The organism is Ornithinibacillus liuyingii (assembly GCF_055550225.1).
In genome coordinates, this window is sequence record NZ_JBPWOS010000018.1 from 1 (window position 1) to 45,647 (window position 45,647).

The following is a 45,647-nucleotide window of genomic DNA, read 5'->3' on the forward strand; positions in this document are numbered from 1 at the left end:
CATTTTTGCTTCGAAGCTTTGGACACCTCGTATGATACCAAGAGGGCTCTTTTTGTTTCAATCCTCAAATTTCTTCATTACAGGAATGCTCCTATAATTTATTCAGTTATATAGGTTGGGTGATTTAACTAAATGAAAATGGGCGTTTTATACCACAGTTTATACGTATTAACCAAAAAAGCATGGAATATCTCCTTTGTGGCACATTAAATTCAATTCTCCTTACTAAAGTTGCTAGGTAATGACTAGAAAAAATACTAAATTTATTTCTGTGTTGTGGGGCATTTTAAATAGTGGGTATTTGAGGAGGTACGACATGGCTCAGTCTAATGAAGAAAAGAAAATGAAGTGGTGGCAATTATCGTTATTTGGAGTAGGTTGTACAATTGGAACGGGTTTCTTTTTAGGATCTAGTATAGGGATTAAACAAGGTGGTCCATCTTTTGTCATTGGTATTATTTTGGCTGGGATTGCGACCTATATTATCTACGATGCTCTAGCTATCCTGACTGCCAGTCATCCAAAGAAGGGTGCTTTTCGGACCTATGCTAAACAGGCATATGGACGATGGGCCGGTTTTAGTATTGGCTGGATGTATTGGTTTTCCGAGATTTTAATTATGGGAAGTCAACTTACAGCATTGTCGATATTTTCGCGATTCTGGTTTCCCAATATCCCTATGTGGTTATTTTCACTTGGATATGCTGTGCTAGGTTTAGCTGTTTTATTAGTGGGTGCAACGAAACTAAGTAAAATCGAGAATATATTTGCAGTTATGAAAATAGCGGCAATTCTCATGTTTATCGTGATAGCTGGTGCCTATGTGTTTGGTTTTTTTGAAGGTGTAAATAAGTTACATATACCGAACGGCTTAAATGAATTCTTTCCTAAAGGATGGATGGGATTTTGGTCCAGTCTCATTTTTGCATTCTATGCATTTGGAGGAATAGAGGTAATGGGCCTTATGGCAGTCCAATTAAAACAACCAAAAGAAGCACCAAAAGCTGGGAAAATAATGATCTTATCCTTAGTCACAATTTACACGATTGCCTTGGCATTGGCAATCATCCTAATGCCTTGGGATGCGTTTAATACAGAAAAAAGTCCATTTATTGATTCATTAAAGGATTTTGATCTCAACATTATTCCCCATATCTTTAATGGTGCAATAATTATTGCAGGCTTCTCTACTATGGTTGCATCATTCTATGGTGTTACGACTATTCTAGTTTCATTAGCTGAGGACAACGATGCACCGTCCTTATTCGCTAAGAAGGGTAAATTAGTTATACCAATTCCAGCGCTAGGTTTACTCATAGCAGGAATCGTAGCATCTATTATTATGTCTCTGGTATTACCAGAAAAAATATATGCCTTTATCACAACTGGGGCGGGTCTAATGCTACTGTACAACTGGTCATTTATTATTCTATCTGCTCGAAGGTTAAGAGAAGTAGACCTGAAAGAAAATATAAAATATTATCTCGGTATTGCATTATTATTAGCTGGTGTCAGTGGTACATTGCTTGATAAAACAAACCGTCCTGGATTCTTCATTAGTCTAGGGATTGTTAGTCTTATTGGTTTAGTTGCATTCTTTATGAATAAAAAGTGGAAAAAAGAACAAGAACACTAATCTTATATTAACAGTAAAACCCCTTGCCATCCAAAGTAAAGACCAAAGCCAATTAAGGCTAAACCAGAAATAATTGCAATGCCTGTAAGTACTTGATGGTTTAATATTTTTCGAAAACTACTTGAAACTGCTGCCATGGCTATGTCCCATGCTAATAATCCGATAAAGATAGCACAGCTATAAATTATTAAGGATTGGAGTCCGTAACTAGATGCAGTTTTAGCGAGTACGGACCCATATATACCTAACCAAAATAGGATAGTTAATGGATTAGTTATGGACATGATAAACCCGGCAATGAAAGATTGATGTAAGGTTTCTTTATTTCTATTGTTGTCAGCCTTTATATCCTTTGCACTTAACATGCTTTCTACACCGGTATAAATTAAGACAAATCCACCAAATAACCATAAGAATGTTTGTACAAATGGTATCTCAACAATATGAACGATTCCTAAATAAACGATTAACATATAAAATGCATCGGCAGTAATAGCTCCAAGTCCAACAAACCAAGCGGGAAAAAACCCTCCCTTAATACCCCGGTCTAATTGTGCAGCATTAACTGGTCCAATTGGTGCTGCGAGGGATAGGCCTAATAGAATATAGCTAAAAAAGGTACCCAAAGTGAACACTCCTTACGTGATTAAACTATCTATTTATTTCTATTCACGGAGGAGTGCTTGTACAACAAAAAGTATAGAAATTTATTTAGCATAGAAAATTATTTAGTATAGAAAGAGACTGTATATTAAAATGTAAATAAAACGATATAAGGAGAGGGGAATATTCGGTGACTTGATGAGGGGGCTGAAAAGGTCCAACTCTTAGAGCGGACCTTTTAAAGCGAGTTAAGTTTGTCTCTTAACGTTATTGTTGAGGTAAGTTTAGGGCTGTTTGCGTTGTCTGCATATCAACCGATAATTGCTCATTCATGTTTCCGGGATGATAATAGCCTTTGGAAATCATGTAGTTTGTGATTTTTTCGTGTGATTCAATTGCCATAATCAATTGTTCTCTTAGTGCTTCTCTAATTTCCGGAGTGGCAGTTTCCGTTATTGCTGCTGCGTAATTCTTAATTCCTGTCTTAGCAGAAATAAGTAAATCTGTTGCAATTACTTGGTCTGTCATTCCACCCATTCCTGCCATGTTTTGAATCATTCCAGTCATTTTATCTCTCCTCCTATGATAAGAATCCTTGTAATGTTTGGATACTTTGCCTATCCATTTGCGTTGTTTGTGTCAGTAATTGCTTTAGCTCGTCATCTTGAGCAAGTGCATTCATAGCTGTTGATTTCGTAAGGCAAAGGTTCTTAAACGTTAGCAATTCATGTAATTCTAACGTTTCGTGTACACCTGTTGTTTTAGGCATAGCATTTTCCTCCTTTATTATGGGATTTAGTTCTTTAATAGAATGACCTTAGTAGGATTTATTATTAGTGCTTTTTTTGCTGGATAAATTTGTAAGTAACTAACTCTCTAAATACACTAATTTCAAGTTTGTTTATATTAATAAGACTACTTAAACAGGCTATTAAAAGGTGAACGTGAGAAAAATAGTATTTGCTTGCTGTTACTTCTAGTAGGTAATGTTATAATAATAAGCTACTTCATTCTTGAATTAATACATACAATAATCGAACAAGAAGTTAAATAGTCATTGACAGGAACACGGACTGTTTTTATAATAGTAAGCAAGTAATTACTTGCAAAATTTGGAGGGAACTTAATTTGAGTCGATCCACAAAGGATAAAATTATTGAAGCAGCAGTAGAACTTATTAGCGAAAAAGGGTATAAGGGAGCAACGACTAGAGAAATAGCGGAAAGAGCAGCGGTAAACGAAGTTACATTATTCCGTCATTTTGGAAATAAGAAGGGTATTGTGGAAGCAGCTATTCAAAAATATGCATTCGTTGACTTGCTCGAAAATACATTAGAAGAAAAAATGACATGGGAACTTGAACAAGATTTAAAAATGTTAGTTAGAGAATATCAGTCTTTACTAGAGAAAAAGAAACCCGTTATCTTATTAAGTATTAAGGAATCAAGTGAATTCCCAGAATTGGACGAATTAATCAAACATATTCCCCAAAAGTATATTGATTTATTAGAGAATTATTTTACAAAGATGATGGAATTGGGAAAAATAAAAAGAGTAGATCCTTCTATTATCGCGACAAATTTTGTTTTTATTAATTTTGGCTATTCATTAATGAGAACGAGGATTAATCCAGGTAAAAAAGAATATTCAATTGATGATTTCATTGAAAAAAACATAGAATTTTTTATCCAATCACTTCAATAATTTTTTTTACGCTCTATGCAAGCAAGTACTTGCTATACTAAGAGGAGGTAGTAATTATGAATGTACTTAATAGCTTTTTTAAACAAAAAGAAACCCTAATAGGAATTGCAGCGGCTATTGCATTCCAATTAATATTTGTCTTCATTTGGCTAACAGCCTATGATGGTGTATATGATCGAACAGATCAATTTAAGGTAGGAATTATTAATGATGATATTGGTTATGGAGAGGAAATCGTAGAACAATTAGAACAAGGCAATCTGTTTCAGATAACAAAGTATAGTAACTTACACCTTGCCCAAAAAGAATTGGATGATCGAAATATTAATATGCTAATTCATTTTCCTAATCAATTAACCGAAAATATACTAGCAAATGAAAATGCTAGTATAGACTATTATATTAATCAGTCTACAGCAACTTTAACCAAACAAATGATGGAGAAAATAGCAGGTAATATAACAGGGCAAGTAAATCAGCAGGTACAACAAGCAATAAAAATTCAAATAGCAGACCACGTACCTCAAATGCTAGCAGAGCAGTCAGAAAATAAACATGTGGTAGAACAAGTTACAAGTCAATTAATTGATATACTGCAAAGCAGTAGTAATCCTAGTATTCATGAAAATGTTATGAAAATCAATGATAAAGAAGGATTTGCTCCAACGATGGTACCGTTGTTAATTGTATTAGCTTCCTATATTGGTGCTATGCTGGTTAGCCAACATCTACAATTATCAGAAGGAAAATTAACGACCATGCATAGTAAATCATCCCTTTTTATAGGAAGGCAAATAATTAATGTACTTGTAGCAATTGGTGTATCACTATTAACCGTTTGCTTAATGTATTTGTTTCACATTGATATCAATCAAAACTTCTTCGTTCTATGGGGCTTTCAAGCACTGTTAATGTTTAGCTTTTTAACCTTATCTCAAGTTTTCGTCATGTTATTTGGGAATATTGGTATGATTTTCAATATTGCCTTAACCGCATCACAATTAGTTAGTTCAGGAGCTATTGTCCCACGTGAATTATTGTCTTCTTTTTATCAGGGACTTGGTGATTTACTTCCAGCGACATATGGGGTGAATAGCTATTTCAGTCTAATTTATGGTGGAGGTAATGTATTGTTAGATATGAAGTATTTAAGTATCATTATTGCTTCTCTTCTGGTTGTAACAATTTTTGGAAAAATAATCCAACATTTATGGAAGAGATTACAGCCAATTAGAACGACTGAGAGTTAATAATTGAAAAGTTGAGATATGTTTGCACTTTATATCCAATAGTTTAACCCTATAGTTTTATTAATAGGATATTTTCTACTTTGCTATCAATGAGAAATACACTAATAAATGGTTCGAATCATTGATTTTGATGATTAGAGCCATTTTTACTTTCTAATTAGAACCTAACGTCAAGACTTAAAAGCAACTCCCCGCATAAACTCTCGGAATAATCCACTATCCTTTCACATACTCTTGTAGATAAGACAAGTTTTATAAATCAAAAACAGGAGGTGTACAAATGGCATCTAACTCTAAATTTAAAGACCCAGGGTTTATCTTAACGATAGTATTAGTTCTCTATGCAGGCTTTGTATTCATCTGGTGGCCGACAGACATTTATGTTGCTGGGATTTCTTTGGTTGGATGGTTGATGTTTATCGGTTTATTCTTCTGGTTTTTATTAGCGATTATTTATTGTCTTTGGATTGAAAAGCGAGAGAGGGAGAAAAATAGATTAGGATAGGAGGGGATAGTGATGCGGACTACAGAAGCTATTATTCTTTTTATTTATTTAATTGTTATTACTGTGATTGGTATTTACTTTTACCGAAGAGCACGGCGATCGGAAAGTGATTATTTTACTGCTGGACAAAGTATCAATACTTTTGTTGGCGCATTTGCTATTTTTGCTGCAGTAGCTAGCTCTAGTTCTTTGATGGGGGCAGTTGGATCTGGGGTTGCTTTAGGAGTACCTTACTTTTTTACGTATGCATTTGGTGTTATTGCAATTATGCCGTTTGCGATGTTTTTAATTTCAGGACAAATTCGCCGTTCTGGTGCGAAAACGATGCCAGATTTTTTTAACCAACGATATGGAAAATCAGTCCAAATTGTTTCCGCTGTTATTGTTGTAATTGGAATGACTTTTTATATGGTACCACAGTTAACAGCATCTGGTCTTATCGGCTCCTATGTACTCGGAATAGATTATACAACGGCCGTTATCGTACTTGGATTGGGCTTTACTATATATGCGGCATTAGGTGGGATGTGGGCTATTACCTATACGGATCTTTTACAAGGTGCGATTATGCTGGTAGGAATTGTCGTACTTGCTGGATTTATTTTAGTTGATCATAGTGGCCTTAGTTCCTTAATTAGTGATGCTCTCGCAGTGAGCCCGACATTTGGAGATATTACACAGCCTTGGATGTCCTATTTCGGTCTATTTATTGCATTTCTATGGTTTGGCATCATTTCGCCATCTGTCGTCATGCGTAATTTTGCTTCTCGTGATGCCAGAACTGCTCGGCGTTCTGCTATGTGGGCATGTTTATTATATTTAATATTATTTATATCAGGCTTCATGGTGACATCTGCTGGCGCAAGTTTAGGAATTATTGAATCGTTAGATAGAAGTGATATGATTTTTGTTTCTGTTGTGGAACATTATTTGCCGCCGATTTTGGGTGGAATTATGCTGGCAGGGCTTATGGCAGCAATTATGTCCTCTGCGGACGCCATGCTATTGGCCATATCCGCAGGGATAGCACATGATATATACAAAGGACATATTAATAAACGGGCATCAGAACGATTTGTCACGGGGTTAGGACTTGTCGTTATGATTATTGCAAGTGTTGTCGGTGTCATTATTGCGATTGATCCACCAGGGTTGATAGCTATCATGGTTGGTTGGGTCGGCGGATTCTTATTATCCTCTTTCGGATTCCCACTAGTACTAGGACTTTGGTGGAAACGAGCAAATACAACAGGGGCTCTTGTCGGGATGGTAGGAGGAGCAATCACCTTTTTGATTCTTATTATTGGGCAATGGCTCCCTACCAATGCAGAACCTATAATTGGTGCGCCTGTATCATTACTTTTAACCGTTATCGTTAGCTTAATGACGAAACCACCAGCGAAGGACATACAAGACCGAGTGGATTACTATCATGGTCATTTAAACTAGTGAAGAGGGTGATGAATCATGCATGCAATAGAAAACAAAAGAAGATCAATCCAACGAGTTGGAACGGAAAATAGGATAAGTGAAGTGGAACTCTACCAATATATTTATAAAAGTCTTGGACTAGGGCAGAAATTCAATAAGTCTATCACTATAAAACATTTAATCGACTATACTACAGAAAAGAAACTGATCTATCATCCCTTTTACATTGCGAAAACAATTGTCATTGCAGAACGCCCACCATTTCCTCCGAGAAGAACACCGAATCTTATTTTTGTAGATGGGGTTTCAGGCTATAGAGGGGTGTTTTCTAAGGTACCACCATTAACAAGGGAAGAGGTGGAACCGGATTACCTGGTATCTGTTAGGATTCCAGATGAACATAGTGCAGTAAACTATGTAAGGGATGTACAGCAGAAACAAATAAATCGTTCTTATGTATTAAAGAAGCCAAAACACGAAATCAGAGAAATCTCCTTAAATTATTTGCCGTTATGGAAAGTAGCAGTGAAAAGTGAGCTAGTTAAGGAGATATTTTATATAAATGCTAATACGGGAGAGTCGGAGAAATATATGAGCAGAAGGTGGCGAGAAGGTAAGGACTTGTTATAGTAAGAGGGACATGGGGAAGAAGAGTATCCCATGTCCCTTATAATGTTATAAATTCTGCTAAAAAATATGAAAAGCCCACGCTATAATTGGACCAAATATAGTGCCAAATACAGCACTCAATGTCATAGAAACAGAACTCATAGAACCTGCTAATTCCCCATACTCAAATGTTTTTGCAGTACCTAAGGCATGGGAGGAGCTGCCGAAAGCAATTCCCTTTCCAAGATAACTGTCGATACGACTCCATTTCAGAATATGAGGTCCCAAAATGACACCTGATAGACCGGCAATCATGACGAACACGGCAGTCATGGAAGGTATCCCGCCTAGTCCAGATGAGATTTGTATTGCAACGGGGGTAGTGATGGACTTCGGCAGAATAGACAAAATTAAGTCTTCTCCAATGCCAAAAGCTTGAGCAAATAATAATCCACTTACCATTCCAATTATCATTCCAGTGAAAACACCAGTAACGATGGGAAGAATATTTTCAATAAGTACTTTTCGATTTTTGTAGAGTGGATACGCTAGTGCTACAACACCAGGGCCAAGTAAAGCATTAATCCATTTCCCACCAATCATGTACTCGTCATAGGAAATATGAGAAAGTGTCAATAGTAGTACTAATACTATTGTAGTCGTTAGAACTGGAAGAAACACAGGATAAGGTAAATATTTGTATATCGTTACCATAGCAAAATAAATCCCGACTGTTAGGAGGACTATACTGATTGCGATAAGTGTTTGTTGCATTTTTTTCGCTTCTTTCGTGATGTTGATCTTTTCTCGATGAGCTGACTAGTATATCCAGCAGCAATCATCGTTACGATAGTACTCATGATAATAATGAAAAATAGAATTCCACCATCTATAGAGAATAATGATGGATATTTTATTATACCAACCATAGCGGGAATAAATAATAAAGGTAGTAAAGCAAGTAAAAGACCTGCCCCATCAGCTATGAAACTAGTAGGCATAAGCTTACAAGATAAGCAAGTTAATAATAGAATAAGGCCGATAATACTACCTGGTATTGGTAAATTCAATACGTTGTGTAGTACATCGCCAACAATTGAAAACATAAATAAAATAGCTATTTGTAAAATAATCCGTATTCCTTTCATAAAAAATAAGTTGTCCTTATATTAGGAACAACTTGCCCACCTTCTTTATCATTAGTATGGATAAAAAATAAATATTCTTATATTTCCCTCTAACTACTTGTATAATACAAATACATAATTGTATTATACAAGTAGTTGAGTTTTTGTCAATGGATTAATAAAGGAGGGGGGAAGCTGGTGCAAAAAGGAACTAATAAAGCAATTGAGCGGATAGAATATGAGATTACAACATTTATCCGTCATGCTGTATACAAGGAAAAAACAGACAAGAAGATAGGATTTCTAGATAGATCGATTTATTTGTTACTGCGGAATTTAGAAGAGTCTGGACCATCAAGATTAAAAACATTGGCTGAACGTTTTAAGTTAGATATATCAACAATTTCTAGACAAGCATCAACTGCCGAAGCAAGAGGGTTTATTTCCCGTTCTAAAGATTCATCAGACGGGAGAGGAAGCGTGTTCCAAATTACCGCACTCGGTAGAGAAAATTTACTTGCTGACAAAGAAGCAAGAATAGAACGATTCCAAAATATGTTACAAGAATGGTCTATTGATGAACAGGAATTGTTTACTGAATTATTGAGCAGCCTTAATGATTCCTTTATTGATTAGTTTTATGTGAATTCGCTTTTGGTGAGTCAAATTATAATGCGTATGTCATATGGCACGGAAAAAGAAGGACATTTCCGTGCTTTTTTTGGTAGATAAGAAATTATGAACAACAGGGAGTAGTTTAAGCCTTAAGTAGGAGTAACATGCGCCCAAGTCAAGCGCACATGCGTCCACACCAAGTGCACATGCACCCAAACCTGAGCAAGATGTGCCCAAGCTAAGTGAACATGCGCCCAAACCTGGATAAGATGAGCACGAGCTAAGTGAGTATGCGCCCAAACCCGAGCAAGATGCCCCCAAGTCCAAGGGACATACACCAAAACTCGAGAAAAGATCCCCCAGCCCCGAGCAAGATAAGCCCTCACGTCCAAGCACACATGCGCCTATTTCTAAATACTATAAATATAATGTCGATTAATTGACAATGGTATAACCATATTCTATTATATTCTAGATTAAACCAATTGAATTAATAGGAATTAATGCTAGTTTAATAATATGACTGTTGTTTTCATACATAATTCCAATTGGTGGTTATTTAGCATTAAGCTAAGGAGTGGTAATTAAATAGGCAGAAATACATTACGTGCTTACTTAAAATTCAAAATATTCTTCAGGAGGAGACACAAAATGAAAAAAATTGCATTAGGCATGCTGCTTTTGGTTCTAGCTATTGGACTGATAGCTTGTAGTAATGGATCAACGAATAGCGATGAAGATTCGGAGAGCAGTAAAACATATAAAGATGAATTAAATATTGCTGTAACAGCTCAGCCGCCAACATTGGATTCAGCCTTGACTGTATCACAGGTGGCATTAGGTGTTGCAGGTAACATATTCGAAACGCTCTATACATTAAATGAAAATTATGAACCAACTCCAATGCTTGCTGAATCGGTAGATGTAAGTGATGATGGAAAAACATATACATTTAAATTAAGAGAAGGAATTAAATTCCACAATGGTAATGAAATGACTTCAGAAGATGTCGTGGCTTCTATGAATAGATGGTTGGAGCTATCTTCTCGAGCTAAAACATTATTAGAGAATGCAACATTTGAAGCGGATGGACCATATACGGTTAGATTGAATTTAGAAAATCCTTCATCTGATGTGTTAATTGTTATGTCTGCACGTTCTAACTTCCCGGCAATTATGCCAAAAGAAATTATTGAAAATGCACCGGCAGAAGGCGTAACAGAATATATTGGTACAGGTCCATTTAAATTTGAAGAATGGAAACAAGATCAATACATTCATTTAGTTAAAAATGATGATTACCAAGCTGTTGATGAAGAAGCAAGTGGGTATGCTGGAAAGAAAGAAGCTTTAGTAAATGATGTATATTATCATTTTGTAACCGATCACTCGACTCGTATTGCTGGTATTCAAACAGGACAATACGATATCGCGGAAAGTATCCCAACCGAAAGCTATGAACAGCTTAGTGCAATGGACAACGTAGAGCTTCACACATTTGTTGGTGGAACACTGACCCTATTCTTTAATACGAATGAAGGCGTTCTTGCCGATGTGAACATGAGAGAGGCAGTAAATACTGCATTAAATATGGATGAAATTATGATGGCAAGCTTTGTAAATGAGGATCTTTACACCTTAGATCCTGGCTACATGAATCCGAATGCAGTTCAATGGTCTAGTGATGCAGGTAGTGATGTGTACAACCAAGCTGACTTAGAAAAAGCGAAAACTTTATTAGAAGAGGCTGGTTATAACGGTGAAGAAGTAACACTGTTAACTACTGGAGATTATGCTGAAATGGCAACGGCAACTACTGTTGTACAAGAGCAATTACGACAACTAGGTATGAATGTCAAAATTGATACGTATGATTTTCCAACCTTCTTAGATACGAAAAATAATCGATCTAAATGGGATATCTTTATTACAAGTAATGGATATCAATTAACACCACCGCAGTTACTAGCAGTAAATCCGGATTGGGCAGGATTAAATGATGCACATGTAACAGAGCTCTTAACAGCTATTCGCCAAGCATCAACACAAGAAGAAGCAAAAGCAATCTGGGATGAACTTCAAGGTTACTTGTACGAAATTCTTTCTTCTACTGCAATTGGACAGTATAAGAGTATCCTTGCTACAACGGATAAGCTTGAAGGATTTAATGTATTTGAAGCGCCTATCATCTGGAATACAAAGGTAATCGAATAGGTTTGTTATCCATGTAGAATATGAGTTTAGTAATCCTCCACTCGCGGTAGCGGTGGAGGATTACATTTAATTCAACTCTATGGGAAACGAGCAAATTAGTAGATTTTTAAAGGTAGCAGAAAGAGCTCTGTACCTTAATAACACATTTTTATTCTAAAAAGAAGGGAGGAACTTCTTTGCTTAGTTTTATTGTGAAGAGAATTTTATCTGTGATTCCCGTTTTATTTGTTGTATCATTGGTGATTTTTTTAATTGTCCATTTAACACCTGGAGATCCAGCGGCAGCTATGTTAGGAATTGAAGCATCTGAAGAACAGATTGAGGCATTGAATGAAGAATTAGGGTTGAATCTCCCAATCTATCAACAATATTTTCATTGGGTTTCTGGAGTTCTTAAGTGGGATTTCGGAGAATCTTATTTTATGAAAGAATCTGTGACGGAATCGATTTTCAGTCACTTAGGTCCAACCATTTCATTAGCATTATTAGCAGAGATTATCGCTTTGATTATAGCAATTCCTATTGGCATTATTGCTGCTTATCGACGAGGCTCATTTACTGATCAATCCTTAATGGTGACCTCCTTATTAGGAATGGCTGTTCCGAGCTTTTTACTTGGATTATTATTGATGCTATTGTTCGGTGTGCAGCTTCAATGGCTTCCTGTTGCTGGTTATAAGCCGTTAAGTGCTGGTTGGTGGAACCATCTACAATATTTAATATTACCAGCGATAGCATTAGGAGCGATTCAAGCTGCCCTTGTTGCTCGTATGACTCGTTCTTCGATGTTGGAGGTGCTGAATAAGAGCTTCATTAAAACGGCTCGTTCTAAAGGGTTAAAAGAACGTAAAGTAGTTATAAAACACGCACTAAGAAATGCTTTTCTTCCTGTGCTTACGGTTATTGGGCAATCTTTCGGTACATTAGTAACAGGTGCGGTAGTAGTAGAAACTATATTTAACCTTCCTGGTTTAGGTCAACTTATCATAAATTCTATTGAACGAAGGGACTTTGCGGTCATACAGGGAGTGGTGTTATTCGTAACATTAATCTATGTGTTTATTAATTTAATCGTGGATTTACTTTATGGGGTTATTGATCCAAGAGTGAGATTTGATCGGAAATAGAGAGGGGGGGATTGACGTGTCTGACAATGCGGTAAAAGAGAGAGTACAAGAAATAAAGTCGAACTTAAAGAAACAACAACGTCAATTGCTTAGTAGACGCTTTTTCTCCAATAAATTAATGGTTATCGGAAGCTCCATTTTTATTTTGCTAGTATTATTTTCCCTCTTTGGACCTTTATTCATGCCATATGATCCGTATGAAATGAAAGTGGTTGATCGATTGCTAGAACCAAGTACGGAACATATACTTGGTACGGATGAATATGGGCGAGATCTAATGACGCGGATTGTGTACGGTGCTAGAGTGTCCATTGGTGTAGGCTTAGCGGTGACCGTGATATCGTCCATATTAGGGTTGATAATTGGTCTTTACGCAAGTTATTACCGAATACTAGATAATATCTTGATGCGTATTTGTGATGGATTAATGGCGATTCCTGGCATCCTTTTAGCCATAGCATTAATGGCTGCTCTAGGACCGTCCCCAACAAATGTCATTATTGCGTTGACTATTGTATTTACACCTAGCATTGCCCGTATTGTTCGTTCTTCTGCATTAGTTATTCGGGAGCAGACTTATATAGAAGCAATGCACGCACAGGGAGCAAGTGGTTTTCGAATTATCTGGCGGCATATCGCACCAAATACGTTATCACCTCTTATTGTGCAAGCAACATTTATTTTTGCTGAAGCGATTATATCGGAAGCAGCACTTAGTTTTTTAGGTGCAGGAATTCCGGTTCCAGATCCAAGCTGGGGAAATATATTACAAGCTGGTAAACTAGTAATCTTTAAAGCCTGGTGGATGGTTGTATTCCCTGGGTTGGCAATTATTATTTCAGTACTAGGCTTAAATCTTCTAGGGGATGGGTTACGAGATTTACTTGATCCGCATTCTTCACGAAGAAAAAGTAATCTACTTAGAAGGAAGAAAAGGAGGTAAAGTTATGGAAAAGCAGCCTCTATTAGAATTGAAAAATTTAAAGACACATTTTCACACGGATGATGGAAAATTGACCGCAGTAGATGGAATCAGCTTTCAAGTGAAAAAAGGTGAGATTCTAGGCGTGGTCGGGGAGTCCGGTTGTGGCAAGAGTGTCATGTCTCAGTCGATCATGAGACTATTAGATGAAAAATATACGACGGAATATGAAGGGGAAATTCTGTTACATGGAGAAAATCTACTAGATCTACCCATGCCCAACATGCAAAAAATTCGTGGAAATGATATATCCATGATTTTTCAAGATCCTTTAAGCTCCTTAAACCCAGTTTATACGATTGGTGACCAAATAAAAGAAACGATTATGCTGCATCAAAAAGTGAATAAGAAAGAAGCAACGAAAAAAGCAATCGAGATGCTACGACTAATTGGTATACCTTCACCAGAAAAACGCATGAAGGAATATCCTCATCAGCTATCTGGTGGAATGCAGCAGCGAGTCATGATTGCTATGGCACTTTCTTGTCAGCCTAAAGTATTAATTGCCGATGAACCGACTACTGCATTAGATGTAACCATCCAGGCACAAATATTAGATTTAATGGTTGATTTGAATCAACGTCTAGGAATGGGAGTAATTTTCATAACCCATGATTTAAATGTGGTTTCCGAAATATGTGATCGAGTAATTGTGATGTATCTGGGCCAGGTAGTAGAAGAAACGACCACAGATCATCTCTTTTCTAAACCACTGCACCCATATACAAAAGGATTAATAAAATCAATCCCACAAATTGATGGAGATAGAGGAAAAGAGCTTCACATGATTGAGGGGACAGTTCCTTCTTTAAATAATGTTCCAAAAGGCTGTCGCTTTGCTTCACGTTGTCCATTTGCAGATGACCTTTGTAAAGAGAACGCCCCAGAGCTACGTATGCTTGAAGGGAATCAAAAGGTAAGATGCTGGCATATTGAAAAAATACTGCAGGAAGAGGAGGGGAAGTATGACATCACAAGCTAGGGAACGAGAAGCTGTATTAGAAGTACAACATTTAAAGAAATACTTCCCTGTAACAGGTTCTATTGGACGTATTGGTGGAGTAAAAGGCGAGGTAAAGGCGGTAAATAATGTCTCACTGAATCTCTATCCTGGGGAGACATATGGTTTAGTAGGAGAGTCTGGTAGTGGTAAAAGTACTACAGGAAGAACAATCTTACGGCTAACCGAACCCACCGATGGGAAAGTCATTTATAATAATCAAAACATATTTGAACTCTCCCAAAAGGAACTTAAATCTGTACGTAGAGATATGCAAATGGTTTTTCAGGACCCTTTTTCCTCGTTAAACCCACGGATCCGGATTGGAAAGGCATTAGAGGAGCCGTTAACAATTCATTCAATAGGAAGAAAAATTGAACGCCAGGACAGAGTTTTTGAGATTTTAGACAAGGTCGGAATGCGGGCGGAGCATTATTACCGATATCCTCATGAGTTTTCAGGTGGTCAAAGACAGCGTCTAGGGTTAGCAAGAGCGTTAATTTCAAATCCGAAAATCTTAATATGTGATGAGCCGGTCTCCGCATTAGATGTGTCTATCCAGTCACAAGTGATTAATCTATTACAACAACTGCAGTATGAATTCAATCTCACGTATCTATTTATTACCCATGACATTAGTGTTGTACATCATATTTCAGATCGGATAGGTGTTATGTATTTAGGGGAGATTGTGGAGGAAGCACCTACAGAGAGTTTATTTGCCTCCCCCTTACATCCATACACACAAGGGCTTCTTTCAGCAGTACCAGGTAAACATCGTACCCAAGCTAGGGAAAGGATTGTACTAAAAGGGGAAATCCCATCCCCATTAGATCCGCCTACAGGTTGTATGTTCCACACTAGATGCCCATTTGCAACGGACCGTTGTAAGGTGGAGATCCCACAGAAAAAAGAGATATCTCCAGGTCATGTTGTAGCTTGTCATTTGTATGATGAATAATTTCGTAATTTTATAGTTTCATAAGAATGAACGGGGGAATGAAAATGGCAATAATCAGTAAACAGAATGGTAGTTTCGGAATTTATAATGAAGAAGGTTTACAGGTTGAGGGAAGCTTTACCGCTAACTCGAAAGGGCTTAACCCAAAAGAATTACTTGAATCCTCCATTGGAATGTGTTTAACCATTGTGATTCAGCGAATGTTAGAAAGAGATGAAATTGAAGTCCAAGATGGGGAATTTTCTATAGAGGTTACTGGTATAAAAGCAGAGAATAGTCCATCACGGTTTGAACAATTTGATGTTTCCATTAAGCTGCCTGATAGCTTAACAGATGCGTATAAAAAGAAGATTATTGTATCAGCAGAACGCGCTTGCACAATTAGCAATACTGTTTCACGGGGCGCTTTGGTTAAAATAAATTCATGACTTCAAACTCAATAAAAGCTCACATTTCTATGAAAATGTGAGCTTTCCATCTAAGCCTCCCCATTACAAATTCCCTTACCAGTTCACTCAAACTTAAACTTTGGAAAAAATTATCATTCCCTTTCACCCCATAAACAAGTGTAATAATACGAATATAGTAACGGTGAGCTTTATATAGTAGTAATGTGTGAAGATTTTTTGTAACCGAAAATGATTTCTATAAAGGTATAAACACCGTAACGATAAAATTAATTACAATGTGGGGGATTAACGTGACAACAGAGAATCAACTAATTAATAAATCCTATTATGAAAATATAGTGGATCAGAATAATAAGGAGCATCCAATTAAAGTGTTGGGTGATATGTACATGGAGGAGATGAAGAAAGAACGTCCAGAACTATCCTCCATTCGATATGCTCAAGGAGAAGTGTATTTTTTAAATAATGATTTTGAAGCGGCTATTTATAAATGGCAACATCCTTTAGATGAAAAATTTATTCCATGGGCACAGAAAAATATAGCGGATGCTCATTTTGAAATGGGTTTATGGGATCATGCAGAAAAATTTTACAAGGAAGTAGAAACCGAGTCGATAGACTTGAAGACGGAGGTACTACTCCAGCTTTTTTCACTTTACATACAACAAGGGGAACAACAAAAAGCAGTTGATGCAATTAAGAACGCTGTTACATTAAATCCGGATTATCCAAGTGTGACGGAAATTGCACAGACGTACTTTGAGGATATTAAGGATTGGGATCATGCAGTTGAATTGGCAGTAAAGGAGGCAATCCGAACAAAGTCACTTTCCTGGATCACGATATTAGAAGAGTATGTAGGGAGAGGACTTACTACCCATTATGGCCCAAACTATTTTAACGAGGTATTAGTCACCGTATTAGATATGGACAAATACCGATTTGAAAGCCTTACTGAAATATTGTGGGACAGCTATCGACAAAGTGAATTCTATCTTCATTGGCTAGAAGAAATTAACGAGCTTTTATTGAATAATAGTATCGAAGAATCGTATATGTGGAAGAAGCTGCCGAACCTATTTAAAGATGCTTACTTTGAATTAATCAGTGGAAGGTTTCTAATAACAGAGATTTCTACATTAATTCAAAAGCATTTATCAAACTGGTTAGAAATATCATCTACATCTGATACATTAATCTCTTCATCGGCTGTTCTGGCTTGGAATGATATTTTTCCTTCCGACCTGCAAGCAACACTGATTAATGAAGCAGAATACTATTTTGCCAATTCTAACGTCAGTCAAAACAACCGGCAAGAGGGGATTAAACTATATGAGTCCATTAAGAAATGGGCAGAGAAAGAGGGCTTGTTAAATGATTTAGAAGTATTTATGGAGCCAATGTTAGAGGAGTACAACATCGATGTGGCAAGTCCATCCAAAATACGGAATATTATAAAGGCTGCGATAGAATTTCTGATTGAAAAACGTATAGAAGTCTTACAAGAAATTATGGATAAGATTCATTGGAACGAAGAGCTACTTACAAGACTTCATGATATACAAAGTCAGCTGCATGATATGGAAGTCGAAGAAGCAAGAGTTGTAACGGATTCATTCAGTCAATTAAAACAGGATGCAATACAACAAATCAAGAGAAAGCTGCCTGAAATAATTCGCAATTGTTCTGAACTAATAAAGGAAGATAGTGATTTTGGTAAGCTTCATGTGGACCTAAATAACGAAATGAATAAGCGGATTGCGAATTATATGGAAAGGACGGCTCTATATGATTTTAAACATGCAATTGCAAGCTGGATAAAAAATTCCGAAGAAGTATTCAATACTTATCAATTGAATTTAGATGATATGAGTGAAGGCTTTAATTACCAATATGGAGAGGAAAGGCTTAAATTAGAAGGTGATTTTAAAGTATTGGATGATTGGCAGAGGGACATGGAACGGATAACGAGGGGAATGCTTCATATTGAGAAAGTGAATATCTTGATGCGTAACAATCCGTCTCAATTATTGTTAAAGGGAGCAGGGAAACTGTTTGGTTCCATTTCAAAAGGTAATGATAAATTGTACAGCAAATATAGAAGCTATATTGAAAATGGGGATTACAGTGAAATAACCGAGAAAATCATCCAACCGTTTATCCAACAGGTAGAATTGTTTGAGGACTCGATAGAATGGGATATTAGTAGATTTTTCGCAAATTCCCATGATGTGATAAATAGTGTAAGTGAGGAACTACAAGGAGATATCGCCAAACATACGGATTCTCTAGAAATAATGAGAGAAAAACCGGAATTCTATCGTGATCCACTTACCCTATTTGATTTAAAGCTTCGTCAATATGAGTTAATGAATACGATAAGTTAATGGAAAATTGACCCAGAGTGAGAGCGCGAGCCCTGGGTCAATATGATATCGAATTATGTTTCTCTGTTATTAATGGCTTGTTGGAGAAATATCATTTCATCTGCAAGACTATGGAGTCGTTTAGAAACATTTGAATCATTTATTTCATTGGTTTCCATGTCAAAAGAATTGTTTGGGATGAACACATTTGCAGATGGGACTAATCCTTTTAAATAGCTAAGCACAGGCTTTAATTGATATTCCGGTACAAGAAAATGTTTATCTGACCATCCGGTTGCAATAATCCCAGTGACTTTATTTTTGAATCCATTCTCTGGTATGAAATCCAATAGGTTTTTCAATACACCTGAAATGGATGCTTGATAAATAGGGGTACCAAATAGAAGAAAATCAGCGGATAGAATTTTTTTTACAACTTTCCAAGTATCTTCGTTGTAATAGGAAAGTGGCTCTCCGCGGCATAACTCCACCTCGTATTCTCTTTAATCAATTAATTCAATCTCCAGTTGTGGATCTATGGAAGAAGCAGCTGTTAAAAAGGTAGACACTGCTTGTGACGTTTTTTCTCCGGCTAACGTTCCAGAAACTCCGACTAATTTCAATGTGTTTTTCCTCCTTCTATTCATATAGTCACTCTTTCTGCTTTAGTACTATACGCTTATAAAATCTAGCGTTAACTATAATTTAAATCCTATCCTATTCTAATAGAAATATCAAAACTACTTAAACAGACAAAGTAATGTTACTTCGGGGCCAGTAGAAAGTACAACGGAAATTCTTTCTAAGGAAGGAACATAGCATGTTATTGTGCGTATTTTTTGAAAATTACATCTCCCTTCTATACGATATACTTGTAGGAATAAAATTTAACAAAGGAGAGGATTGTGTATGAACGGAAATACAGTCTTAATTACTGGTGGTGCAGGTGGTATTGGAAAAGAGACAGCGAAAGTATTTTTGGAGAATGGTGCGAATGTGGTTCTCGTAGATGTTAGTGAGGAAGCTTTAGAAAGCGCAAAGGAAAGTTTAAATCAACCGGATAAAACATTGGTCATTCAAGCTGATGTTACAAAGGAAGAAGACGTCATTCAATATGTTGAAAAGACGGTGGGAGCATTTGGAGCCATTGATGTATTCTTTAATAATGCAGCAATTTCTGGGCCTTCCATTCCGATTAAAGATCTTGATAAACAACAATTTGAAAGCGTTTTATCGATTAATGTAACAGGTGTGTTTTTAGGATTAAAACATGTTATAAAGCAAATGGAAAAGCAAGGATATGGGTCCATTATCAATACAGCATCAAATGCCGCTTACATAGGGGCTGCCGGCATGGCAGGATATATAGCCTCTAAGCATGCTGTTGCAGGATTGACTAAAACAGCCGCTCTTGAAGTAGCTTCTAGTGGTATTCGCGTGAATGCGGTAGCACCTGCTGCCATCGATACACAGATGTTATCCGGTATTCAAAAGAACATGAATCCGGATGATCCTGAAGGTGTTGGAGAAGCACTTAAACAAGGTATCCCATTAGGTCGCTTTGGCACGCCAAGAGATGTAGCAGAAGTCGTGTTATTCTTGGCTTCTGATAAAGCCTCATTCGTAACAGGCTCATTATATAATGTTGATGGTGGAATGCAGGCGGATTAAGAGACTAGTTGCATGGCTATTCATTCTGTTTATGAACCAGTTGGAAACGCCTCGTTATTACTATTGTAGTTAAACCGATAGCAAAATAATATCCTAAATAAAAGGTAATATTTACGAATAATGATAAAAATAACTTATTATAGAACGATTATCGACCCCCGAACGTTAGAGTGAAAACTAGCTTTCGGGGTTTTTTTAATGGCTAAGTGCAGTGAGGAATTTAAAATTAAGCTCATCAGCAAGTGTTTATTATATAGAGGTATATCTAATATATATGACGAGGGTAACTGATTTTGAAAGGGATTTATCCAATGTTATTATTCCCGGACTTTTAGCAACAAATAAAAATAGGCCTTTTCTATTCTTTAGGAAAGAATAACTTATAGGGGATTTATACTAGATTAATAACGTATTTATTTCAAAAATATATCTTTGACTATATTTTAATAGGGAGTTCATCTAAGCATATGATATCTATTTGAATATAATATAGCGACTATTACAAAAAGGAGGGAATAATCTATGAGTAACGTATGGAGAAACCCAAGTATCTTTGGGGATAGTGGAAGAGGGTCTGGTGACTCTAGATCAAGAAGTAATTCAAAAAGTAATTCAAGAAGCGATGCTGATAATGAACTAGATTTTAGAAGTGATAATGAAGTAGATAATGATACTGATGTTCGTGTTAAAGATAAAAATACGAATGTTGCAAGGGCTAGAGTTGAAAATAGTGGTAATTCAAGAGTAGATCTAGACATTAATGTAGATAGTGAATCACGTGCTAGAGTACGTGCTAGGTCCGAAGCGGATTCTGATCAGGACCAAGATCAAAGACAAGATCAAGATTTTGATTTCTAATAAGTCTTTGCGAGGGATACTTGATACAGTATCCCTCTATTTAAATTTATCAACAAGAGGAGTGAATGATGTTGGAAAAGCGAATAGAAAATAAATTAAAAACGCTGATAGACAAGAGTGGAAACTCAGATATAGATCTTGTTGTAAATATAGAAACAAAGGCAATCGCTTATAGTGTTTTATGCGGCATTTATGCTAGAGGAGATATAAATGAGGAGGAACTAGAAAGAGCCGTTGAAAAATTAGATTCATTGATTGAGCGGGATAAGAGAAAACAAAGAGAAAGAAATCAAGTATTGGAATTTAACCAGAACCATAGAGAAAATTCAAAGCGAACTTCAAGAAGAAAATGGATTTAAACATTTTCTTCTTTTTTTACCTCAAGAATGATCTGCCATTAACCGTTTGTTTTAAATGATGTAAAATGTTCAGGTCTTGTAATTCATTTATTTAGCAAGATGATAAATGTTGAAGTTAAGCCTGTTATATCACAAGATAGCTTCTACAAAAATACTGATTTATCTGTACTAGATGAAGATTTTTCAAAGGTGTTAACCTGAAGAAGCTCGAATTTTAGACGGAGGTGTTGAATAGCTCGGTATCATAGTATAATGAAAAAAATGGTAAGTTTAAAAGGAGCTTTTAATCATGAAGAAATCATATTTTATATGGCTTGCTATTTATGGTGTTGTTTGGGTATTTGCTTATTTAGCATTTCCATCAGGTATAAACAAGATACAGCTTACTAGTATGTGCGTGTTTTTCATCATCTTGTTTATACTTCCTATCACTGCAAATAAACCAATTTGGCAGACCATTTTATTCTCCATACAAGCACTAACCACTATCGGTGTTTTTCATCACATGGGCAGTATGTTCAATCCATATGTATTTCTACTTCATGCGTTAATTATTGCCGAAGCAGTGTTTTACCTTAATCGCTTGAAGAGTTTTATTGTAATTGGCGTTCAGCTAATATGTGCTTTCGTAATCATGATGGAAGCTAATCTCTCTACTACCATATTAGTTTGGTATGGACTTTTATATAGTTTAATAATTACTGCCCTGTTCTATTTTCAGACGGTACATATTAGAGAAAACGAACTTTCAAAGAAGTATGATGTCTTATTAGATGAATATAGAAAAATGAAAAGACAGCTTATGATTGAAGAAGAACAAGCAAGACTCGATGAGCGTAATATGATTGGGCGGGAAATCCATGATTCAGTTGGACATAAGCTTACTGCTTTGTTAATGCAATTTGAGGCATTCCGTTTAAATGCCGTGGAACAAGATAAAGAGAAAATGACAACCCTTAAAGAGCTTATCAGTCAAAGCTTAGAAGAAACAAGAAAAGCGGTAAAATCCTTTAAACAACCAGAAGTAGGCGGTCTCCAGGGGATTATTCGGTTAATCAGAAAGTTGGAAATAGAAAGCTATATGAAAATTCATTTCTCTGTTAAGCATGGTGCTTTCGCAGCTCCACTCTCAGGGGAGCAGTCCTTTGCCATATATCGTGCTGTACAAGAAGCGCTGACCAATATTATGAAGCATAGCTCAACAAGAGAGGCGCGTGTTATGTTTGAATCGCCTGGTCGAAGTATTTTTCGTTTCGAAGTAATCAACCAAACAACTTCTAATTACCATTTTCAAGAAGGATATGGATTGAAAGCAATGCGAGAACGATTAGAAAAAGTTGGAGGTTCATTGGATGTCACACAGGATGAGCATCAATTTAGGGTAAAAGGGGTTATTCGATTAATAGAACGAGGTGGACAGTATGATTAAAGTGTTGTTAGCAGAGGATCAAGTAATGGTACGTCAAGGTCTAAAAGCAATGATTGAAACAGATGAGGAGATTATTGTAACGGGTGAAGCAGGCAATGGTATGGAAGCTGTCGCTTTATGTGAAAAACAGCTTTTTGATATAGCTATATTAGATATTCGTATGCCAGAAATGGATGGGATTGAAACCGCAAAGGTATTACGGACACGATTCCCGCATATAAAAGTTTTAATGCTTACAACGTTTGACGACCAGCATTACGTGGTAGATTCGCTGAAGCTGGGAGTTAGTGGATATATGCTAAAAAACGGCGATACGCAGTCTCTTATACGATCGATTAAAAGTACGATGAGTGGTGGACTCTCACTGGAGGATCAGGTTGCAGCAAAAGTAATGCCTTATCTCCTTCAAAACCAAGAAGAAGGTGAATCGGTGGACCCAACATTAACACCAAGAGAAAGAGCCATTTTAAAATGTATTGGAGAAGGGCTCAATAATAAGGAAGTAGCAGAACGGTTAGGGTTATCTGTAGGAACGGTAAAAAATCAAACAAGCCAAATTTTAGATAAATTAGAGTTAAGAGATCGAACTCAATTAGCAATATATGCAATTCGCCATCGATTAGTTTAGAAAAAATGACGAAAGTAACTAGTACCTATATCGTAAGTGACCAAAGTCAGTAGTGGCTTTGGTTTTTTTCGATTATGATGCAAGTATCAAACAGAAAAAAGGAGGAAAACCATGCTTGAAACTATCCGTTTAAGTAAGTCATTCAAAAGGAAAAAGGCAGTGCAAGATGTTAATTTATATTTGGATAACGGAGAATCGGTTGGTCTAATAGGGCCAAACGGGGCTGGAAAATCAACAACAATTTCGATGATTTCATCATTAATAAAGCCAACAGCTGGAGAAATAAAGCTCAATGGTGAAAACATCATCAATAAACCGGAACAATTGAGGCGTATTTTAGGTGTAGTGCCACAGGAATTAGCGCTTTATCAGGAACTATCAGCATATGAGAACTTAAAATTTTTTGGATCGATTTATAAGCTAAAGGGGGATGACCTCGAAAAAAGTATTCAGCGCTCATTGGAGATAGTAGGTTTGGAAGGTCGCCAAAAAGATTTAGTAAAAACTTTTTCAGGCGGGATGAAGCGACGGGTAAATATTGCTGTAGCACTACTACATCAACCAAAAATATTAATCTTAGATGAACCTACTGTTGGAATTGACCCACAATCTAGAAATCATATCTTAGAAACGGTACGCATGTTAAATCAAAAAAATGGTACAACGATTCTATATACGAGCCATTACATGGAGGAAGTGGAGCAGCTTTGTGACAGATTGTACATTATGGATAATGGGGAAATTATTGCAACGGGGACAAAAGGTGAGCTACTAAGCATATTATCCGCAGAGGACACAATCAAAGTACAATTAAGCAAGATGAATGAAGTGTTTGTAGAGCAGGTGAAAGCGATAGAAGGGGTCCGGAAAGTAGAAGCTTCTGATGTGAACTTAAAAGTTATTGCAAATAAAGGGATCAATTTAGTCAGTGAATTAGTCTCCCTTGCTAATAACCATCATATCCAAATGATTAATTTTCATACGGAGACTCCTAGTTTGGAAGATGTATTTCTTCATTTGACTGGTCGAACTTTACGCGATTAAGGAGGTGTAGGGATGGGTAGCTTTATCAAAAAGGATTTATTAATTATATGGCGAGATCGAAAAGAACTTATTACAGTTCTCTTGCTGCCGATTATTTTAGTAATCGTACTAAATTTTGCCTTTTCTGGATTGCTAGGTAATGATGAAGAGTCTGAGCTTGATTTACATTTAGCGATCGTAAATCAAGATAATCATGCAGACTTACAAGCCCAATTGAAGGATAAATTAATGGATAACGAATCTGTTGGGAAAGAAGAAGTAGCTGTATTGGTAGAACAAGCAAGTCAGTTGAATCCAGCTTCGATGCTATTACATTACCTAGAAAGTGATGATTTAAAGAGTTTAGTAACAATACAAGATCTTGAAGAAGCAGATGCTATATCAAAAGCAGAAGATGGTGAAGTAGACGGCATTCTAATTATACCGGAAGGGTTTAGTGCCGATAGTCTATATGCGGCCTTTGTCGGACAGAGTCCAACCACTTCATTGGAATTAAAAATAGAAAAAGAAACTACAAATAATCGTATTTTATTTGATATCATTCAGGGGTTTACAGATCAATTGAATTATCAATTTGCACTACAGGAATTAGATGCTTCTCAAGTAGAGGTAGTAACTCCAGAAGGTGGAATCGAAAAAGTAGGAGCAGGTGATAGCTTTACATTAACCCAATATTTTACGATAGCAATGGGAGCATTGTTTGCCTTATTTCTAGCCTCGACCGTTGCTACTAAAGCAGGAGTAGAAATTAGAGAAAGAGTATTTTACCGTATTCAATTATCCAATAGTAATCCAATCCTCTATTTAATTGGAAAAATGGTATCTACTTTTATCTTAACTTGGTTGCAAATGATGTTTATTTTTGTATTTGCTCATTTTGTCCTTGATGCCTTTCCTGACAGGTCATTTAGTTTCTGGCTTGGCCTTATAGGAATTGTTACTTTACTTGCTATTGCTATTGCTAGTTTGGCAGCAATGTTCACAAGTATTTCGCTGCGCGTGACGAGCATTGATACAGCAAATGGGATCTTTATGTTATTTATTTTATTGTTCGGTATTATCGGTGGAAACTTTGTGCCTATTTATATATTACCGGATTGGCTTATAAAAATTGGTGAATGGACACCAAACGGGCTATCTTTAGTAATGCTCACTAATTGGATTCAGTTCGAAGAGTTATCAAACATCTTCACATCCATTCTGATTTTGATTGGGTTCTTCCTTTTATTTTTGATAATTAGTTTGGCCTTGTATCCAAAAAGGGGGAAAGCATAATGAAGTCAGTTTTATGGGCGCAATTTGCTAAAGATAAGCGAAACCCGCTTTTCATCCTATTATTTATAGCTGCAAGCATTCTAGGTATCCTTTTATTTGCTGGAGGTGTTCAATCGCCGACAAAGGTTACTATCTTTAGTGAAGAGGAAAATGCCTCTGAAATAGTAGAGAAGTGGCAAGAGCTGTTGAATATGGATAGCTCATTTACGTTCGAAATTGGTACTCCTGAACAGGCTCGTGAAGATGTAACAGATGGAAGAATTGACGTAGCATTAAAATTAATGGACATGGATTACCGGTTAGTCATAGCTAGTGAGCTTCCAACTATTTCTTTAGTTCGTCAACACGTGGAAAAAGTGTTTCAACGCGAAGCACAAATTCGCGCAGTGGCTGAAGCGGAAGAGGATGAAAATGTTCGAAGCAAGATCAATAGCTACCTTGAAAACGCACCATTTCACATAGAAACGAGAGTACTAGACGGAGAAGAGCTTCCGAATTTTAACATGAGTACTCAATTATTGTTTGCTTTTACCTTTTTAGTTGCTATGTTTATTCTAGGTTTGAAAGTGAACAATGTGACACATGATAAAGTTTCTGGTGTTTGGAATCGAATGATATTATCACCAATTAGTAAAGTAAGTATGTATAGCGGATATATTTTATATAGCTTTCTAATAACCATGTTTCAAATTGTGGTTGTGTTGCTCCTATTTAAGTATGTCATGAACTATGAGTTGGGGGATCATTTAGGGCTAATTATCGTAATTTCTGCGTTTTTTGTTTTTAGTATGATTAGTATTGCTATGTTAATTACTGGATTTGTAAAAACTCCAGAACAATTTTTAAGCATTTACCCTTCAGTCATACCACTATTACCACTTATTAGTGGAGTTTATATGATGCCAGGTACGATAACCAATCCAGTGTTATTGTTTATTGCTGACTTATTTCCGTTGTCCCATGCAATGGATGCATTAATGTCTGTCATATTTAATGATGGTAGATTGGGAGATATTATGATGTCTCTATTGATTATGTTACTAATTGGAGTCGTGGCGATGGGAATAGGGATTAATATGATTGAACGGAGGAAATAGTATTCATTACGTTTAATGAATAGGTGAAAAAGCTCTCGAGTGTAAAAGACCGAGAGTTTTTTCAATTTAGACAGTAGAAGAGCGTTAAATCTCAGCCTAGAAAACAGTGATCTAAAATGAAGCTAAACATGATAAAAAAAGAATAAAAAAGGCGAATTAAAAGCAATTAGTTAGAAACTTCCACTTTTTGTATATATAATAGGAGAAGTATTAATAAAAACAACGTTGTCTTCATCTAAAAAGAAAAGACGTAGATTTTGAGGTGGAATGTATGAAGAACACAGGATTAGTATTAGAAGGTGGAGGAAGTAGAGGAATCTATACGGCTGGCGTTATTCATTATTTAATGGAGCAAGATATATACCTTCCATATGTAATTGGTGTATCTGCAGGTGCCTGTAATGGTTCTTCTTATGTCGCACGGCAAATAGAACGAAATAGAGCGGTTCTGATTGATTACTTAGACCATCCCGATTATATATCATTTCGAAACTTCGTAAAGAAAAGAGAAATTTTTGGGATGGATTTTTTATTTGATGTGTTACCAAATGAATTAGAGCCTTTTGATTTTGACGCATTTTATGCTGCAAAGGAGGAGTTTGTCATTGGTGTTACCGACTGTATGACAGGGGAGCCTGTTTTTTATAAAAGGGAAGATTATAAAGATGAAATATTAAAGATAATTCGGGCATCGAGCTCCTTGCCATTATTCGCACCAGTTGTTGAATATGATAATCGAAGTCTGTTAGATGGAGGTATTTCCGATCCAATTCCAATCAAGCAATCGGTAAAAGACGGGAATCAAAAGAATGTCGTCATTTTAACGAGAAATAGAGGTTATGTTAAAAAGCCACAATCATTTGGATGGTACATGCGCAAAAAATATAAACAATACCCCGGTCTATTAAAAGCAATAGAAAGACGTCACCATGTATATAATGAAACATTAAGCTATATATTTGAAGAGGAGAAAAAAGGAAATGTGTTTGTCATCAGCCCATCTGAAAAGTTAGAAGTTGGACGTGTGGAAAGAAGTAAAGCTAAACTAACCGACCTATATCATCTAGGGATGAAGGATGTAAAAAAACTGTCGGAGGAATTAAGGGAATTTTTATCCTAGTTGAAGAAATAATCACCATGAGAAGAGTATTATAGAATCATATATAATAAATCGCACCTCTTAACAAGGAGGTGCGATACTATTTTGTATTAGATATTTTAATATATGATAAAATCTGCTCTAAATATAGACTAGTGTTATTGGCATTTCCCACCGAACCTAAATCTCTCAGAATTTGAATGGTTTGTCGTAGTTTAGCCTCTCCAGATTCCTTGTTCCCTAACTTTAACTCTAAGGCTCCCTTTAGTTGCAGGATTTTAAGCCGTTCAAATAATTTATCTTCGGGTAATTGTATGGCATCAAGATAGGAGAAAAATTCCGTAATTTCCTGTTCGTATGTTAATTCTTCGGGAAAGCGATTAACTGGACCTATTAAGTAGGTAATGGTATTGATAAGGATAGCAGTAATCGTATCACGTGCTTTTTTTAATTCTTGATAACGGCTGCTTTTTATGTATGCTGTCTTAGAAAGCTGTATCACTACACCAGGATCAAGAAAGAACATCGTAGCGCTATAGAGAGCTAATTCGTAATATCCCCATACTTCGACCCGAAATAAATAATCTGTTAACAGATCGATTTCCGCTTTATTCACATTTTCGTCCATCATGGTGGAGCTCACCATACTATCGTAAACCTCAAGCATTAATACATTAAAATAATATGTTTCTATTCCATAACGCTCCCACTTTTTCATTTCTTGATTTTTTAGTTGCTTTAATCGATCTGAATTTTGACTAGTGTAGGCTGTATTGACTAGCTGGAAGAATTGTTCGAGCTGGCTTGGTTGGTAGTCGTGATGTACATATATAAATTCATCCATACTGAGCATCAGCTTGTCTAAAATTCTTGTGAAAATTCCAAGTGTTATATCCGAATCACCACGTTCAAATTTTGATAAAAATGAAATGGAACATACTCCATCAGCTAGCTCTTTCATCGTTACCCCTTTTTGCTTACGAATTATTCGAAAGGTTTCTCCATAGCTCCTCAATATTCTAACCACCTAACCTCAAATTCCACTATATGAAAGTTTTATAAATATTGCTAACCATCCAAATTAAAATAAACATACAACAAGTTCTTTTCCATTAGTATAACGGAAGTAATTAGAGGAGGATAATGAAATGAAAGAATTAAGGCATTATATTGCAGCGAATGGAACGATAATTGATGTGGAAAATGAAGTTTCTTTTGAGGGTTCTATTGAAATCTGTGATGGAAAAATAAGAAGGATTTATACACAAAATGAAGCATTACCAGATGATATTAGTGTAGTGGATGTGAGTGGAAAGTATCTTATTCCTGGATTAATTGATATGCATTGCCATATTCAAGAACGATTTGCACCACATTTTTTAGCATCAGGGGTAACAACGGTCCGTAACACCGCGGGAAATGTATTTCTACTTAAGAATATGATTGATGCTCCATTCGATGTACCTACTCCACGTGTATATGCTGCAGACCGCATGATTGATGGAACCCCTGGCCTATGGGGACCAACCAGTTTTGGGAATCTAGTAACTGATGACCCAGAAACAGCTAGAAAAGAAGTTAGAAGACAGGCTGAAGCAGGGGCAAAATTTATTAAAGTGTATGGGCTGATAAAGAAAGAGGTTTTACAGGCAGTGGTGGAAGAGGCGAGAGAATTTAATCTAGAAGTAAGTTGTGATCTCATCCATGCAAAGGAATTGAATGCTTTAGAAGCAGCAGAAATTGGAGTGACATGGTTTGAGCATGCTTCAGGATTTGTACAAGCTCTTTATGATGGCTGGCATCCAACCGCGGATCAAGAAAAGTGGCGTCATATTGATTGGGAGAAACCAGATGAGGCGAGAATCAAAGCATTGTGTGAGGAAATGCTTAAGCATCATGTGAAGCTTTGCCCTACTTTAGTGCTTACGGACCAAGTAACACAGCAACCTAACCCGTGGTATCCCAAAAATAAAGTAACCGAGTCACTTAAGAAAGAAGGGATTTTAATCGATCACTGGGAAAAAAATGCGGTACAGGAAGCACTACTAAAAGAGCAGATCGGTATATTAGATCTGTTTACGAAAACAGTTGCCAAAACCTATGCCGATTTGGGAGGAACCGTTGTCGCAGGAACGGACACTCCTGCACTTATTTGGACCTTCCCAGGCATGGCTTTACATCGTGAATTAGAGTTATTTGTAGAAATTGGATTTTCAGAAATTGAGGCATTACAGGCTGCAACAATCCAGGCTGCAAGGTCTATCCAAATGGAGGAAATTGGTGCAATAAAAGAAGGCTTTATCGCTGATTTAGTCGTATTAGATGCGAATCCATTGATCGATATTCAATATACGAAGAGCATTCATCACATAATTAAAGGAGGGAAAATTTATTCACAAGATGAATTACTTAGTAACGTTCCAAGTAACGAATATATGGAAAAGTTGATAGCTGATTTTCAGATTGAATGGGAAAAAGTTGAATCAGTGCAAAGCTAAATAATGAATTCATAGGCAGGTAAGACTTGGGGATTTATATGACTAGCATAGGCAAAGGAGTGCTGGTTTAAATCCGAGTTATGTACGTACTGGAAAAAGTAGTACTTAAGTAAGATAAAAACAAGGGATAGTCAGTTTAACTATCCCTTGTTTTTAACAGTAAAGATGTTAATTTGTTTCGATTACTAATGGTACAAATTTTTGATTATCAACATCAACTAATCCCATATCGGTTATTTTTGCTTTTGGTATAACAGGAAGGGTAGCGATTATTAATCGATGGATTGGATTTTTTCCGGGCATCATGCTTGCTTCAATTCGGTCTAAGAAAGCATTAATCCGTGGTGAAAATTCTTCAGCACCCTCCGTTGTCATTAACCCTGCAATGGGTAATTTTAGTTCAGCAACGATTTCTCCGTTTTTAACAGCAACCATTCCACCATTTGATTCTCTTAAGTGATTCGCTGCAAGCTTCATATCTGTTTTGTTTACCCCTAATACCGCCAAATTATGACTATCGTGGGCAACAGTTGTTGCTACAGCACCTTCGATTATGCCGAATCCAGCTAAAACACCTTTTGCAACATTGTTATTATGTCCGTGTCGATGAAAAACAGCGATATAGTTTAATGGCGCTTTCTTACCATCATACTCACCTAAATTCACTTCTCCGTTAATAACCGGTAAGGTAACTTCATGGAAATTCGTTGGGATTCCAGGCGCATAATCATATTCGATGGCATTAACTTTTGCTATGGTTGCATGTGGATCTTCTACTGTAATGGATAGATCTTCTTCTTTAATTTCGGGTAGTTTTACCGTATTCATAAAGTGCTTAGGAGGATTAACTACATTTTGTTTTCTTATTAGATTACCCTTTTCCACGATGAGTTTTCCTGAAGTGAACACATCGGATACTACCATCGTCTTGATATCATCTAGTAGAACGATATCGGCAATTCGACCAGGGCTAATTGCACCAATATCAGTTCTTCTTAACCGGTTGGCAGCATTCAAGGTGCCATAACGAATGGCATTGATTGGGTCAATTCCTTCCTCTATTGCACGGCGAACCACATGATTCATATGACCTTGTTGTAATAAATCATTCGCTTTTACATCATCCGAACACAAGCAAACATTAGGTAGGTAGCCTTTATCTTTAATTACTTTCGCAATGGGTGCTACATTGTAAGAAAAGGAGCTTTCCCGAATTTCAACAATCATTCCCGCTTGAAGTTTCTCTAGTGCTTCTTCACCGGTACGACATTCATGGTCGGAGTCAATTCCAGCTACTAGGTACGCAGAAAGATCACGCCCACTTAACGTTGGTGCATGGCCTTGAGCAATTTTTCCAGCATCAAGTGCAGCTTGGACAATACCAGCCATGCGCGGGTCTTGATGGATGACATCGTAATAATTCATCACTTCAGCTAATCCGTCTATACCGTCCCATTGTATTAATTTCTCTACCAGTTCTGGAGTGAAATCAGCACCCGACGTTTCTAAACGAGGTGCAGATGGTACACAGGAAGGGAGATAAGTAAGGATTCGTAAATCCAAGTCCTTACTTGCTTCAATCATATAAGCAAGCCCTTCTTCCCCTAGTACATTCGTAATTTCATGTGGATCTGTTACGACTGTTGTGGTCCCATGAGGCAGAACTACTTCCGCATACGCACTTGGAGTCAGCATACTGCTTTCGATGTGTACATGTGTGTCAATTAATCCTGGGATAGCGTATTTTCCCTGACCATCTATCACTTGTTTTGCTTGTAAAGTTGTGACTCCTGGCTTTGTAACATGAGCAATTTTATCTTGATAAATTCCTATTGCTGCTGGGTAAATTTCACCGGTAAAAACATTAACTAATTTAATATTTTCAATGGCTAAATCTAACGGTATATCACCACGAGCAGCTGAAATCAAATTATGATTCATATTCGTTCACTCCAATACTAATCAATTAAATTAACCATAGGTAATATGCTAGTGGAATACATAAAAAATATAGTCCAATAGGAATTTCGCGAACTTTTCCTGTGATTAATTTAATGACAACATAGGATAATATTCCAAACACAATTCCATTTGCGATACTGAAAGAAAATGCCGTTACTAGTATCGTAATTAATGCCGTGGCTAATTCATCTAATTTATCAAAGTTGATATTTTTAAGAGATTCTAAAATAGTAATCCCGATTACTACTAGTGCTGGAGCAGTTGCAACAGATGGAACCATTAGGAATATAGGAGTTAATAATAAACATATCCAGAACATGACCCCTGCTGAAACAGCCGTTAAACCGGTTTTACCACCTTCACTAACACCACTTGCCGATTCTACATAGGTTGTTACAGTGGTAACCCCTAGTAAGGAACCAGTTATCGTTGCAGATGAGTCAACTATAAATGGCTTTTTAATTCCTGGTAGGTTGCCGTCTTTATCTAATAATCCAGCCTTTCCACTAACTCCTAATATTGTTCCAAGAGAAGAAAAGAAATCACCGGTAAAGAAAGTAAAGATTAACGGGAAGAACGATAGCTTTAATGCCGCTATCCAATCAACTTGAAAGAAGATGGATGTTGGATTTGGCGGTAATTGGAAAAATGTATCCGGTAAATTGGTAATTCCTAATGGAAGTCCTAGGACTGTAATTAAAATGATTCCCCATAGTACGGCACCTTTTACTTTCCTTGCCATTAAACCAATCGTAACCAAAATACCGATTACGGCTAATAGAACACTAGGTTCATGTAGGGTAGCTAGTGTCATATTGTTGCTTCCTTCTCGTTGAATGATAATACCACCATTCACAAGACCAGTGCCGACTATAAAAATACCCACTGATCCACTAATAGCAAGCTTAATATTTTTTGGAAGCATGTTGGAGATTGCTTCACGAAGGCCAAGTAAGGTTAAGACCAAGAAGGCTACACCAGAAATAAATATCATTCCTAAAGCCGTCTCCCATGTTGCAAGACCTGCTGCTACAACGGAGTATGCAAAAAAGGCGTTACTTCCCATTGCCGGTGCAAGGGCAAATGGTCGATTTGTAAAAATACCCATAATAATAGAAAATAGTCCAGAAACAATCATAGTGGATACCATCACAGCACCTACAGGCATGCCGGCAGCACCCATTAAATTAGGTTGAACGATGATGATATATGCCATTGTAATAAATGTTGTTATTCCGGCTAATATTTCGGTTCTAATGTTCGTGTTTAGCTCATTCAGTTTAAACATGCGATTAAGAAAATTACTCATGTAGTTGTTCTCTCCTTGTCGAATTATGTCGCTATAACCTGTTATATCACTTTCTAGTAATGATAGTCAACCTATTTTCATACATTTTTATCATTTGTTGTCGTTAATGTTCGGATTTTACTGTTTTGAGTAATTGTTAATCCAGATATAAATATATAATAGAGATAAATGGCTATAAATTTGAAACCTTATAATCAAGGGAAACGTATTTCTGATTAAACGTACTTGTAGGTAAATTACACAAGTATTCCGAGGGGGAGTAAGTTTGGAGAATTCGCCAATATCGAGTAAAGAGAGAATCGTAACAATTGATATTATTCGAGGGTTTGCGTTGTTTGGCATTTTTTTAGTCAATATGCCGTCCTTTCATAGTGCCATATTTATGAAATCAATGTATGGAGTGGAACCGGTATATACGGGATTGGATTATTGGTTAGATGTATTTTTTACGCTGTTTATCGATATGAAGTTTTTTACTATCTTTTCATTTTTGTTCGGATTAGGGTTTTATATTTTCATTAGTCGTGCTGAGGGGAAGGGCTTAGCTGCAACAAGTCTATATACGAGAAGAATGCTGGCATTATTATTGTTTGGTCTTATCCACCTTATTGCACTTTGGTATGGCGACATTTTGCATACCTATGCCCTTGCTGGGTTTTTCTTATTGTTTTTTTACAAAAGAAAGATTAAAACCATGCTCATCTGGGCAGGGAGCTTGTTACTAGTTTATAATGCCTTTAATAGTTTGACATTATTAATACCAAGTACTTTTCTAGAGGAGGTACAAGAATCATCAGCCGTTGTGGAAAGGGCTGTTTCTAATTATACGGAGGTTTATCAGAATGCTGGGTACCTAGAGTTAGTTAACTTTCGACTAGGGACAGAGTTACCAATGATTCTATTCAATCTAATTCTAGCAATGCTACCAGTATTGGCGATGTTTCTTATTGGGTTGGCTGCAGGGAAAGCTGGTGTATTCCAATATGTAACGAAGTACCTAAAGCTACTGAAGCAAATACGTCTTGTTACGTTCCTTATCAGTATTCCGCTTACTGCGATATTAGCTTTATTTACCTTAGGAATAGTGGATTGGGGAATTAAACAAGATTATGTCATTTATGTGTTAACTAGTGTTGGTAGTATTCCGTTATGCTTGTTTTATATTTCAGCCTTGACGTTATTACTTCAGCATGAAAAATGGCAACAAAGACTACGTGCACTTCGATTTACTGGTCAAATGGCGTTAACGAATTATCTATTCCAAACCATCTTTTCCGTTGTGATTTTTGTAGGATTTGGGTGGTATGGTAATGTAAGTCTTGGCATTGGAACGCTAATTTGTTTAGGGATTTTTGCAGGGCAAATGATGATAAGCACACTGTGGCTGAAGAAGTTTCGCTTTGGTCCATTTGAATGGTTGTGGAGAACGATTACGTATTGTAGGATACAACCGATTGCGAAGGATGTAAACTCGAAATCACCTTAGGCTACTAAAGAGCAGTAGTACTGGCATGTTTTCATTTTTTATGCTAATTTCATAACTAAGAGATTATGAACGTATCTATAATCGTAAGTAAAGGAGTGCCCCAATGGAAATTAAACTAAATCAAAAAGTCATCAAAGAGCGTTGTGGGGCCGTCTCCTTTAAAAGAGGGGACGCCTTTTATCGTAATGGAAAGGTATGGATAGAAGCGATAACTTCTGAGTCCTTGGATGCTGTAGTACAAGGCGCAGAGGATTTCCAAGTCCACCTCGAGAAGACGAACCAAGGGTTTACCGCGACTTGTAGTTGCCCTTCACTTACTTCATTTCAAAAGGACTGCCAGCATGTTGCAGCAGTACTAATCGCCTATTCTCATCACCAAAAAGCAAGTACACACGAGCTTAATCCTGGAGAGGCATTACAAGAGCTACCAGAGGACTTACTCACGATATTTCAATCGCCGCCCACACGAAAATCTGGCGAGCAAACTCATTTTGAAAATAGAACAGTAGTAAGAGCTATGCTACTATGCGTGGTTGTTCCTGATGAAGATCAAAATAATCTACTTGGTATTGGCTTGTCCATTGAGGGACAACCGATAAAAGATATTCGTGACTTTCTCGGTCAAATAGATGAAGGGAAAAGGTATAATATCACAGATAATTATACGTATGACCCGAGTAAACATTGCTTTGATAAAGAAACAGATCAAGTAATACAGCAATTAAACCAAATCATGAATGACGAAAAAATGTATCTACGAGCAATGCCTACTAAAGGAAGACATCAAGCTGACAAAGCGATATTACCTGTCCCGGCGTCCTCGTGGAATAAATTAGAGCCATTGTTAATCCATGCTCCTCACGTGACATTGCAATATGCTGGCAGAACGTATCCACAGTTTCAAGTAGTCGATGAGCCATTGCCACTAACATTTGAATTTAAGAAAAACGAAGGTAATGGCTATCAATTGGTAATAGACGGATTGGACAAAATGGTAATTTTACATGAATATGACACGGTACTTACCAATGGCAAGATTGTCGTGGTAAAACGAGGAGAAGCAGAACGGCTATATGGTCTTAAGCGAATGATGGAGAATTCCAGAACAAGCGCTATCCCTATACCTGCTAATCAACTGAAATATTATATGGAGAAACTAGTCCCGCATTTGCGAAAGCTTGGAGAAGTTCATTTAGCTGGTGAAGTAAATGCAGAAATTCAAAAGACACCATTAAAGGCAAAGCTGTATGTTGACCGTGTGAAAAATCGTTTGCTAGCAGGTCTTGAATTTCATTATGAAAATGTAGTAATCAATCCACTAGATGGGCGTCAGCCGAAAGTAGGTTCTATGATTATTCGTGATATCGAGAAGGAAGAAGAAATTCTCAACATCATGAAGGAGAGTCAATTTATCCAAACGGAAAGTGGTTATTATATTCAAAATGAAGAATTAGAGTATAACTTTTTACATCATCAATTACCGAAGCTGCACCAGTTGGTACAAGTCTACGCAACAACAGCAGTACGTTTAAGGATTCTACCTAAAACAACGGTGCCTAAAATTAAAGTGAGACATTACAGAGAAAGAACACATTGGCTTGAATTTACTTTCTCCATTGATGGTATCCCAGAAGAAGAAATAAAGGATGTATTAGCTGCATTAGAGGAAAAGCGAAAGTATTATCGACTAAGAAATGGTACACTTTTCTCCTTAGAAACAAGAGAAATGGAGGAAATCCATCGATTCATGCATCAAGTACCAAGGCAAATTGATGAATGGGACCAGCAATTGAACGTGCCAATTGTGGAAGGACTTAGGTTACTTAATACGATGGAGTCTAGTGACACAGTTACGATAGAAGCATCTTTTCGGAAATTTCTTCATACCATTATGCATCCTGAACAGTTACCTTATGCTGTACCTCAATCATTAGAAAGTGTGTTGCGCACTTACCAGAAACAGGGATTTAAATGGATGAAGGCTCTAGCGCATTATAGATTCGGTGGGATACTAGCAGATGATATGGGGCTAGGGAAAACGATTCAAAGTATCGCTTTTATTCTATCAGAACTCGATGTTATCCGAGAAAGTGGACGTCCAGCATTAATTGTCTGTCCATCTTCTGTTACGTATAATTGGCAAAGCGAATTGATGAGATTTGCTCCGGAGCTTCAGATGGTAATCATTGACGGGAGCAAGACAGAACGGATGAAGCTACAGGCTGAGCTAGCTGATGTAGATGTGATGATTACTAGTTATCCGTTGCTACGCAGTGATAGTAGATGGTATGAGGGACAAGAATTTCATGTTGTGTTCTTTGATGAAGCCCAAATGTTTAAGAATCCTCTAACCCAGACGGCAAGGGTGGTTAAAAAACTAAACGCTACTCACCGCTTTGCTTTAACTGGGACACCGATGGAAAATGCATTAGAGGAGCTATGGTCCATCTTTCATGTTGTGTTTCCCGAATTATTTTTAGGATTAAGGGAATATAGTGAACTAACTAAGAAGCAGATCGCCAGGAGAATTCGCCCATTTATGCTGCGGAGAGTGAAAGAGGATGTTCTGGAAGAATTACCGGAGAAAAGAGAAGTCATTGATACAACGGAATTACTGCCAGAGCAAAAGAAACTGTATGCTAGTTATTTGGCAAAGTTAAGGCATAAGACATTGCGACATCTGGATAGAGAAACAATAAGAAAAAATCGGATTAGAATATTGGCTGGACTAACCAGACTACGACAAATCTGCTGCCATCCTGCTTTATTTGTTGATGGCTATGAGGGGTCTTCGGCAAAATTTGAACAGCTTATTCGGATCGTAGAGGAAGCAAGGCTTGCTGGACGCAGAATGCTGATATTCTCTCAATTTACAAAGATGTTAAACCTTATAGGACAAGAATTAATGCTTGAAGGAATTTCACATTTTTATTTGGATGGACAAACCCCTTCAGAGGAAAGGGTCGCCTTATGTAATAGGTTCAATGCTGGAGAGAGAGATGTTTTTCTTATATCTTTAAAAGCTGGTGGTACTGGTCTGAACTTAACTGGCGCTGATACTGTCATTTTTTACGATAGCTGGTGGAATCCTGCAGTAGAAGAACAAGCAGCAGACCGTGCCCATCGTATCGGTCAGACACAAACGGTTCAAGTTATAAAGCTAGTAGCCAAAGGTACAGTGGAAGAGAAGATGAATGAATTACAAGCAAGGAAGCGCCATTTAATAGAAGAAGTAATCGATCCGCAAAGTGAACAATTGATGTCACTTACGGAAGAAGATATTCAAGCTTTGTTGCAATAATATCACTGGCCATGGAATATAGTGAGACATCAAGAAATCCAACCTTAGTAAATGCTATAAGGTTGGATTTTTTATTTCAATGATTCGCTAAAAATAGGAATTAAACTTTCTATTATATGTATATACATTAAACAAATTAGAAGGTGAATGAATATGAGATTAAATAAGAGTCAGGATAATTTTTTTTAGAAAGAATGCAGCTAGCTTTGAAAAATGATGAAAGTGAAATTGTGGAGTAATTAATAATGGATAATAAATAGGGGGGAGCAAGATGAATTTTAAATTAGATGAGGCTCTGGAGATTTTGGAAAGAACACCTAAGACGTTAGAAAGTTTGCTTTTTGGTCTATCTGTAGGTTGGCTTCACGTGAATGAAGGGGAAAGTACTTGGAATGCCTCCGAAGTAGTTGAGCATTTAATTGAAGCGGAGAAGGAGGATTGGCTGCCTAGAGTAGCATCTATTCTTGTTCCAGATGAAGATAATCATTTTCCACCATATGATCGTTTTGCCCATTTGAACAAAGCAGATAGATCGATTGATGCAGCATTAGCGGAATTTGCAAGGTTGCGAGTAGAGAGTATAGAAAAGCTTCAAGCCCTTATTCAAGATGATTCTGATTTTAAACGATTAGGTATTCATCCGGAATTTGGCGAAGTAACCCTTGAACAATTAATCTCGACATGGGTTGTCCATGATCTTACACATATCACACAAATTGCTCGAGTAATGGCGAAGCGTTATCAAAAAGATGTCGGTCCATGGGTTGCTTATTTAGGAGTATTAAATTAGCCGTTTCTTCTTTGTGTCTCTTTAAAAGGATTCTTTTTCAAATAATATAATAAGATGAAAAATACAGGCGAATGTCACATACGCAATAGTCCATTTTTACATATCCTATTCATATAGAAATTATTAAGGAATATTTGAGGGGGGTGTAAATTATGGGATATGGAAGTTCATGTGGATGTGATATCGGACCTTATTATGGATACGGCTATAATAGTGGAAATGGATTTGTTCTAATCGTCGTATTGTTTATCTTGTTAATTATTGTAGGTGCTGCTTGTTTAAATTAGTTTAATGACAATCTTAATGAGAAAAGGAATGTTAAAGGAAGAGGGCACTTTTAGTTTAAAAAACTAAAGACTTATTGTGTAGAGTTTTTAGTTTTTTTATTTGCCTAAATGAAAACAAAGTTTCCATTTTCTTAATGAGTACACCTAAGAGTGCTTGTATAAATAATCACGCTCTTAGGTGTACTTTTTTAGAAAGGATTAATATTCACATACTTCTAAGCAATTTCCGTCTATGTCATAAAATGCGAAGTACCGTGCACCGTATTCTTTTATCTCTTCTACCTTGACGCCATTCATTATTAAGTGGCTATATGCCTGCTCTGCATTATTGACATAGAAATTAAACAAGCTACGCCTTGCTTGAAAATATACTGGGTCATCGGTAAGAAATAACGTTATTGATGTATCACCAAACTTGATACATTGATACTCTCCCTTATCACTCGTCCAATCGGGTATACCATCAAGCACCTGCATGTACCATTTCCGTGATTTTTCAATATCTCGTGTCGGTACAAAAACAGTGTCTATTCGTTGAAACAATGTTGACATAGTGTCTACCTCCTTTCCTACTTCGTTCTATATAATTAATTCCACACAAACTAAGTAAATCCTTTTATCATTATGATTTAAAGATAGAAGAAGCAGAGATTCTCTAGGATCCCTGCTCTTTCGCGTTCTTATCAACAGCATCATGTTTACTATTAGAAGAACAGTAATGCAAAAAACATGGTAATTACTAATCCGATAATGACTGGTATAAAGCTTTTTCTCACTAAATCAATTACAGATATCTTGGCAAAGCCTGCGATGGCGATGATCGGAGACCAGGCGACTAGTGTACCACCACCGACCCAAATGGCACCGATTTGTCCGATTGAAGCTAAGGTGGTGGGATCCATTCCGGTTGAAGTGCCAAGTGCCTCGGATAGCGATCCAATTAGAGGGAGACCGGAGAAGCCCGAACCATCTAAACCAGATACCATTCCTAATAGTAATACACCAAAGGCAGTGAACACCTCATTATTTGGGATGTAACGCTGACCTTCCTCTACTAAATCAAAAAGAAAGGATGGTGTTGTATCTGGGTCCGTGCCGAAGATTTGCCCTGCCAATTCTCCACTTCCGATAAAGAAAAATGCGGCCACTGGGATAACAAGCCCCATTACTTTAAATGCAAATACAAACCCATTAACGATATGATCGCTTACTTCCTGGAGAGTTCTTCTATAATTGCGAAATAGAGACATAATGATGATAAGGATGATCGCTGTACCACCAACTAGTGCAGCCCCTGCTCCATCTTCTATGTCTGGTACAGCATCAGAAAACGTGGCAATAACGACATAGGTGACGATAATTAGAAAAATTGTAGGTACTAGAAAAGCAAATACCGTGCTATATTTCCCTCGTATCACATCTTTATCATCGGTTTTCAGGTTTAAATCCTCATCTTTCCCATTCTTTCAGGTGTTCTTTCGCTGGTTTTCGAATCGTTTTTCGAATCATAAAATAAGCAATTGTTAAGGAGACTACTCCTGTTACTAGTGATAGGATTAATGTTTGTTCCCCTATTGCATTTGCTTCTAGTACACGACTACTAGATGCTGTTAGCTCTGGTGCTACTTTCAAGACAAAATCGGAGGATAATGCCATCCCATGACCAGCTAGGGAAATCGCGATCGCAGACCCAATTGGAGATAGTCCAGCCGAAATTGCTACCGGTATTAATAAAGCTCCGATTAATGGTACGGCAGGTGCCGGCCAGAAAAAAAGCGATAAAATGTACGTGACTACAATAAGCACGAGAAAGGCTAATGTCCCATTACGCATTACTTTTTGGAATGGTTTAACCATCTGTTCATCGGCACCTATGGACTGGATAGAACCAAGAAGTGCGGCCATAATCGCTATAATTAAAAAAATATGAAACAATTCAGTCGCAGCTGTTAAATTGGCATTGAAGATTGCCTGAATGCCATCTAATAAAGAACCAGTAAAGGCACAAGCAACGAAGAAGCTCATGACTAAAGCTGGAACGACAACATTTTGTCTACATAACATCGTGACAATAATGAATAATGTTCCGATTAAATATAACCAATGTGCTAATGATAGATCCATTGTATACTCCTTCAATAACAGGTATTGAAAATCTCTGGGTGATTATACTATGTGGCTTGCGTCATTGATGTGAAAGGTGAGAGACAAGGTAAGAAAACATAAGAATGGATGACATATTTTTGACTTTAGTAGTATTTGATTGTTTTTGAAGTTTTTTGGTGGTAAAATACCGTTTTAGGAGGTATGTGATGTTAACAGATGAGAGATATTCTGTCATTTTAAACCGATTACAGGAATCCGGTATCGTAAAGACTCAGGATTTATTAACGATATTAAATTGTTCAGAGTCTACCATTAGAAGAGACTTAGACCATCTAGAACAGGCAGGTTATTTAAAGCGTATTCATGGTGGTGCGAAGAGAATTTATCAATTAGACGAAGAATTGTCTAATCAGGAGAAATCACTCAAAAACGTTCAAGAAAAATCAAGCATCGGTAAATTTGCAGCATCGCTTATCGAAGAAAATGATGTTATCTTCCTAGATGCCGGTACCACAACGCTTGCCATTATAGATTATATCAAGGTAGGGAACATTACAGTTGTAACCAATGGAATTCAACATGCTTCTCTACTAGCTGATTATGGGATAGATACCATTCTATTGGGCGGGAAAATCAAATTATCAACCAAAGCAATAGTGGGTCCGACTAGTATTAGTGAGTTGAAGAATTATCAATTCGATAAGGCCTTCATCGGTACCAATGGAATTGATTTAGAATTTGGTTGCACAACCCCTGATCCAGAAGAAGCAGCTATTAAAAGATTAGCATTTCGACAATCTGCCAATAGCTACGTTTTGGCAGATCAGACAAAGTGGAATAAAGTGACGTTTGTCAAAGTATGTGATTTAGATGATGTAACGATTATTACGGAACAGACTGAGTTGGACCTATCATCATTTAAAGAAAAAACAACGATTTTGGAGGCTACCTCATGATTTACACGATTACACTAAACCCTTCTATTGATTATATTGTAAGCATTCCACAAGTAGCGCTTGGGGAGCTAAATAAAATGGATCACGACCTAAAATTACCAGGTGGTAAAGGAATTAACGTATCACGAATCCTACACGAAGTAGGGAAAGATACCGTAGCGCTAGGCTTTTTAGGTGGATTTACTGGTGGTTTCATTTCCGATTGGCTTACGAAAGAAGGCGTTCGTTCTGATTTTATACAAATACAAGAGGATACTAGAATTAATATTAAATTAAAATCAGAAGAAGAAACAGAAATAAACGGTCGCGGACCAAGTATCTCACCAGAGGAATCAAAGAAACTTATGGAGAAACTTAGTTACTTAACACCAGAGGATACTGTGGTTTTATCTGGAAGTAAGCCACCGAGCCTTCCGGATGACTATTACTTACAACTAGTAGAACTGATAACGAAGCAGGGTGCTTCTTTCATCATCGACACAACTGGGCAGGAGTTATTCACTGCGTTACCATTAAACCCGTTATTAGTGAAACCGAATAAAGAGGAGTTAGCAGAACTATTTCAGGTCAGTATAACAAGTGAAGCGGATGTCCTTACTTACGGGAATAAGCTGCTAGAGCTAGGTGCAGAGCATGTTATCGTATCCATGGCAGGAGAAGGAGCACTTCTATTTACAAAAAATGGTACGTATAAAGGAATTAATCCAAAAGGTACCGTTAAAAATTCAGTCGGTGCTGGTGACTCAATGATTGCGGGATTTACTGGGGAATATATGCAATCTAAAGACCCAATTCAAGCATTCAAGATGGGAATTGCGTCTGGAAGTGCTACTGCGTTCTCAGATGATTTAGCAAAAAAACAAGACATTCTCTCTCTACTTGGTCAGATTGAGATAAAGCCATTATAAGTGAAATAACATAACATAAAAGGATGAGACAAATGAAGATTACAGATTTACTAAGAAAGGACATCATGATTCTTGATTTACAGGCTACGGAAAAAGAATCAGCAATTGATGAAATGATAGCAAGCCTAAATAATAGTGGTGTTCTTACAGACGTTGCCGAATTTAAAGATGCGATTTTAAAGCGGGAGGCACAAACTTCTACTGGACTGGGCGATGGAATTGCTATGCCCCATGCCAAGAACAAAGCAGTAACAGAACCAACCGTACTTTTTGCAAAAAGTAAAAAAGGGGTAGACTATGAATCACTAGATGGACAACCTGCCTATTTATTTTTCATGATCGCTGTTCCTGAAGGCGGAAATAACACCCATTTAGAAACGTTAGCAGCCCTATCTAGGAAATTAATCGATAAGGAATTTGTTGATCAATTAAAAGCGGCTTCTAATGCGGATGAAGTTCTTGCATTATTTGTCGAGGAACAAGAGGAAGAAGCAGATAAGACTTCTAATGAAGCACCAGCAAATGATACGAAACCATTTGTTGTTGCGATTACGGCTTGTCCAACAGGGATTGCCCATACATTCATGGCTGAAGATGCATTAAAGAAAAAAGCGAAAGAGATGAATGTAGATATTCGAGTAGAGACTCAAGGTTCTGAAGGTGCGAAAAATACCTTAACAGAAGATGAAATACGTCGTGCAGATGCGGTAATTATTGCTGCTAGTAAGAAAGTTGATTTAAATCGTTTTGATGGTAAACATGTTCTACAACGTCCGGTGGCAGATGGTATTAAGAAATCGGAAGAATTAATTACGAAGGCGGTTAATAAGGCTGCTCCTATTTACCATTCTGATGGCAGCGAGCAAAAAGCTGATGATATGGAAGATAAGCCTAACTCTATATGGGGAAAGATTTATAAGGATTTAATGAATGGAATTTCTCATATGCTTCCATTTGTTGTCGGTGGTGGTATTTTACTTGCGCTTTCCTTCTTATTTGAAAGCTTCTTAGGTGATGATAGCACAACATTTACTTTCTTAAATGATATCGGTAGTAATGCGTTTAGTTTCTTAATTCCAATCTTTGCTGGATTTATTGCCTTAAGTATAGCGGATCGTCCGGGATTAATGCCAGGTATGGTCGGTGGTTTAATTGCCGTAAATAGTAATGCAGGATTTTTAGGTGGACTTGTTGCTGGTTTCTTAGCAGGTTATGTCATTCTTTTATTAAGAAGATTACTACGCGGGTTACCAAAGACATTAGAAGGGCTAAAGCCTATTCTACTTTACCCAGTACTAGGACTATTTTTAACTGGAATTTTAATGTACTTTATATTTGGGCCGATATTTGCAACGATTAATACGGCATTGATTGATTTCTTACAAGGCCTTGGAACGGCTAATGCCGCTATACTGGGAATCGTTCTTGGTGGAATGATGGCAGTAGATATGGGTGGACCATTCAATAAAGCAGCATATGCTTTTTCTATTGGTATCTTTACGGATACTGGAGATGGTAGTCTAATGGCTGCTGTTATGGCTGGTGGGATGGTGCCACCACTTGCAATCGCCTTAGCAAGCACATTCTTTAAAAATAAATTCTCAGCAGAAGAACGTAAATCAGGTGTAACGAATTATGTAATGGGATTATCCTTTATTACAGAAGGAGCAATTCCGTTTGCAGCTGCTGACCCATTACGTGTTATTGGTTCATCTGTAGTAGGTGCAGCTATTGCAGGTGGTCTGACTCAATTCTTTGGATCAGCAATTCCAGCACCACATGGCGGAATCTTTGTTACGCCACTTGCAGAACATGCATGGTTCTTCCTATTATCACTCGCAATTGGTGCCATTGTTTCGGCAGTCTTATTAGGACTATGGAGAAAACCAGTGAGTGAAGAAAAGTAATTGGATAGTGTAATTGAAAATTAAAATGCCTAGGTGAATCGGCACTTACCCCCAAAAGTTAGAGTAGTATATCTAACTTTTGGGGGTGTTTTTTATGTCCAAATATAGTGAGGAATTTAAAATAAAGCTTGTTATTG

The 45,647-nt window shown here is 37.0% G+C and carries 43 protein-coding genes; 31 read left to right on the plus strand and 12 right to left on the minus strand.

What is annotated here, in order from left to right; all coding sequences use genetic code 11:
- Positions 1-316: 316 nt before the first annotated feature.
- Entirely contained in the window at positions 317-1,636 is a 1,320-nt protein-coding gene (locus ACSKT4_RS18325) for an amino acid permease (RefSeq protein WP_465823717.1), read from the plus strand.
- A gap of 2 nt (positions 1,637-1,638) precedes the next feature.
- On the opposite strand, the gene ACSKT4_RS18330 is transcribed toward ACSKT4_RS18325, so the two are convergent.
- The 3 genes from ACSKT4_RS18330 to ACSKT4_RS18340 all read right to left on the minus strand — a co-directional run bounded on the left by ACSKT4_RS18330 (position 1,639) and on the right by ACSKT4_RS18340 (position 3,008).
- Entirely contained in the window at positions 1,639-2,262 is a 624-nt protein-coding gene (locus ACSKT4_RS18330) for a LysE family transporter (RefSeq protein WP_465823718.1), read from the minus strand.
- Positions 2,263-2,506: 244 nt separating this feature from the next.
- Positions 2,507-2,806, minus strand: a complete 300-nt coding sequence (locus ACSKT4_RS18335) for a spore coat protein (RefSeq protein WP_186871017.1) — start codon at positions 2,804-2,806, stop codon at positions 2,507-2,509.
- 13 nt (positions 2,807-2,819) lie between these two features.
- Positions 2,820-3,008 (minus strand): spore coat protein, encoded by a 189-nt coding sequence (locus ACSKT4_RS18340; RefSeq protein WP_186871018.1) that lies wholly within the window; start codon positions 3,006-3,008, stop codon positions 2,820-2,822.
- A gap of 359 nt (positions 3,009-3,367) precedes the next feature.
- On the opposite strand from ACSKT4_RS18340, the gene ACSKT4_RS18345 reads away from it, so the two are divergent.
- From ACSKT4_RS18345 to ACSKT4_RS18365, 5 genes are all read left to right on the plus strand, one after another.
- Entirely contained in the window at positions 3,368-3,943 is a 576-nt protein-coding gene (locus ACSKT4_RS18345) for a TetR/AcrR family transcriptional regulator (RefSeq protein WP_186871019.1), read from the plus strand.
- 56 nt (positions 3,944-3,999) lie between these two features.
- Positions 4,000-5,193, plus strand: a complete 1,194-nt coding sequence (locus ACSKT4_RS18350) for a YhgE/Pip domain-containing protein (protein ID WP_465823719.1) — start codon at positions 4,000-4,002, stop codon at positions 5,191-5,193.
- Between the two features lie 280 nt (positions 5,194-5,473).
- The gene (locus tag ACSKT4_RS18355) at positions 5,474-5,698 is read left to right on the plus strand and encodes a hypothetical protein (protein ID WP_186871021.1); all 225 of its coding nucleotides are present in this window, start codon (positions 5,474-5,476) and stop codon (positions 5,696-5,698) included.
- Between the two features lie 12 nt (positions 5,699-5,710).
- Entirely contained in the window at positions 5,711-7,147 is a 1,437-nt protein-coding gene (locus tag ACSKT4_RS18360; RefSeq protein WP_465823720.1) for a sodium:solute symporter family protein, read from the plus strand.
- 18 nt (positions 7,148-7,165) lie between these two features.
- Positions 7,166-7,759, plus strand: coding sequence for a hypothetical protein (locus tag ACSKT4_RS18365; protein WP_186871023.1), 594 nt, complete (start codon positions 7,166-7,168; stop codon positions 7,757-7,759).
- A gap of 57 nt (positions 7,760-7,816) precedes the next feature.
- Here the strand turns inward: ACSKT4_RS18365 and ACSKT4_RS18370 are convergent, their stop codons facing one another.
- The gene (locus tag ACSKT4_RS18370; protein WP_465823721.1) at positions 7,817-8,512 is read right to left on the minus strand and encodes an LrgB family protein; all 696 of its coding nucleotides are present in this window, start codon (positions 8,510-8,512) and stop codon (positions 7,817-7,819) included.
- On the minus strand, positions 8,482-8,886 hold the full coding sequence (locus ACSKT4_RS18375; RefSeq protein ID WP_186871025.1) for a CidA/LrgA family protein: 405 nt from the start codon (positions 8,884-8,886) through the stop codon (positions 8,482-8,484). The genes ACSKT4_RS18370 and ACSKT4_RS18375 overlap by 31 nt, the downstream gene beginning before the upstream one ends.
- A gap of 177 nt (positions 8,887-9,063) precedes the next feature.
- Here ACSKT4_RS18375 and ACSKT4_RS18380 point away from each other — a divergent pair, with 177 nt between their 5' ends.
- From ACSKT4_RS18380 to ACSKT4_RS18415, 8 genes are all read left to right on the plus strand, one after another.
- Positions 9,064-9,501 carry a MarR family winged helix-turn-helix transcriptional regulator gene (locus ACSKT4_RS18380; protein WP_465823722.1) on the plus strand — a complete coding sequence of 146 codons (438 nt, stop codon included), beginning with the start codon at positions 9,064-9,066 and terminating at the stop codon, positions 9,499-9,501.
- A 630-nt stretch (positions 9,502-10,131) separates the two neighbouring features.
- Positions 10,132-11,694 carry an ABC transporter substrate-binding protein gene (locus ACSKT4_RS18385; RefSeq protein ID WP_211741980.1) on the plus strand — a complete coding sequence of 521 codons (1,563 nt, stop codon included), beginning with the start codon at positions 10,132-10,134 and terminating at the stop codon, positions 11,692-11,694.
- Between the two features lie 176 nt (positions 11,695-11,870).
- On the plus strand, positions 11,871-12,821 hold the full coding sequence (nikB, locus tag ACSKT4_RS18390; RefSeq protein WP_186871027.1) for a nickel ABC transporter permease: 951 nt from the start codon (positions 11,871-11,873) through the stop codon (positions 12,819-12,821).
- A gap of 10 nt (positions 12,822-12,831) precedes the next feature.
- Positions 12,832-13,764 carry an ABC transporter permease gene (locus ACSKT4_RS18395; RefSeq protein WP_425516489.1) on the plus strand — a complete coding sequence of 311 codons (933 nt, stop codon included), beginning with the start codon at positions 12,832-12,834 and terminating at the stop codon, positions 13,762-13,764.
- 4 nt (positions 13,765-13,768) lie between these two features.
- On the plus strand, positions 13,769-14,785 hold the full coding sequence (locus tag ACSKT4_RS18400; protein ID WP_186871029.1) for an ABC transporter ATP-binding protein: 1,017 nt from the start codon (positions 13,769-13,771) through the stop codon (positions 14,783-14,785).
- Positions 14,769-15,764 carry an ABC transporter ATP-binding protein gene (locus ACSKT4_RS18405; RefSeq protein WP_465823723.1) on the plus strand — a complete coding sequence of 332 codons (996 nt, stop codon included), beginning with the start codon at positions 14,769-14,771 and terminating at the stop codon, positions 15,762-15,764. The genes ACSKT4_RS18400 and ACSKT4_RS18405 overlap by 17 nt, the downstream gene beginning before the upstream one ends.
- 44 nt (positions 15,765-15,808) lie before the next feature.
- Entirely contained in the window at positions 15,809-16,192 is a 384-nt protein-coding gene (locus tag ACSKT4_RS18410) for an OsmC family protein (protein WP_186871031.1), read from the plus strand.
- A 272-nt stretch (positions 16,193-16,464) separates the two neighbouring features.
- Entirely contained in the window at positions 16,465-18,561 is a 2,097-nt protein-coding gene (locus ACSKT4_RS18415; RefSeq protein ID WP_465823724.1) for a tetratricopeptide repeat protein, read from the plus strand.
- Positions 18,562-18,614: 53 nt separating this feature from the next.
- Here ACSKT4_RS18415 and ACSKT4_RS18420 read toward each other — a convergent pair whose 3' ends face one another.
- Positions 18,615-19,031 carry an NADPH-dependent FMN reductase gene (locus ACSKT4_RS18420; protein ID WP_366481262.1) on the minus strand — a complete coding sequence of 139 codons (417 nt, stop codon included), beginning with the start codon at positions 19,029-19,031 and terminating at the stop codon, positions 18,615-18,617.
- Between the two features lie 418 nt (positions 19,032-19,449).
- Between ACSKT4_RS18420 and ACSKT4_RS18425 the strand changes: the two genes are divergently transcribed.
- The 9 genes from ACSKT4_RS18425 to ACSKT4_RS18465 all read left to right on the plus strand — a co-directional run bounded on the left by ACSKT4_RS18425 (position 19,450) and on the right by ACSKT4_RS18465 (position 28,021).
- Entirely contained in the window at positions 19,450-20,211 is a 762-nt protein-coding gene (locus tag ACSKT4_RS18425; protein ID WP_186871033.1) for an SDR family NAD(P)-dependent oxidoreductase, read from the plus strand.
- Positions 20,212-20,733: 522 nt separating this feature from the next.
- Positions 20,734-21,069, plus strand: coding sequence for a hypothetical protein (locus ACSKT4_RS18430; protein WP_186871034.1), 336 nt, complete (start codon positions 20,734-20,736; stop codon positions 21,067-21,069).
- A gap of 71 nt (positions 21,070-21,140) precedes the next feature.
- Complete coding sequence (locus ACSKT4_RS18435) at positions 21,141-21,428, plus strand: hypothetical protein (RefSeq protein ID WP_186871035.1); 288 nt, start codon at positions 21,141-21,143, stop codon at positions 21,426-21,428.
- Positions 21,429-21,717: 289 nt separating this feature from the next.
- Positions 21,718-22,857: a sensor histidine kinase gene (locus ACSKT4_RS18440; RefSeq protein ID WP_186871036.1), complete on the plus strand. Its 1,140-nt coding sequence runs from the start codon at positions 21,718-21,720 to the stop codon at positions 22,855-22,857.
- Positions 22,850-23,485, plus strand: coding sequence for a response regulator (locus ACSKT4_RS18445; RefSeq protein ID WP_186871037.1), 636 nt, complete (start codon positions 22,850-22,852; stop codon positions 23,483-23,485). Before ACSKT4_RS18440 ends, ACSKT4_RS18445 begins: the two co-directional genes overlap by 8 nt.
- A 111-nt stretch (positions 23,486-23,596) precedes the next feature.
- On the plus strand, positions 23,597-24,529 hold the full coding sequence (locus ACSKT4_RS18450; protein ID WP_186871038.1) for an ABC transporter ATP-binding protein: 933 nt from the start codon (positions 23,597-23,599) through the stop codon (positions 24,527-24,529).
- Between the two features lie 12 nt (positions 24,530-24,541).
- A complete protein-coding gene (locus tag ACSKT4_RS18455) occupies positions 24,542-25,804 on the plus strand; it encodes an ABC transporter permease (RefSeq protein WP_186871039.1) in 1,263 nt (420 codons plus the stop codon).
- Positions 25,804-26,901, plus strand: coding sequence for an ABC transporter permease (locus tag ACSKT4_RS18460; RefSeq protein WP_465823725.1), 1,098 nt, complete (start codon positions 25,804-25,806; stop codon positions 26,899-26,901). The genes ACSKT4_RS18455 and ACSKT4_RS18460 overlap by 1 nt, the downstream gene beginning before the upstream one ends.
- A gap of 271 nt (positions 26,902-27,172) precedes the next feature.
- On the plus strand, positions 27,173-28,021 hold the full coding sequence (locus ACSKT4_RS18465) for a patatin-like phospholipase family protein (RefSeq protein WP_186871041.1): 849 nt from the start codon (positions 27,173-27,175) through the stop codon (positions 28,019-28,021).
- A 79-nt stretch (positions 28,022-28,100) separates the two neighbouring features.
- On the opposite strand, the gene ACSKT4_RS18470 is transcribed toward ACSKT4_RS18465, so the two are convergent.
- Positions 28,101-29,015 (minus strand): helix-turn-helix domain-containing protein, encoded by a 915-nt coding sequence (locus tag ACSKT4_RS18470; protein ID WP_186871042.1) that lies wholly within the window; start codon positions 29,013-29,015, stop codon positions 28,101-28,103.
- A gap of 133 nt (positions 29,016-29,148) precedes the next feature.
- On the opposite strand from ACSKT4_RS18470, the gene ACSKT4_RS18475 reads away from it, so the two are divergent.
- Entirely contained in the window at positions 29,149-30,498 is a 1,350-nt protein-coding gene (locus ACSKT4_RS18475) for an amidohydrolase family protein (protein WP_186871043.1), read from the plus strand.
- A 168-nt stretch (positions 30,499-30,666) separates the two neighbouring features.
- Here the strand turns inward: ACSKT4_RS18475 and ade are convergent, their stop codons facing one another.
- Both ade and ACSKT4_RS18485 read right to left on the minus strand, forming a co-directional pair.
- Positions 30,667-32,439, minus strand: coding sequence for an adenine deaminase (gene ade, locus ACSKT4_RS18480; RefSeq protein ID WP_186871044.1), 1,773 nt, complete (start codon positions 32,437-32,439; stop codon positions 30,667-30,669).
- 25 nt (positions 32,440-32,464) lie between these two features.
- On the minus strand, positions 32,465-33,769 hold the full coding sequence (locus tag ACSKT4_RS18485) for an NCS2 family permease (protein ID WP_186871045.1): 1,305 nt from the start codon (positions 33,767-33,769) through the stop codon (positions 32,465-32,467).
- A gap of 265 nt (positions 33,770-34,034) precedes the next feature.
- Here ACSKT4_RS18485 and ACSKT4_RS18490 point away from each other — a divergent pair, with 265 nt between their 5' ends.
- The 4 genes from ACSKT4_RS18490 (at position 34,035) to ACSKT4_RS18505 (ending at position 39,633) form a co-directional block, all read left to right on the plus strand.
- Positions 34,035-35,255: a DUF418 domain-containing protein gene (locus tag ACSKT4_RS18490; protein ID WP_186871046.1), complete on the plus strand. Its 1,221-nt coding sequence runs from the start codon at positions 34,035-34,037 to the stop codon at positions 35,253-35,255.
- Between the two features lie 103 nt (positions 35,256-35,358).
- Positions 35,359-38,556 (plus strand): DEAD/DEAH box helicase, encoded by a 3,198-nt coding sequence (locus tag ACSKT4_RS18495; protein ID WP_186871047.1) that lies wholly within the window; start codon positions 35,359-35,361, stop codon positions 38,554-38,556.
- A gap of 271 nt (positions 38,557-38,827) precedes the next feature.
- The gene (locus ACSKT4_RS18500) at positions 38,828-39,346 is read left to right on the plus strand and encodes a DinB family protein (protein ID WP_186871048.1); all 519 of its coding nucleotides are present in this window, start codon (positions 38,828-38,830) and stop codon (positions 39,344-39,346) included.
- A 152-nt stretch (positions 39,347-39,498) separates the two neighbouring features.
- Entirely contained in the window at positions 39,499-39,633 is a 135-nt protein-coding gene (locus ACSKT4_RS18505) for a YjcZ family sporulation protein (protein ID WP_186871049.1), read from the plus strand.
- A 198-nt stretch (positions 39,634-39,831) separates the two neighbouring features.
- Here the strand turns inward: ACSKT4_RS18505 and ACSKT4_RS18510 are convergent, their stop codons facing one another.
- The 3 genes from ACSKT4_RS18510 to ACSKT4_RS18520 all read right to left on the minus strand — a co-directional run bounded on the left by ACSKT4_RS18510 (position 39,832) and on the right by ACSKT4_RS18520 (position 41,757).
- A complete protein-coding gene (locus ACSKT4_RS18510; protein WP_186871050.1) occupies positions 39,832-40,185 on the minus strand; it encodes a VOC family protein in 354 nt (117 codons plus the stop codon).
- Positions 40,186-40,337: 152 nt separating this feature from the next.
- Positions 40,338-41,051 (minus strand): hypothetical protein, encoded by a 714-nt coding sequence (locus tag ACSKT4_RS18515; protein WP_366481263.1) that lies wholly within the window; start codon positions 41,049-41,051, stop codon positions 40,338-40,340.
- A 31-nt stretch (positions 41,052-41,082) separates the two neighbouring features.
- The gene (locus ACSKT4_RS18520) at positions 41,083-41,757 is read right to left on the minus strand and encodes a hypothetical protein (RefSeq protein WP_366481264.1); all 675 of its coding nucleotides are present in this window, start codon (positions 41,755-41,757) and stop codon (positions 41,083-41,085) included.
- Positions 41,758-41,945: 188 nt separating this feature from the next.
- Between ACSKT4_RS18520 and ACSKT4_RS18525 the strand changes: the two genes are divergently transcribed.
- Genes ACSKT4_RS18525 through ACSKT4_RS18535 form a run of 3 tightly spaced genes read left to right on the plus strand, consistent with a single transcriptional unit; the run spans position 41,946 to position 45,510 of the window.
- Complete coding sequence (locus tag ACSKT4_RS18525) at positions 41,946-42,695, plus strand: DeoR/GlpR family DNA-binding transcription regulator (RefSeq protein ID WP_186871051.1); 750 nt, start codon at positions 41,946-41,948, stop codon at positions 42,693-42,695.
- Positions 42,692-43,603, plus strand: coding sequence for a 1-phosphofructokinase (pfkB, locus tag ACSKT4_RS18530; RefSeq protein WP_465823726.1), 912 nt, complete (start codon positions 42,692-42,694; stop codon positions 43,601-43,603). Before ACSKT4_RS18525 ends, pfkB begins: the two co-directional genes overlap by 4 nt.
- 32 nt (positions 43,604-43,635) lie before the next feature.
- Positions 43,636-45,510: a PTS fructose transporter subunit IIABC gene (locus tag ACSKT4_RS18535; protein WP_186871053.1), complete on the plus strand. Its 1,875-nt coding sequence runs from the start codon at positions 43,636-43,638 to the stop codon at positions 45,508-45,510.
- The last annotated feature ends 137 nt before the right edge of the window (positions 45,511-45,647 follow it).

What these genes read in the sequence shown, in the direction of transcription:
- pfkB (WP_465823726.1), top strand. Translation starts at nt 42,692, where the DNA reads ATGATTTACACGATTACACTAAACCCTTCTATTGATTATATTGTAAGC.
- ACSKT4_RS18510 (WP_186871050.1), bottom strand. Translation starts at nt 40,185, where the DNA reads ATGTCAACATTGTTTCAACGAATAGACACTGTTTTTGTACCGACACGA.
- ACSKT4_RS18525 (WP_186871051.1), top strand. Translation starts at nt 41,946, where the DNA reads ATGTTAACAGATGAGAGATATTCTGTCATTTTAAACCGATTACAGGAA.
- ACSKT4_RS18485 (WP_186871045.1), bottom strand. Translation starts at nt 33,769, where the DNA reads ATGAGTAATTTTCTTAATCGCATGTTTAAACTGAATGAGCTAAACACG.
- ACSKT4_RS18455 (WP_186871039.1), top strand. Translation starts at nt 24,542, where the DNA reads ATGGGTAGCTTTATCAAAAAGGATTTATTAATTATATGGCGAGATCGA.
- ade (WP_186871044.1), bottom strand. Translation starts at nt 32,439, where the DNA reads ATGAATCATAATTTGATTTCAGCTGCTCGTGGTGATATACCGTTAGAT.
- ACSKT4_RS18325 (WP_465823717.1), top strand. Translation starts at nt 317, where the DNA reads ATGGCTCAGTCTAATGAAGAAAAGAAAATGAAGTGGTGGCAATTATCG.
- ACSKT4_RS18400 (WP_186871029.1), top strand. Translation starts at nt 13,769, where the DNA reads ATGGAAAAGCAGCCTCTATTAGAATTGAAAAATTTAAAGACACATTTT.
- ACSKT4_RS18520 (WP_366481264.1), bottom strand. Translation starts at nt 41,757, where the DNA reads ATGGATCTATCATTAGCACATTGGTTATATTTAATCGGAACATTATTC.
- ACSKT4_RS18405 (WP_465823723.1), top strand. Translation starts at nt 14,769, where the DNA reads ATGACATCACAAGCTAGGGAACGAGAAGCTGTATTAGAAGTACAACAT.
- ACSKT4_RS18350 (WP_465823719.1), top strand. Translation starts at nt 4,000, where the DNA reads ATGAATGTACTTAATAGCTTTTTTAAACAAAAAGAAACCCTAATAGGA.
- ACSKT4_RS18445 (WP_186871037.1), top strand. Translation starts at nt 22,850, where the DNA reads ATGATTAAAGTGTTGTTAGCAGAGGATCAAGTAATGGTACGTCAAGGT.
- ACSKT4_RS18385 (WP_211741980.1), top strand. Translation starts at nt 10,132, where the DNA reads ATGAAAAAAATTGCATTAGGCATGCTGCTTTTGGTTCTAGCTATTGGA.
- ACSKT4_RS18355 (WP_186871021.1), top strand. Translation starts at nt 5,474, where the DNA reads ATGGCATCTAACTCTAAATTTAAAGACCCAGGGTTTATCTTAACGATA.
- ACSKT4_RS18335 (WP_186871017.1), bottom strand. Translation starts at nt 2,806, where the DNA reads ATGACTGGAATGATTCAAAACATGGCAGGAATGGGTGGAATGACAGAC.
- ACSKT4_RS18430 (WP_186871034.1), top strand. Translation starts at nt 20,734, where the DNA reads ATGAGTAACGTATGGAGAAACCCAAGTATCTTTGGGGATAGTGGAAGA.
- ACSKT4_RS18450 (WP_186871038.1), top strand. Translation starts at nt 23,597, where the DNA reads ATGCTTGAAACTATCCGTTTAAGTAAGTCATTCAAAAGGAAAAAGGCA.
- ACSKT4_RS18500 (WP_186871048.1), top strand. Translation starts at nt 38,828, where the DNA reads ATGAATTTTAAATTAGATGAGGCTCTGGAGATTTTGGAAAGAACACCT.
- ACSKT4_RS18360 (WP_465823720.1), top strand. Translation starts at nt 5,711, where the DNA reads ATGCGGACTACAGAAGCTATTATTCTTTTTATTTATTTAATTGTTATT.
- ACSKT4_RS18495 (WP_186871047.1), top strand. Translation starts at nt 35,359, where the DNA reads ATGGAAATTAAACTAAATCAAAAAGTCATCAAAGAGCGTTGTGGGGCC.
- ACSKT4_RS18340 (WP_186871018.1), bottom strand. Translation starts at nt 3,008, where the DNA reads ATGCCTAAAACAACAGGTGTACACGAAACGTTAGAATTACATGAATTG.
- ACSKT4_RS18365 (WP_186871023.1), top strand. Translation starts at nt 7,166, where the DNA reads ATGCATGCAATAGAAAACAAAAGAAGATCAATCCAACGAGTTGGAACG.
- ACSKT4_RS18370 (WP_465823721.1), bottom strand. Translation starts at nt 8,512, where the DNA reads ATGCAACAAACACTTATCGCAATCAGTATAGTCCTCCTAACAGTCGGG.
- ACSKT4_RS18505 (WP_186871049.1), top strand. Translation starts at nt 39,499, where the DNA reads ATGGGATATGGAAGTTCATGTGGATGTGATATCGGACCTTATTATGGA.
- ACSKT4_RS18535 (WP_186871053.1), top strand. Translation starts at nt 43,636, where the DNA reads ATGAAGATTACAGATTTACTAAGAAAGGACATCATGATTCTTGATTTA.
- ACSKT4_RS18475 (WP_186871043.1), top strand. Translation starts at nt 29,149, where the DNA reads ATGAAAGAATTAAGGCATTATATTGCAGCGAATGGAACGATAATTGAT.
- ACSKT4_RS18425 (WP_186871033.1), top strand. Translation starts at nt 19,450, where the DNA reads ATGAACGGAAATACAGTCTTAATTACTGGTGGTGCAGGTGGTATTGGA.
- ACSKT4_RS18375 (WP_186871025.1), bottom strand. Translation starts at nt 8,886, where the DNA reads ATGAAAGGAATACGGATTATTTTACAAATAGCTATTTTATTTATGTTT.
- ACSKT4_RS18465 (WP_186871041.1), top strand. Translation starts at nt 27,173, where the DNA reads ATGAAGAACACAGGATTAGTATTAGAAGGTGGAGGAAGTAGAGGAATC.
- ACSKT4_RS18460 (WP_465823725.1), top strand. Translation starts at nt 25,804, where the DNA reads ATGAAGTCAGTTTTATGGGCGCAATTTGCTAAAGATAAGCGAAACCCG.
- ACSKT4_RS18410 (WP_186871031.1), top strand. Translation starts at nt 15,809, where the DNA reads ATGGCAATAATCAGTAAACAGAATGGTAGTTTCGGAATTTATAATGAA.
- ACSKT4_RS18440 (WP_186871036.1), top strand. Translation starts at nt 21,718, where the DNA reads ATGAAGAAATCATATTTTATATGGCTTGCTATTTATGGTGTTGTTTGG.